The organism is Jiella avicenniae (assembly GCF_021390325.1).
GTDB classification, from domain to species: domain Bacteria; phylum Pseudomonadota; class Alphaproteobacteria; order Rhizobiales; family Rhizobiaceae; genus Jiella; species Jiella avicenniae.
Genome location: NZ_JAJUWU010000007.1, coordinates 1 through 56,582 on the forward strand (window position 1 = coordinate 1; position 56,582 = coordinate 56,582).

At 67.3% G+C, this 56,582-nt stretch carries 53 protein-coding genes; 37 read left to right on the forward strand and 16 right to left on the reverse strand.

What is annotated here, in order from left to right; genetic code table 11:
- Positions 1-1,080 precede the first annotated feature (1,080 nt).
- Positions 1,081-2,502: a Si-specific NAD(P)(+) transhydrogenase gene (sthA, locus tag LZD57_RS07770; protein WP_233719049.1), complete on the reverse strand. Its 1,422-nt coding sequence runs from the start codon at positions 2,500-2,502 to the stop codon at positions 1,081-1,083.
- 265 nt (positions 2,503-2,767) lie between these two features.
- Here sthA and gshB point away from each other — a divergent pair, with 265 nt between their 5' ends.
- The 12 genes from gshB (at position 2,768) to LZD57_RS07830 (ending at position 14,048) form a co-directional block, all read left to right on the forward strand.
- Positions 2,768-3,706, forward strand: coding sequence for a glutathione synthase (gshB, locus tag LZD57_RS07775; RefSeq protein ID WP_233719050.1), 939 nt, complete (start codon positions 2,768-2,770; stop codon positions 3,704-3,706).
- A gap of 175 nt (positions 3,707-3,881) precedes the next feature.
- Entirely contained in the window at positions 3,882-4,610 is a 729-nt protein-coding gene (locus tag LZD57_RS07780) for an SH3 domain-containing protein (RefSeq protein ID WP_233719051.1), read from the forward strand.
- A 260-nt stretch (positions 4,611-4,870) separates the two neighbouring features.
- Positions 4,871-6,187 (forward strand): serine hydroxymethyltransferase, encoded by a 1,317-nt coding sequence (gene glyA / locus LZD57_RS07785; RefSeq protein WP_255699837.1) that lies wholly within the window; start codon positions 4,871-4,873, stop codon positions 6,185-6,187.
- A gap of 96 nt (positions 6,188-6,283) precedes the next feature.
- Positions 6,284-6,802 (forward strand): transcriptional regulator NrdR, encoded by a 519-nt coding sequence (gene nrdR / locus LZD57_RS07790; RefSeq protein ID WP_233719052.1) that lies wholly within the window; start codon positions 6,284-6,286, stop codon positions 6,800-6,802.
- Positions 6,792-7,940 carry a bifunctional diaminohydroxyphosphoribosylaminopyrimidine deaminase/5-amino-6-(5-phosphoribosylamino)uracil reductase RibD gene (gene ribD, locus LZD57_RS07795; protein WP_233719053.1) on the forward strand — a complete coding sequence of 383 codons (1,149 nt, stop codon included), beginning with the start codon at positions 6,792-6,794 and terminating at the stop codon, positions 7,938-7,940. The genes nrdR and ribD overlap by 11 nt, the downstream gene beginning before the upstream one ends.
- Positions 7,940-8,551, forward strand: a complete 612-nt coding sequence (locus LZD57_RS07800) for a riboflavin synthase (RefSeq protein ID WP_233719054.1) — start codon at positions 7,940-7,942, stop codon at positions 8,549-8,551. The genes ribD and LZD57_RS07800 overlap by 1 nt, the downstream gene beginning before the upstream one ends.
- Before the next feature lie 143 nt (positions 8,552-8,694).
- Positions 8,695-9,144 carry a 6,7-dimethyl-8-ribityllumazine synthase gene (locus LZD57_RS07805; protein WP_233719055.1) on the forward strand — a complete coding sequence of 150 codons (450 nt, stop codon included), beginning with the start codon at positions 8,695-8,697 and terminating at the stop codon, positions 9,142-9,144.
- A 2-nt stretch (positions 9,145-9,146) separates the two neighbouring features.
- Positions 9,147-9,656: a transcription antitermination factor NusB gene (gene nusB / locus LZD57_RS07810; RefSeq protein ID WP_233719056.1), complete on the forward strand. Its 510-nt coding sequence runs from the start codon at positions 9,147-9,149 to the stop codon at positions 9,654-9,656.
- Entirely contained in the window at positions 9,653-10,888 is a 1,236-nt protein-coding gene (locus LZD57_RS07815) for an MFS transporter (RefSeq protein WP_233719057.1), read from the forward strand. The genes nusB and LZD57_RS07815 overlap by 4 nt, the downstream gene beginning before the upstream one ends.
- 198 nt (positions 10,889-11,086) lie before the next feature.
- Positions 11,087-13,237, forward strand: coding sequence for a sodium-translocating pyrophosphatase (locus tag LZD57_RS07820; protein ID WP_233719058.1), 2,151 nt, complete (start codon positions 11,087-11,089; stop codon positions 13,235-13,237).
- A gap of 151 nt (positions 13,238-13,388) precedes the next feature.
- Positions 13,389-13,616: a hypothetical protein gene (locus LZD57_RS07825; protein WP_233719059.1), complete on the forward strand. Its 228-nt coding sequence runs from the start codon at positions 13,389-13,391 to the stop codon at positions 13,614-13,616.
- Between the two features lie 3 nt (positions 13,617-13,619).
- On the forward strand, positions 13,620-14,048 hold the full coding sequence (locus LZD57_RS07830) for a type II toxin-antitoxin system VapC family toxin (protein ID WP_233719060.1): 429 nt from the start codon (positions 13,620-13,622) through the stop codon (positions 14,046-14,048).
- 12 nt (positions 14,049-14,060) lie between these two features.
- Here LZD57_RS07830 and LZD57_RS07835 read toward each other — a convergent pair whose 3' ends face one another.
- The 4 genes from LZD57_RS07835 to ahcY all read right to left on the reverse strand — a co-directional run bounded on the left by LZD57_RS07835 (position 14,061) and on the right by ahcY (position 20,700).
- Positions 14,061-14,807, reverse strand: a complete 747-nt coding sequence (locus tag LZD57_RS07835) for a nucleotidyltransferase family protein (RefSeq protein ID WP_233719061.1) — start codon at positions 14,805-14,807, stop codon at positions 14,061-14,063.
- 7 nt (positions 14,808-14,814) lie between these two features.
- On the reverse strand, positions 14,815-16,380 hold the full coding sequence (gene tsaE, locus LZD57_RS07840) for a tRNA (adenosine(37)-N6)-threonylcarbamoyltransferase complex ATPase subunit type 1 TsaE (protein WP_233719062.1): 1,566 nt from the start codon (positions 16,378-16,380) through the stop codon (positions 14,815-14,817).
- A 77-nt stretch (positions 16,381-16,457) separates the two neighbouring features.
- The gene (locus LZD57_RS07845) at positions 16,458-19,082 is read right to left on the reverse strand and encodes a PAS domain-containing sensor histidine kinase (RefSeq protein ID WP_233719063.1); all 2,625 of its coding nucleotides are present in this window, start codon (positions 19,080-19,082) and stop codon (positions 16,458-16,460) included.
- 217 nt (positions 19,083-19,299) lie between these two features.
- Entirely contained in the window at positions 19,300-20,700 is a 1,401-nt protein-coding gene (gene ahcY / locus LZD57_RS07850; protein WP_233719064.1) for an adenosylhomocysteinase, read from the reverse strand.
- 244 nt (positions 20,701-20,944) lie between these two features.
- Here ahcY and LZD57_RS07855 point away from each other — a divergent pair, with 244 nt between their 5' ends.
- From LZD57_RS07855 to LZD57_RS07920, 14 genes are all read left to right on the forward strand, one after another.
- Positions 20,945-23,011 (forward strand): hypothetical protein, encoded by a 2,067-nt coding sequence (locus LZD57_RS07855; protein ID WP_233719065.1) that lies wholly within the window; start codon positions 20,945-20,947, stop codon positions 23,009-23,011.
- Between the two features lie 202 nt (positions 23,012-23,213).
- Entirely contained in the window at positions 23,214-23,819 is a 606-nt protein-coding gene (gene rplU, locus LZD57_RS07860) for a 50S ribosomal protein L21 (RefSeq protein WP_233719066.1), read from the forward strand.
- Positions 23,820-23,896: 77 nt separating this feature from the next.
- Positions 23,897-24,166, forward strand: coding sequence for a 50S ribosomal protein L27 (gene rpmA, locus LZD57_RS07865; protein WP_163460626.1), 270 nt, complete (start codon positions 23,897-23,899; stop codon positions 24,164-24,166).
- A 130-nt stretch (positions 24,167-24,296) separates the two neighbouring features.
- On the forward strand, positions 24,297-24,884 hold the full coding sequence (locus LZD57_RS07870) for a GNAT family N-acetyltransferase (protein WP_233719067.1): 588 nt from the start codon (positions 24,297-24,299) through the stop codon (positions 24,882-24,884).
- A 68-nt stretch (positions 24,885-24,952) separates the two neighbouring features.
- Complete coding sequence (locus tag LZD57_RS07875) at positions 24,953-25,504, forward strand: DUF3833 family protein (RefSeq protein ID WP_233719068.1); 552 nt, start codon at positions 24,953-24,955, stop codon at positions 25,502-25,504.
- Positions 25,505-25,596: 92 nt separating this feature from the next.
- On the forward strand, positions 25,597-26,682 hold the full coding sequence (gene obgE, locus LZD57_RS07880; RefSeq protein ID WP_233719069.1) for a GTPase ObgE: 1,086 nt from the start codon (positions 25,597-25,599) through the stop codon (positions 26,680-26,682).
- The gene (gene proB, locus LZD57_RS07885) at positions 26,679-27,884 is read left to right on the forward strand and encodes a glutamate 5-kinase (RefSeq protein WP_233719070.1); all 1,206 of its coding nucleotides are present in this window, start codon (positions 26,679-26,681) and stop codon (positions 27,882-27,884) included. The genes obgE and proB overlap by 4 nt, the downstream gene beginning before the upstream one ends.
- 13 nt (positions 27,885-27,897) lie before the next feature.
- Positions 27,898-29,175 (forward strand): glutamate-5-semialdehyde dehydrogenase, encoded by a 1,278-nt coding sequence (locus LZD57_RS07890; protein ID WP_233719071.1) that lies wholly within the window; start codon positions 27,898-27,900, stop codon positions 29,173-29,175.
- 101 nt (positions 29,176-29,276) lie between these two features.
- Complete coding sequence (locus tag LZD57_RS07895; RefSeq protein WP_233719267.1) at positions 29,277-29,849, forward strand: nicotinate-nucleotide adenylyltransferase; 573 nt, start codon at positions 29,277-29,279, stop codon at positions 29,847-29,849.
- A 30-nt stretch (positions 29,850-29,879) separates the two neighbouring features.
- The gene (gene rsfS / locus LZD57_RS07900) at positions 29,880-30,350 is read left to right on the forward strand and encodes a ribosome silencing factor (protein ID WP_233719072.1); all 471 of its coding nucleotides are present in this window, start codon (positions 29,880-29,882) and stop codon (positions 30,348-30,350) included.
- A gap of 52 nt (positions 30,351-30,402) precedes the next feature.
- Complete coding sequence (gene rlmH / locus LZD57_RS07905; protein ID WP_233719073.1) at positions 30,403-30,885, forward strand: 23S rRNA (pseudouridine(1915)-N(3))-methyltransferase RlmH; 483 nt, start codon at positions 30,403-30,405, stop codon at positions 30,883-30,885.
- Between the two features lie 334 nt (positions 30,886-31,219).
- A complete protein-coding gene (locus tag LZD57_RS07910) occupies positions 31,220-33,013 on the forward strand; it encodes a peptidoglycan DD-metalloendopeptidase family protein (protein WP_233719074.1) in 1,794 nt (597 codons plus the stop codon).
- Positions 33,003-34,373, forward strand: coding sequence for a S41 family peptidase (locus LZD57_RS07915; RefSeq protein WP_233719075.1), 1,371 nt, complete (start codon positions 33,003-33,005; stop codon positions 34,371-34,373). The genes LZD57_RS07910 and LZD57_RS07915 overlap by 11 nt, the downstream gene beginning before the upstream one ends.
- 136 nt (positions 34,374-34,509) lie before the next feature.
- Entirely contained in the window at positions 34,510-35,664 is a 1,155-nt protein-coding gene (locus LZD57_RS07920; protein ID WP_233719076.1) for a divergent polysaccharide deacetylase family protein, read from the forward strand.
- Between the two features lie 19 nt (positions 35,665-35,683).
- Here the strand turns inward: LZD57_RS07920 and pobA are convergent, their stop codons facing one another.
- From pobA to pcaC, 4 genes are all read right to left on the reverse strand, one after another.
- Positions 35,684-36,880 (reverse strand): 4-hydroxybenzoate 3-monooxygenase, encoded by a 1,197-nt coding sequence (gene pobA / locus LZD57_RS07925; protein WP_233719077.1) that lies wholly within the window; start codon positions 36,878-36,880, stop codon positions 35,684-35,686.
- A gap of 62 nt (positions 36,881-36,942) precedes the next feature.
- Positions 36,943-37,569 carry a protocatechuate 3,4-dioxygenase subunit alpha gene (gene pcaG / locus LZD57_RS07930; RefSeq protein ID WP_233719078.1) on the reverse strand — a complete coding sequence of 209 codons (627 nt, stop codon included), beginning with the start codon at positions 37,567-37,569 and terminating at the stop codon, positions 36,943-36,945.
- Positions 37,569-38,291, reverse strand: a complete 723-nt coding sequence (gene pcaH / locus LZD57_RS07935; protein WP_233719079.1) for a protocatechuate 3,4-dioxygenase subunit beta — start codon at positions 38,289-38,291, stop codon at positions 37,569-37,571. The genes pcaG and pcaH overlap by 1 nt, the downstream gene beginning before the upstream one ends.
- Positions 38,288-38,695, reverse strand: a complete 408-nt coding sequence (gene pcaC, locus LZD57_RS07940; protein ID WP_233719268.1) for a 4-carboxymuconolactone decarboxylase — start codon at positions 38,693-38,695, stop codon at positions 38,288-38,290. The genes pcaH and pcaC overlap by 4 nt, the downstream gene beginning before the upstream one ends.
- A 90-nt stretch (positions 38,696-38,785) precedes the next feature.
- On the opposite strand from pcaC, the gene pcaQ reads away from it, so the two are divergent.
- Complete coding sequence (gene pcaQ, locus LZD57_RS07945) at positions 38,786-39,709, forward strand: pca operon transcription factor PcaQ (protein WP_255699838.1); 924 nt, start codon at positions 38,786-38,788, stop codon at positions 39,707-39,709.
- A 98-nt stretch (positions 39,710-39,807) separates the two neighbouring features.
- Complete coding sequence (locus tag LZD57_RS07950) at positions 39,808-40,443, forward strand: hypothetical protein (RefSeq protein WP_233719081.1); 636 nt, start codon at positions 39,808-39,810, stop codon at positions 40,441-40,443.
- On the opposite strand, the gene LZD57_RS07955 is transcribed toward LZD57_RS07950, so the two are convergent.
- The 4 genes from LZD57_RS07955 to queF form a co-directional block, all read right to left on the reverse strand.
- Entirely contained in the window at positions 40,421-40,837 is a 417-nt protein-coding gene (locus LZD57_RS07955) for a hypothetical protein (protein ID WP_233719082.1), read from the reverse strand. The genes LZD57_RS07950 and LZD57_RS07955 overlap by 23 nt on opposite strands.
- 368 nt (positions 40,838-41,205) lie before the next feature.
- Positions 41,206-41,505: a hypothetical protein gene (locus tag LZD57_RS07960; protein ID WP_233719083.1), complete on the reverse strand. Its 300-nt coding sequence runs from the start codon at positions 41,503-41,505 to the stop codon at positions 41,206-41,208.
- A 939-nt stretch (positions 41,506-42,444) separates the two neighbouring features.
- On the reverse strand, positions 42,445-43,578 hold the full coding sequence (gene ribB / locus LZD57_RS07965) for a 3,4-dihydroxy-2-butanone-4-phosphate synthase (RefSeq protein ID WP_233719084.1): 1,134 nt from the start codon (positions 43,576-43,578) through the stop codon (positions 42,445-42,447).
- Between the two features lie 108 nt (positions 43,579-43,686).
- Entirely contained in the window at positions 43,687-44,145 is a 459-nt protein-coding gene (gene queF, locus LZD57_RS07970; protein ID WP_233719085.1) for a preQ(1) synthase, read from the reverse strand.
- Positions 44,146-44,422: 277 nt separating this feature from the next.
- Here queF and LZD57_RS07975 point away from each other — a divergent pair, with 277 nt between their 5' ends.
- The 9 genes from LZD57_RS07975 (at position 44,423) to LZD57_RS08015 (ending at position 53,481) form a co-directional block, all read left to right on the forward strand.
- Positions 44,423-45,307 carry a LysR family transcriptional regulator gene (locus tag LZD57_RS07975; RefSeq protein WP_233719086.1) on the forward strand — a complete coding sequence of 295 codons (885 nt, stop codon included), beginning with the start codon at positions 44,423-44,425 and terminating at the stop codon, positions 45,305-45,307.
- Between the two features lie 206 nt (positions 45,308-45,513).
- Positions 45,514-45,987, forward strand: a complete 474-nt coding sequence (locus LZD57_RS07980) for a formate dehydrogenase subunit gamma (protein ID WP_233719087.1) — start codon at positions 45,514-45,516, stop codon at positions 45,985-45,987.
- Positions 45,984-47,537: a formate dehydrogenase beta subunit gene (locus LZD57_RS07985; RefSeq protein ID WP_233719088.1), complete on the forward strand. Its 1,554-nt coding sequence runs from the start codon at positions 45,984-45,986 to the stop codon at positions 47,535-47,537. Before LZD57_RS07980 ends, LZD57_RS07985 begins: the two co-directional genes overlap by 4 nt.
- A gap of 10 nt (positions 47,538-47,547) precedes the next feature.
- Entirely contained in the window at positions 47,548-47,841 is a 294-nt protein-coding gene (locus LZD57_RS07990; RefSeq protein WP_233719089.1) for a BrnT family toxin, read from the forward strand.
- Positions 47,828-48,088 carry a CopG family antitoxin gene (locus LZD57_RS07995; protein ID WP_233719090.1) on the forward strand — a complete coding sequence of 87 codons (261 nt, stop codon included), beginning with the start codon at positions 47,828-47,830 and terminating at the stop codon, positions 48,086-48,088. The genes LZD57_RS07990 and LZD57_RS07995 overlap by 14 nt, the downstream gene beginning before the upstream one ends.
- A 68-nt stretch (positions 48,089-48,156) precedes the next feature.
- Positions 48,157-51,018 (forward strand): formate dehydrogenase subunit alpha, encoded by a 2,862-nt coding sequence (gene fdhF / locus LZD57_RS08000; protein WP_233719091.1) that lies wholly within the window; start codon positions 48,157-48,159, stop codon positions 51,016-51,018.
- 313 nt (positions 51,019-51,331) lie between these two features.
- Positions 51,332-52,243: a formate dehydrogenase accessory sulfurtransferase FdhD gene (fdhD, locus tag LZD57_RS08005; RefSeq protein WP_233719092.1), complete on the forward strand. Its 912-nt coding sequence runs from the start codon at positions 51,332-51,334 to the stop codon at positions 52,241-52,243.
- Positions 52,233-52,499 (forward strand): formate dehydrogenase subunit delta, encoded by a 267-nt coding sequence (locus LZD57_RS08010; protein ID WP_233719093.1) that lies wholly within the window; start codon positions 52,233-52,235, stop codon positions 52,497-52,499. The genes fdhD and LZD57_RS08010 overlap by 11 nt, the downstream gene beginning before the upstream one ends.
- A 133-nt stretch (positions 52,500-52,632) precedes the next feature.
- Entirely contained in the window at positions 52,633-53,481 is an 849-nt protein-coding gene (locus LZD57_RS08015) for a polysaccharide deacetylase family protein (RefSeq protein ID WP_233719094.1), read from the forward strand.
- A 79-nt stretch (positions 53,482-53,560) separates the two neighbouring features.
- On the opposite strand, the gene ychF is transcribed toward LZD57_RS08015, so the two are convergent.
- The 3 genes from ychF to LZD57_RS08030 all read right to left on the reverse strand — a co-directional run bounded on the left by ychF (position 53,561) and on the right by LZD57_RS08030 (position 56,517).
- Entirely contained in the window at positions 53,561-54,664 is a 1,104-nt protein-coding gene (ychF, locus tag LZD57_RS08020) for a redox-regulated ATPase YchF (RefSeq protein WP_233719095.1), read from the reverse strand.
- Between the two features lie 118 nt (positions 54,665-54,782).
- Entirely contained in the window at positions 54,783-55,514 is a 732-nt protein-coding gene (pth, locus tag LZD57_RS08025) for an aminoacyl-tRNA hydrolase (RefSeq protein WP_233719096.1), read from the reverse strand.
- Between the two features lie 340 nt (positions 55,515-55,854).
- Positions 55,855-56,517, reverse strand: coding sequence for a 50S ribosomal protein L25/general stress protein Ctc (locus LZD57_RS08030; RefSeq protein ID WP_233719097.1), 663 nt, complete (start codon positions 56,515-56,517; stop codon positions 55,855-55,857).
- Positions 56,518-56,582: the final 65 nt, after the last annotated feature.

Sequence of the window (56,582 nt, forward strand, 5' to 3'; positions counted from 1 at the left end):
GAGCTTCATAGTCTGAGCGAAGCGGAATGGGCGGGGCCATGGCGAACAAACTCCTGTTCGCCATCTTGAATCATATCCCGGACGGGTCGGGAATCCCATACGAGTCAGTCAATGCGGGAATTGGTATTAGACGCGAAGCGGCTAAACGATAGAAATCGCAAGAGAGGGGTTTCACCCTGTCCGCCCATGCACCGTTGCATCGCCAATGCGCCCTGTTCTCGGTCGCGGCGGCTGAAACGGGGATACCCCTCTCTTGCCATTCTCAAGGTTTGGACGACGCTCCGCGCCGCCCAACTCCTTGGAATGGCTTTCTCTCCCACGGAGGGGAGAGAGGGCGCGCGGGAGCTGAAGCGGGCGCCCCTTTGAAGGTTTTCACCGCTGAAGCCGCTGCCCTGGCGGCAGAACTGGACGCGTCACCCGCCGCGTCGTCATTCTCGGGCCAAGTCCCGAGAATCCAGGGGCCGCGCTTCGAACGCCCGATGTCGCCACGTTACCGGCCTGCCTCCGGCGCTCTTCTGGATTCTCGGCACGGGGGCCGAGAATGACGCCGAGCCTCGGGGGAAAGAGGGCGCCTCGTCCTGTTCCGCAAAAAAGATATCCCCATCCCCTAACTCCACCCGTATCATCCCCCGACCGCCGGCCCACGGAACGGGCACGAATGATCACCGGGATCGTTCGGGGGCCGGCGGGCGGTGTCCGCGGCGGAGCGCTCTTCCGGAGGGTGGCCGTCCCGGACGGTTGCGAGGCGCCGCTGGCCCCTCCTCGACTATGCGGGGGGTGCGGATCGGTCCGCTTGACCGGGGGCACCCGGGAAGCGCCAGCCGCCATCGCGACGACCCGTCCCCGCCGCGGCAGCGTCGGGGTCGCCGAAAAGGCAGCGGGTCGGCGCGATGCATCGCGACCGTAACGCACCGCGCGGGATGCCGGAGGCGGACCGTACAAATACAAAGTTCGGAGGGTCTGCCTCCGGCATCCCGTCGCCCGCCCTCTGGAGCGCGGCGGCCGAAACGACGCTCCATCCCTTCGCGGCTTTCGCCGGCGAGGCGGTTTTCGCGCGCCCGCCGGTGAGAGGCGCCGGCGCTATTCGTCGCCGGAAATATGCGGCGCCGCGTCCGGGCCGGCCATGCGGTTGTAGGCGTCGAGGGCGGCGACCTTATAGGCCTCGGCGAGGGTGGGATAGTTGAAGGTGTTCTCGACGAAATAGTCGAGCGTGCCCTTGAGGTTGAGCACGGCCTGGCCGATGTGGATCAGCTCGGTCGCGCCTTCGCCGACGATGTGGCAGCCGAGGAGCCGGCGGGTCTTGAGGCTGAAGATCATCTTCAGCATGCCCCGGTCGAGGCCCATGATGTGGCCGCGCGAGGTCTCGCGGAAGCGGGCGACGCCGGTCTCGTAGGGAATGTTCCGCTCGGCGACTTCCCGCTCGGTCATGCCGACCATCGACATTTCCGGCACCGAATAGATGCCGTAGGGGAAATAGTCCGGCGGCTCGACGGCGGTGAAGCCGAAGGCGTGGCAGGCGGCGACGCGGCCCTGTTCCATCGAGGTCGAGGCGAGACTCGGAAAGCCGATGACGTCGCCGGCGGCGTAGATGTGCGGCACTTCGGTCTGCAGGGTCTTCGGGTCGACCTTGAGGCGCCCGCGATGATCGGTGGTCAGCCCGCAGGCGTCGAGATTGAGCACCCGGGTCGAGCCCATGCGGCCGGCGGCGAAGAGCACCATCTGGGTGCGCACGTGCCGCCCGCCCTCGAGCACGATCTCGCAGGCGTCGCCGGTCCTCGTCACGCGCTCGACCTTGTGGCCGAAGCGCAGCGCCATGCCGCTGTCGCGCAGCTGGTAGGTGAAGTCCGACAGGAGTTCCTTGTCGAGGAAGTCGAGCATCGAATCGCGCGGCTCGATCAGCGTCACCTTGACGTCGAGCGCGCTGAAGATCGTCGCATATTCGACGCCGATGACGCCGGCCCCGATCACCGCGATCGAGCGGGGCAGCGAAGCGAGATCGATGATCTCGTCCGAGTCGAGGACGGTCTTGCCGTCGAAGGGGATGTAGTCCGGCCGGAACGGGTGGGTGCCGGTGGCGATCAGGAAGTGGCCGCCGCCGAACTGGTGGATCTCGCCTTCGTCGCCCAGCACCTCGATCGTGTGGGCGTCGACGAACCGCGCCTCGCCGCGCAGCACCGAGACCCGGTTGCGGGCGAACTGATGCTCCAGCACCTCGACCTCGTGGGTGAGGGTGAGGTGCAGCCGATCGCGCAGGTCGTTCGCGGTGATGTCCTTCTTGACCCGGTAGGCCCGGCCGTAGAACCCTCGCTCGCGCCAGCCCGAAAGATTGAGCACGGTCTCGCGCAGGGTCTTCGAGGGGATCGTGCCGGTGTGGACCGAGACGCCGCCGACCTTGCGCCCGCGTTCGACGACGAGGACGCTGCGCCCCAGCTTGGCGGCCTGGATGGCGGCTCGGCGGCCGGAGGGGCCCGAGCCGATGACGATGAAGTCGTATTGCTCCACGATCGGACCTCGATCTGACAATTCCACGTAAAGTCCGATTCCAGCTACCGCCGGAACCGACTTTTGCAACGCAGCAACTACATCTTTCCGCTTTTACGGGCCTTGCCGGTCGGGCAAGCGGCGGCGGATCGCCCGAGACGGCACTGCGACCGCTGCGGAATGGGACGCGGGCGGTGACCGATCCATCAACGGCGCCGACATTGCCACGGGCGGGGCGCGGCGCTACCACCAGCCGCAACGATCACGATCAAGCGGAGATGCCGCCATGGCGCTCGATGTCGCCGTCCAGATGGACCACGTCTCGTCGATTTCGATCAAGGGCGATTCGACCTTCGCCATCTGCCTCGAGGCCCAGCGCCGGGGGCACTCGCTGTTCCACTACACGCCGGAGAAGCTGTCGCTGCGCGACGGCAGGGTGACGGTGCGCGGCGAGGCGATGGAACTGCGGGAAGAGGAGGGCAACCACTTCACCCTCGGCCCGGCGGAAAAGCGCGATCTCGGCGAGGCGGACGTCGTGCTCCTGCGCCAGGATCCGCCCTTCGACATGGCCTACATCACCTCGACCCACATCCTCGAACGGGTGCAGCCGAAGACGCTGGTGGTCAACGATCCGGCCTCGGTGCGCAATGCGCCGGAGAAGATCTTCGTCACCGAGTTTCCCGAGCTGATGCCGGAAACGCTGATCACCAAGGACATCGCCGAGGTGATGGATTTCCGGGCCGAGTTCGGCGAGATCGTCATGAAGCCGCTCTACGGCAATGGCGGGGCGGGAGTCTTCCACATCACCAGGGAAGACCGCAACCTCACCTCGTTCTTCGAGACCTTCGGCCTTCTGTTCCGCGAGCCCTTCATCGTCCAGCGCTATCTGAAGGACGTGCGCCAGGGGGACAAGCGGATCATCCTCGTCGACGGCGAGATCGCCGGAGCGATCAACCGCGTCCCGGCCGAGACCGACGCGCGCTCCAACATGCATGTCGGGGGCGTCGCCACCGCCACCGAACTGACGGCGCGCGAACGGGAGATCTGCGAGCGGATCGGGCCGGCGCTGAAGGAGCGCGACCTGTTGTTCGTCGGCATCGACGTCATCGGCGGGCTGCTCACCGAGATCAACGTCACCTCGCCGACGGGCATCCGCGAGGTCTCCCGCTTCGGCGGCAACGACATCGCGGCGATGATCTGGGACGCCATCGAGGCGCGGCTCTGAGGCGGCGCCGGGCCGATCACGGCATGGGCGACGGAGGCGGGCCTTCGGTCTTCGTTCAACATGAACGGCGGATGAAGCCGCCGTTACGGAACCGTTCGGACGCACTATGTTTTCCTGCAGTCGAAATGGTCGGGAGCCCTCGACCACGGATCTTTCGGCAGGAGGAACACCCATCATGAAGAAGACTCTTCTCGCGGCCGCCGCTCTGGCGAGCGCCGTCGCGGTTCCCGCAGGCTCGGCCTACGCCTCGGAAAAGGCCATCGCCACCACCAACGTCAATCTGCGCGCCGGACCCTCGACCGACTATCCCGTCGTCGACGTGCTCGTCGCCGGCGAGGGGCTGCGGGTGTTCGGCTGCCTGCAGACCCGCTCCTGGTGCGACGTTCGGTTTCGCGGCCAGCGCGGCTGGATCTCGGCGAACTACATCGCGCTGACCGGCGGCAACTATTCCGGGCGGCACGATTTCGATCCCTATTCGGCGCCGGTGATCACCTTCTCGATCGACAGCTACTGGGGCGATCACTATCGCAGCCGCAACTTCTATCACAATCGCGACCGCTTCCGGGGCCACCGGGGACCGGGTCGTGATCGCGGCGATTGGGGTCGCGACCGTCACGACCGTGGCGACCGTCATCGCGGCGATCGTGGGCGCGACTATGGTGACCGTGATGGCCGCGACGACGATCGCGGCCGGGACTTCGGCGATCGCGACGGGCGCGGTGGACGCGGTGACTTCGATCGCCGGCGTCCCGACGATCGGGCCGACTTCGATCGCCGTGGCCGTGGCGACGATCGGCGTGGCGATTTCTTCCGGCGCGATCGTGACGGCGACGATCGCGGCCCGCGTCACGACGGAGGACGGCGCGGGGACGGACCGCCGCGGCCGCTCTACCGCGTCGACTGAACCTTTGGCAGCGCGCTTCCGCTCGAGACTGCCGGCGGGATCCGTCGTGACGAGAAAGATGGCGATGCCGGCCGAGGGGGCCGGCATCCGGCTTTTGCTTGCGCCTTGCCGTCTGCTTGGAGATGGACCATCGCTGTGCTAAGGCCCGCTCGATGCCGAGCGAAGAAGCGGCCGTCTCCGGTCGGCGCGAGGCCGGCGAGCTACGGGCGCCCGTGCCGCCGAGCCGACTTGCCAACGAGCCAAAGCGGGAGAGTGACAGCATGAGCCATGCCCCCAGTGCCGACGCGAAGAGCGATTTCTCCGGCTTCTTCACCACTCCGGTCGCCGAGAGCGATCCCGAACTCTTCTCCGCCATGGAGAAGGAACTCGGTCGCCAGCGCCACGAGATCGAACTGATCGCCTCGGAGAACATCGTCTCGCGCGCCGTGATGGAAGCGCAGGGCTCCGTCCTGACCAACAAATATGCCGAGGGCTATCCCGGCCGGCGCTACTATGGCGGCTGCCAGTACGTCGACATCGTCGAGGAACTGGCGATCGATCGGGTGAAACAGCTTTTCGGCTGCGCCTTCGCCAACGTCCAGGCCAATTCCGGCAGCCAGGCCAACCAGGCGGTGCTGCTGGCGCTGTCGAAGCCCGGCGCGACGCTGCTCGGCATGAGCCTCGACGCCGGCGGCCATCTCACCCACGGCGCCAAGCCGAACCTGTCCGGCCGCTGGTTCAACGCCGTGCAGTACGGTCTCGACACCTCGACCGGCCTCATCGACTACGACCAGGTGGAAAGCCTCGCCCTCGACCACAAGCCGGAGGTGATCGTCGCCGGCGGCTCGGCCTATTCGCGGCAGATCGACTTCGCGCGCTTCCGCGCCATCGCCGACAAGGTCGGCGCCTATCTCTGGGTCGACATGGCGCATTTCGCCGGTCTCGTCGCGGCCGGCCATCATCCGAGCCCGTTCCCGCACGCCCATGTCGCGACCTCGACGACCCACAAGACCCTGCGCGGCCCGCGCGGCGGCATCGTTCTGACCAACGACGAAGAGATCGCCAAGAAGATCAACTCGGCAATCTTCCCGGGCCTCCAGGGCGGCCCGCTGATGCATGTCATCGCCGGCAAGGCGGTGGCCTTCGGCGAGGCGCTGCAGCCGGCCTTCAAGTCCTATATCGGCGCGGTCTGCGAGAACGCCAAGGTTCTCGCCGAGACGCTGCGCGAGGGCGGTCTCGACATCGTCTCCGGCGGCACCGACACGCATCTGATGCTGGTCGACCTCCGGCCGATGAACCTCACCGGCAAGGCGTCGGAAAAGGCGCTCGGCCGGGCGAACGTCACCTGCAACAAGAACGGCGTGCCGAACGACCCGCAGAAGCCGATGATCACCTCGGGCATCCGGCTCGGAACCCCGGCGGCGACCAGCCGCGGCTTCGGCACGGCCGAATTCCGCGAGGTCGGCAAGCTGATTCTCGAAGTGCTGGACAGCCTGCGCAAGTCCAACTCCGAGGAGGGCAACGCCGAGGTCGAAGCTTCGGTGAAAGAGCGGGTCGTCGCGCTGACCGACCGTTTTCCGATCTATCAGGCGATCTGAGCGGGGCGAAACTTTTCGGCCGGCCAAGCCATCATTATCTGAAAAGGCCGCCCTCGCGCGGCCTTTTCTTCGTATGAATCCAGGAGTGCCGAAACGATGCGCTGCCCCTTTTGCGGGTCCCAGGACAGCCAGGTGAAGGATTCGCGCCCCGCCGAGGACGGCGCGGCGATCCGCCGGCGGCGGGTCTGCCCGGACTGCTCGGGCCGTTTCACCACCTTCGAGCGGGTGCAGCTGCGCGAACTGCACGTCCTGAAGAAATCCGGCAAGCGCGTGCCCTTCGAGCGCGACAAGCTCGCCCGGTCGATCGAGATCGCGCTCAGAAAGCGTCCGGTCGATCCGGCGAGGGTCGAGCGGATGATCTCCGGCATCGTCCGCCGGCTCGAGCAGATGGGCGAGGCGGAAGTGCGGTCGGACGTGATCGGCGCGATGGTGATGGAGGCGCTGAGGGGCCTCGACGACGTCGCCTATGTGCGCTTCGCCTCGGTCTATCGCGACTTCGCCGAGGCCAGCGACTTCGAATCGGTGATCGGCGAACTGGCGCGCACGCACAAGGAAGCGGTGATTGCCGCGCCGCCGGCCGTTTCGCTCGAAGCGGACGATCCCCATGACGACTGAGCTTCCAGCCTTCTCGCCGGAACGGCCGGAGGACCGGCGCTTCATGGCGGCGGCGATCCGCTATGCCATGCGCAATGCCGGCCGGACGGGGACCAATCCTTCCGTCGCCACGCTGATCGTCCAGGACGACGGCGACGGGCGGGGCCCCCGGATCGTCGGGCGCGGCGTCACCGCCCTCGGTGGCCGGCCCCATGCCGAAGCGGGCGCGCTCGCCGAGGCGGGAGATCTCGCGCGCGGCGCGACGGCCTACGTGACGCTCGAACCCTGCGCCCATCACGGCCGCACGCCCCCCTGCGCCGAGGCGCTCGTCCGGGCCGGCATCTCCCGCGTTGTGTCGGCCGCCGCCGATCCGGATCCGCGGGTGAACGGCAAGGGGCACGGGATGCTGCTGGCCGGCGGGGTCGCGGTCACGCCGAAGGTGATGGCGAAGGAGGCCGCCCGCACGATCGAGGGCTACCTCACCCGGCACCGGCTCGGAAGGCCGGGCGTGACCCTGAAACTCGCTCTGTCGCGGGACGGGCGGATCGGCGTGAGGGGCGGCGGGCAGGTGAAGATCACCGGCCCGATCTCCGACGCCCAGACCCATCTCGTGCGGGCCCGCAACGACGCCATCCTCGTCGGCGCCGGGACCGCGCTCGACGACGATCCGCGGCTCGACTGCCGGCTGCCGGGCATGGCGGGCCGCTCGCCGGCGCGCATCGTCCTCGATCCGCATCTGCGCACGTCGCCGGAGATGACGGTGGCGCGCACCGCAAGGACCGTGCCGACGATGATCGCGACCTATGAGGCTTCCGACGCCGACCGCCGCGCAGCGCTTGCCGCCGAGGGCGTGTCCTTCGTCGCCTGCGTGCCCGATCCGGAGACCGGCCTCGTGGCACTGCCCGAGCTTCTGGAAGATCTCGCGGCGACGGGGATCACCTCGATCATGGTCGAGGGCGGGGCGACGATCGCGGCGAGTTTCCTCGACGCCGCGCTGGTCGACCGGCTGATCCTCGCCGAGGGCGCCGTCGAGATCGGCGAGGACGGGCTGAAGGCGCCGATCGACGTCGATGCTGCGAGGCGGCGTTTCAAACTCCTGCGCCAGGACGTCTTCGGCGCCGACAGATGGTTCGAATTTGCTTGTGGGGATGGGCTCTGATGTTCACCGGGATCGTCACCGACATCGGCCGGATCGAGGCCGTCGCCCCGCGGAACGAGGGGAGAGCTTTCCGCGTCGCCACCGAATACGATCCCAGGGGCATCGAGATCGGCGCGTCGATCGCCTGCGCCGGGGTGTGCCTGACGGTGACGGCGCTGTCCGAGGCGACGTCGAACGCCCGCTGGTTCGAGGTGGAAGCCTGGGAGGAAGCGCTGCGGCTGACGACGGCCGGCGGGTGGCAGACGGGAAGCCGCATCAATCTCGAACGCTCGCTCAAGGTCGGCGACGAACTCGGCGGCCATCTCGTCTCGGGTCACGTCGACGGGCTGGCGGAGATCGTGGCGCGCGAGGAGGAAGGCGAGGCCGTCCGGTTTCGCCTGAGGGCGCCGCAGGATCTCGAGCGCTACATCGCCCGCAAGGGCTCGATCTGTCTCGACGGGACCTCGCTGACCGTCAATTCGGTCGAGGACGACGTCTTCGACGTCCTGCTCATCCGCCATTCGCTCGCCGTAACCACATGGGGCGATCGGCAGGTCGGCGACCTCGTCAATCTTGAGATCGACCAGATTGCGCGCTATGCGGAGCGCCTGTTCGGCGCGCCGACCGGCTGAAGCGACCCGTTCGCTTCTCTTCCGGCTCCGCGCCGCTCTCGATCTTACGCTCCACGTCGCCCAGCAGATCCGCGGATTCATCGAGTGACCGGTCGGCGCCCGGAAGCGCCCAGCGGCGACCAGGCCTTGAAAGGGCACATTCCATGGCGGCCAAACCGCACATCCTGATCGTCGAGGCGCGCTATTACGAGCACATCGCCGATCATCTTCTCAACGGCGCCAAGCGCGCGCTCGACGAAGCGGGAGCGACCTACGAGGTCGTCACCGTGCCGGGCGCGCTGGAGGTTCCCGCCGCGATCGGCTTCGCCCTGTCCGGCGCCGACGGCGGCGGCACCGAATTCGACGGCTATGTCGCACTCGGTTGCGTCATTCGCGGCGAGACGTTTCACTTCGACATCGTCGCGGGCGAATCCGCCCGCGCCCTGATGTCGCTCACCGTCGACGAGGGGCTCGCGCTCGGCAACGCCATTCTCACCGTCGAGACCGAGGAGCAGGCGCTGGTGCGGGCCGACCCGGCGCGCAAGAACAAGGGCGGCGAGGCAGCGCAGGTCGCGTTGCGCATGATCGCCCTCAGGGATCATTTCGGAGCCTGACGATGGCAGAAGCTGCCCAGCCGCCGCGCCCTCTGAAAGCGGCCAACAAGCGTGGCGCGGCGCGCCTCGCCGCCGTCCAGGCCCTCTATCAGATGGAGGTCGGCGGCTCGACGCTGATGGAGACCGTCGCCGAATACGAATCCTTCCGGCTCGGCAGGGAGATCGACGGCGACCAGTATCGCGACGCCGATGCCGCCTGGTTCCGCGACGTCGTCGCCGGCGTCGTGCGCCAGCAGACGGCGATCGACCCGCTGATCCACAAGGCGCTGCCGACCGACTGGCCGCTCGCCCGCCTCGACACGACGCTGCGGGCGCTGATGCGTGCCGGCGTCTTCGAGATCCGCTCGCGGCTCGACGTTCCGGTCGCCGTCATCATCAACGAATATGTCGACGTCGCGCGGGCCTTCTACACCGAGGAGGAGCCGCGGCTGGTGAACGCCGTGCTCGACCGGATCGCCAAGGAACAGCGCCCCGAGGCGGGCGGAAACGCCGCAAGGCGCGAACGGCCGTGACCGTCGCGGCGGAGCCGGTCGGCGGATTGGGCGTCAGGACCGCGCGGCGCAACGCCCTCGTTCTGGCGACCGCCCAGGCCATCGTCGGCTCGGCCGCCCCGGTGGCGATCTCCACCGGCGGCCTCGCCGGCACCTGGCTGCTGCTCGAGGACAAGTCTTTGGCGACGCTGCCCGTCACCGGCTTCAACGTCGGCGTCGCGCTCGGCGCGCTGCCGGCGGCGGCGCTGATGCGGGCGATCGGCCGGCGGCTCGGCTTTTCCTCCGGCGCGCTCGTCGTCTCGATCGGCGGGCTTCTCGCCGGCTTTTCCCTGCTCGCCCAGTCCTTCTGGCCCTTCGTCGCCTCGCTGATGCTGGTCGGTTGCGGCAACGCCTTCACCCAGCAATACCGCTTCGCCGCCACCGACGGCGCGCCGCGCGACTATCAGGCGCGGGCGATCTCCGTCGTTCTCGCCGGGGGCATGTTCGCCGCCGTCATCGGCCCGCAGATGGTCAACTTCACCACCGGCCTGTTCCGGCCGGCGGAATTTGCCGGGGCGTTCTTCGGCGTTTCGGTTCTCGGCCTTCTCGGCGTCTTCGTGCTCTCGCGGCTGAAGATGGTCGAAAGAACGGTCCCAGAAGTGGGCGAGGAGCCGTCCGCTCCCGCCCGTCCGCTCGGCGAAATCATCGCCCAGCCGCGGTTCCTCACGGCGCTTCTGTGCGGCGTCGGCAGCTACGCGATGATGAGCTTCGTGATGACCGGCGCGCCGCTCGCCATCGTCGCCTGCGGCCACCCGCAGGAGATCGGCTTCTTCGGCATCCAGTGGCACGTCATGGCGATGTTCGGCCCGAGCTTCTTCACCGGCCGGCTGATCTCCCGTTTCGGCAAGGAGCGGGTGATCGCGATGGGTCTCCTCGCGCTTCTCGCCAGCTTCGCCGTGTTCCTGTCGGGTATCGCCGTCTGGCAGTTCTGGCTCGGCCTCGTCCTCCTCGGGCTCGGCTGGAACTTCGGCTTCATCGGCGCGACGGCGATGGTCGCCGAGACCCACCGGCCGTCCGAAAAGGGCAAGACGCAAGGGTTTCACGATCTCGCGCTGTTCACGACGGTGGCCGTTTCCTCCTTCATGTCGGGGCGGGTCTTCGTCGCCAGCGGCTGGGAGACGATGAACCTCGTCGCCCTGCCGATCGCCCTCGTCTGCATGGCGGCGATCGTCTTCGAGGCCCGCCGCGCCGGCGCCCGGCTGCTTTCGGGCTGACCGCGCGGCGCCGGCCGGGCCGGGCCGAGCCCGCCGAACCGCCTGCATTTCCCGCTTTCCTTCCCTGCGCTTGACGCGGCCACGTGCTCATATAACCTCCGCTTGCCTCGGGTCGGGGGAGCAGGTCGGCCGGGGCTCACGAAGCCAAAAAACGGGATCGTCGCCGGCCGGGCGCCTGCGACCAAGCGAGGAAACGGCATGCAGACAATTCTATGGGTCGTGGCCCTGTGCGGGCTGCTGGCGCTCGTCTACGCCATGTGGGCGACACGCTCCGTTCTTGCCGCCGATCAGGGCTCGGCCCGGATGCAGGAGATCGCCGGCGCGATCCGCGAGGGTGCGCAGGCCTATCTCGCCCGGCAGTATACGACGATCGCCATCGTCGGCGTCGTCGTCTTCGCGCTGACCTGGCTGCTCCTGTCGCTCTACGCGGCGGCGGGCTTCGCCATCGGCGCGATCCTCTCGGGTCTCGCCGGCTTCGTCGGCATGAACGTTTCGGTCCGGGCGAACGTCCGCACCGCCCAGGCCGCCGCCCGCTCGCTCGGCGCGGGCCTCTCCGTCGCCTTCAAGTCCGGGGCGATCACCGGCCTTCTCGTCGCCGGTCTCGCGCTTCTCGGCGTGACCCTCTACTTCCTGGCCCTGACCGCCTGGTTCGGCTTCGAGCCGGCCGACCGCACCGTCATCGACGCGCTGGTCTCGCTCGGCTTCGGTGCCTCGCTGATCTCGATCTTCGCCCGCCTCGGCGGCGGCATCTTCACCAAGGGCGCCGACGTCGGCGGCGATCTCGTCGGCAAGGTCGAGGCCGGCATTCCCGAGGACGATCCGCGCAATCCGGCCACCATCGCCGACAATGTCGGCGACAATGTCGGCGACTGCGCCGGCATGGCCGCCGACCTGTTCGAGACCTATGCGGTGACCGTCGTCGCCACCATGGTGCTCGGCGCGATCTTCTTCGCCGGCTCGGCCGCCATCGAGAGCGTGATGATCTATCCTCTGGCGATCTGCGGCGCCTGCATCGTCACCTCGATCATCGGCACCTTCTTCGTCCGGCTCGGCGCCAACGGCTCGATCATGGGCGCGCTCTACAAGGGCCTGTGGGTGACGACGCTCCTGTCCATCGTCGGGCTCGCCGCCGCCACCTGGGCGACCGTCGGCTTCGGCGACGTCGGCCAGTCCTCGGCCGGCATCACCATCAACGGCCTCAACCTGTTCATCTGCGGCATCGTCGGCCTCGCCGTCACCGGGCTGATCGTCTGGATCACCGAGTTCTACACCGGCATCGGCTTCCGCCCGGTGCGCTCGATCTCGGAGGCCTCGGTCTCCGGCCACGGCACGAACGTCATCCAGGGTCTGGCCGTCTCCCTCGAGGCGACGGCGCTGCCGACGATCGTCATCGTCGCCGGCATCATTTCGACCTACCAGCTCGCCGGCCTCTACGGAACCGGCATCGCGGTGACCGCCATGCTCGGCGTCGCCGGCATGATCGTCGCCCTCGACGCCTTCGGCCCGGTGACCGACAATGCCGGCGGCATCGCCGAGATGTCGGGCCTTCCCGCGGACGTGCGCCGCTCGACGGATGCCTTGGATGCGGTCGGCAACACCACCAAGGCGGTGACCAAGGGCTATGCCATCGGCTCGGCCGGCCTCGGCGCGCTGGTGCTCTTCGCCGCCTACAACTACGATCTCCAGTATTTCGTCCAGCAGGCGGAAACCGGGTCCGGCTTCGAATATTTCCGGGGCGTCCAGCCGGACTTCGCGCTCACCAACCCCTATGTCGTCGTCGGCCTGCTGCTCGGCGGGCTGATCCCGTTCCTGTTCGGCGGCATCGCGATGACGGCGGTCGGCCGGGCGGCGAGCTCGGTGGTCGAAGAGGTGCGCCGGCAGTTCCGCGACAAGCCCGGCATCATGGCGGGCACCGAGCGGCCGGACTATGCGCGGGCGGTCGATCTCCTCACCCGCGCGGCGATCAAGGAGATGGTGGTCCCCTCGCTCCTGCCGGTGCTGGCGCCGATCGTCGTCTACTTCGCCGTCTATCTGATCTCCGACAAGAGCCAGGCCTTCTCGGCGGTCGGCGCGATGCTGCTCGGCGTCATCGTCACCGGCATATTCGTCGCGATCTCGATGACCTCCGGCGGCGGCGCCTGGGACAACGCCAAGAAGTCCTTCGAGGACGGCTTCGTCGACGGCGCCGGCACCCGCCACATGAAGGGATCGGAGGCGCACAAGGCCTCGGTCACCGGCGATACGGTGGGCGATCCCTACAAGGACACGGCGGGGCCGGCGGTGAACCCGGCGATCAAGATCACCAACATCGTCGCGCTGCTCCTGCTGGCGGTGCTGGCGCATCAGTGAGGAAAATCGTTCGGCAGCGCCTATCCTCTGCATGCTGGGGAAAGGCGCTGCTGGCGCGAGGTTTTGGAGACGGTTGGTCTGAAACGCACATGCGACAGTCAGTCCGAACGGTTCCGCCGTCGGCTTTCAACGGCAATGAAACTGCATTATATTGTCACTCATGGTGAAGTCGGTAAAAACATCTTCGAGTCATGACAAGGAGGGTGGCGGTGCCGCTTCTATCGTCGTGCGGGATGCAAAAACCGGCAAGTTCGTCGAGGTCAGAGGCATTGGGGCGCTGAAGGGAAGCGGGCTCAAGATTAGAAACGACGTCAACTTGGTGAAACCGATCGCAGAGCAGGTCCTATCCGAGCGTTTCCGTCAGCCAAAAGGCGGCTGATTCATGCCGGGCGTCCTGCTCGACACGCACACTTTTTATTGGCTTGCCAGCGGTACGAAGTCGTTGACCGACGAAGCCCTCGTGGCGATCGGAGAAAGCCAGTCGGCTGGCATGCTCTACGTTTCCGCCATTACCGCTTGGGAACTCTCTATCGCGGCGCAAAAGCCACGGCATAGCGACACTCCGCAATTGAATACAACGATTTCCGAGTGGTTTGCGTCAGCCAAGCGGGCGACAAACGCAAAAACATTATCGATCAACCAAACGATCGCGATCGAGGCGGCAGAAGTGCCTGTCGCCACCGGACACAAGGATCCCGGTGACTGCTATCTCGTCGCGACATCGCGAGTCCAAAAAATTCCGCTTATCACGCGGGACAAGGTGCTGCGGAAGCTGGCGCGATCGGAGTATCTCGAAGTGATCGTCTGCTGACGTTCGACGCCCTCACGCCGCGGCGCTGGCGACGAAAGCTTCTTCTGCGAGCGCAATGGCCGACGGCGTGCCGACGGTGATCCAGACGCCGTCGAGCCGCACGCCGTAGAGCCGCTCGGCTTCGATCGAGCGGTCGAAGATCCGGTTCAGCGAAAACCGCTCCACCGGCATGGCTTCGAAGAGTTCCGGCTTCAGGATGGCGCCGCCGGCGTAGATGAAGGGCGAGACGACCCGCTCCGGCACCCGCGAGAGCCGCCCGGTCGGATCCATGACGAAGTCGCCCGAGCCGTCGTAGCCGGTCGACTGGCGCATCTCGGCGATCAACAGCGACACGTCCATCCGCGCCGGATCCCAGAGTTCGGCGAGAAGGTCGAGATTGTCCCGGTAGCCGTCGATCCAGAAGGTGTCGGCGTTGAGCACGTAGAACGGATCGGCGCCGAGTTCGGGCAGCGCCTTGACGATGCCGCCGCCGGAATCGAGCAGCATGTCGGTCTCGTCGGAGACGACGATCTCCATGTCCCGGCGCTTGCGCAGATGGGCGCGCATCAGATCGGCCATGTAGTGGACGTTGACGACGACGCGCTCGACGCCGTTGCGGGCCAGCGCGTCGAGGCCGTAGTCGATGAGCGCCCGGCCGCGCACCTCGATCAGCGGCTTCGGCATGGTGGAGGTGATCGGACGCATGCGCTTGCCGAGACCGGCCGCGAGGATCATCGCGGTCTTGGGCTTGAAGCGGGAAGTGGTCTTTACGAGCTGCATGGTGTCTTCAGTCGTTCGAGCGGTGGCGCCCGGGGCCGGTCTCGTCGAGGAGGCCCCACGTGCCGTAAAGGTGGCTGATGGCCGAGAGGGAGGGATGGCCCAGCGTGCGGCCGAGATATCCCTTAAGCCGTGGTATGTGACGTAGATATTGCGGCTTACCGTCCCTTTTGAGAAGGCGGACGAAAATTCCGAGGATCTTCGTGGCGCGCTGGGTGGCCATGATGGCGTAGTCGCGCTCGAAGGCGAAGGCGTCGAAACCGGGATCCTCGGCGCGCCGGCCGGAAACGTAGGCCGCCGTCAGGGCGGCCTCGAGTTCGGCCGAGAGGTCGACCCGCGCATCCTGGGCGAGCGAGGCGACGTCGTAGGCCGAGGGGCCGATCAGCGCGTCCTGGAAGTCGATGAGGCCGATCTTCGCGGTGCCGTCCGCGTCGGGGCGGTAGATGACGTTGGGCGAGTGGAAGTCGCGCAGGACGAGGCTCCTCTCGGCGCTTTCCAACTCGTCGAAGACGGCGTTCCAGCACTCCGCGAAGAGCGCCCGCTCGTCGTCGCTCGCCGGGCGGCCGAGGGCGTCCGGAATGTACCAGTCGAGCAGCAGTTCCACCTCGATGGTCATGGCGCGCCGGTCATAGGCGGGGACGCGGTAGATGCCGTCTCCGGGGACCTGAAGCTCGGACGGCCAGGCGACGCCGTGGAACTCGGCGAGGAAACGGGCGGATTCGAGATAGCGCTCGGCGATCGGCCGGCGCTCGGCGTCGATGATCTGCCCGCCGCCGAGATGCTCGATCAGGAGCAGCCCGCGGTCGAGATCGGCGCGATGGATCGTCGGCGCGGCGAAGCCCGCTTTCTTCAACGCCGTCCCGATGGCGACGAAGGGTGTCACGTCCTCGGCGAGATGGGCGATGCGGCTGTAGGGCAGGCCGTCGCGGATCGGCGGGCCGTCGGGCTGGCGCGGCGCATCCATCAGGACGAGGGTTTCGGCGCCCTCGACCGTCTCGTAGCGGCGGCTCGACGCGTCGCCGAAGAAGCGTTCGCGCGGGGCGGTTGCGAGGCCGGCCGCGGCGAGGAACCCGCGGATCGCCAGGGTGCGTTCGACGCGAGCCCGGGCAGCCTCCGTGGTCGCGACGACGGCGAGGCGGCCGCCCTCAGCCGTCACGGACAGGTCGACGACGATGGTCGCCGCGTCGCGGGCCTCGGGCGCGCGGTCGGGCCATTCGACGAGCACGACCCCCGTCTCGGCGGCCTCGGCAAAACCGAGTTCGTCGATCTCGTCGCCGGAGCCGAGGCGGTAAAGGTCGAAATGGGCGACCGGAGGCTCGGTCTCGTAGGGCTGCACCAGCGTGTAGGTGGGCGAGGGGACCTCGAGATCGGCATCCCCGGCGAGGGCCCGGATCAGGGCACGGGCGAGGGTCGACTTGCCGGCGCCGAGATCGCCCGACAGGGCGACGACGTCGCCGGGCCTCACCACCATCGCGAGATCGATGCCGAGACGCTCGGTGGCGCTCGCCTCCGCAAGCGTCATCCGGGCGATCTCCGTCGCCATGCCGCCCTGAATGTCCGACCGTTCTGCCACCATTTGCGCTTCGTGCCCGTCGCTCGTGTCATCGGCAGAGTGCATCAACGGGCCCGATGCCGGAAGCCTGGTCGCGGCGATCATTCGGCGGCATCCCAGTACCGGTCGGAGCCCTCGCTGTCCTCGTCCGGCGGAAAATTGCCGAGCGGGAAGTGGCAGATGACGGCCGTGCCCGAGCCCGGCGTCGAGCGGACCTCGACATGGCCGTGATGAAGTTCGACGAAGCTCTTGACGATGGACAGGCCGAGGCCCGCGCCGGACTGCCGGCCACCGCTCGGATCGGCCTCGAAGCGCTCGAAGATCTTGTCGATCTGGTTCGACGCGATGCCGGGCCCATGATCGGAGACCTCGAAGGAGATCTGTCCGCCGCGGCGCCAGACGCGGACCCCGACCACCGAGCCGGCGGGCGCGAAATTGGCGGCGTTGGAGAGGAGGTTGAACAGGATCTGGGTCAGCCGGTGACCGTCGGCGTTGAAACTGGTTCCCGCGTCGGCGAGATCGATCCTGAGGCTGATGTCGGCGGCCTCGAAGCGGTCGCGGACACCGTCCGCGGCCTGCTCGACGGTGCGCGCGATGTCGACGTCGGACAGCTCCAGCTCCATGATGCCGGCGTCGACCGTCGCCAGATCGAGGATGTCGTTGACGATGGTCAGAAGCGTCGACGTCGAGGACGAGATGTAGTCGAGATATTCGCTCTGGCGCTCGTTGAGCGGCCCGGTCTCGGCCGAGCGCAGCAGCGCCGAGAAGCCGATGATGTTGGTGAGCGGCGAGCGCAGCTCGTAGTTCACGTGCTGGACGAAATCCGTCTTGATCTGGTTCGCCTGCTCCAGGGCGTCGTTGCGTTCGCGCAGGACGAGTTCTGCGGCGCGCGCCTCGGAGATGTTGGAGAAGGTCAGCATCGTCAGGCCGTTCGGCAGCGGGACGATGGTGTAGTTGAAGATGCCGCCGTCCGACAGGCTGATCTCGCCGCGCAGGGTGTCGCGGCCGTGATCGTCGAAGGCTGTGACCTGTTCGATGAGCAGCCGCCAGCCTTCCGACAGGCCGGGCTCCGGGACGCCGCCCGGGCCGAGCGTCCTTTCCACCTTCACCCGGCACAGGTCGGCCAGTGCCTGGATCCGGGCGCCCGCCGTCAGGTGGGCGGGATCGATCCCCCACATTTCGGCGAAGGCCGGGTTGGAGAGCCGCATCCGTCCGTCGCTGCCGAACACGGCGACGGCTTCCGACAGATAGTCGATGGTCTCGCGCTGCAGCCGGACGGTCGCCTTCACCTGGCTTTCGAGTTCCAGCTTCTCGGTGATGTCCTCGAACACCCAGGTGGCGCCGCCGCGCGGCTGCGGGGTGGCGATGACGCGCAGCGTCCGGCCGTCGGCGAGGTGCCACATGTCTTCGGTCGGCTCGGTGGCGCGATAGGCGGCGAGATCCTGCTCGCGCATTTCCGAGCGCACCAGCTTCTCGGTCGGCAGGATGCCGCGGGTGCGCAGGTGATCGAGCAGCGTGACGTGGTCCGGCTCGGTTTCCAGATAGGCGTTGGTGAGGTCGAACAGCCGCTGGAAGGCGGCGTTGTAGTAGGCGAGGCGGGTCTTCTCGTCGAAGCGCGCGACGGCCGTCGCGAGCTGGTCGAGGGTCTCCGACTGGCTTTCGATCGTCTGATGCAGCTCCATGCGGACCTGCTCGGTTTCCGAAACGTCGATCGCAAGACCGGCCGAGCCGGTCGGGCCGACGGCCTCGACGACGTTGAAGTTGCGCCGGTCGGACTCGACGACGGTCGAGAGCTTTGCCGTGAAGGGGCGGTTTTCGGCGACCTGCTTGGCGACCCTGAGGCGATCCTGGGCACTGAGGAACTCGACCTGACGCTCGAGCGCGTCGCCGACCGTCGGGGCATCGACCGCGGCCGCATAGGCGCGATTGACCCAGGTCAGCCGGCCGCTCCTGTCGCGCATCCACAGGGCAACGGGCGCCTGGTCGAAGAGCTGCTGCATCGTTTCGACCTCGGCCTCGGCCCGGGCGAGGGCGCTGGTCAGTTCGTCGAGACGCTTGCGCAGGCCTTGGAGCACGGTGAACTTGACCATGGCGAGGCCGCCCGACGTGCGCCCGGACGCCTCGATCACGAACTCCGTGTCGAGATCGATGGCGATGCGAAAGGGCGTGGCATCGTCGAGGAGCGCCGCAATGGCGGCCTCGAGGCGGCCGACCGCCTCGGCGGGCATCCAGTCGGCAAAGATCAGAAACCGCTCGGGATCGTCGGGGATCCGGCCGTCGCCGGGCATCTGGCCGATCACCTCGGGCAGCCCGGTGCCGGCGAAGACGAGGATGCGTTCGCCGCCCGCCACCAGGATCGCCGTCCGTGCGTCGGCCTTGAGGCGCGCATCGTGGAGGTGGCCCTGAAGCTCGGCGTTCTCGCCTTGCAGCACCGCCTGCTGGCGGACCATGAAGGTCGCCGCGAGCATCACCGCGCCGATGACGAAGGCGAGGACGGAAAGGTACAGGAGGTCGCCTTCCGAAAGCATGCCGCCCAGTCGGAAGGCGGCGTTCGGCTCGGCGGCGAGAGCGGGTTCGGGCAGAGCGAGCAGCCCGAGCGATTGAAGGGCGAGGATCGCCAGAATGGCGGTCACGGCGTTGGGCAGGGCCGCGGGTGTGATCGTGGTTCCGGAATCCGTTCGCAATCCGCTGGCGCCCCCGCGCCCGGATCCGATGTCTTTCGACATGTGAGCCTGTCCTCGTCTTTGCCGCCGCTATCGAGACTGAACTCAACGCGTCTCTATCGAGGCTCTCTAATCCGCATCGGAAAGCCTTGATTCGGACATATTAGCGGCTGGCGACTCGGGCGCAATCCGTAATATTTGACTTTAATTGATACGAAACGGCCCGGCGAGGCTTGCGCTTCGCCGGGCCGTGTGAATCGCCCTCTACGGGAGGTGCAAATCAGTAGCGGTAATGCTCTGGCTTGTAAGGGCCCTGCTGGGTGACGCCGATATAGGCGGCCTGTTCTTCGGTGAGTTCCGAAAGCCTTGCGCCGAGCTTGCCGAGATGCAGGCGGGCGACCTTTTCGTCGAGATGCTTGGGCAGGACGTAGACCTGGTTCTGGTACTGGTCGCCCTTGGTGAAGAGCTCGATCTGCGCCAGCGTCTGGTTGGTGAAGGACGCCGACATCACGAAGCTCGGGTGACCCGTCGCATTGCCGAGGTTGAGCAGGCGGCCCTCGGAGAGCAGCAGCATGCGGTTGCCCTTGGCGAACTCGATCATGTCGACCTGGGGCTTGATGTTCGTCCACTTGAGGTTCTTCAGGGCGTCGACCTGAATCTCGTTGTCGAAGTGGCCGATGTTGCCGACGATCGCCATGTCCTTCATCTCGCGCATGTGCTCGATGCGGATGACGTCCTTGTTGCCGGTGGTGGTGATGAAGATGTCGGCCGTGGAGACGACGTCCTCGAGCTGCACCACTTCGAAGCCGTCCATCGCGGCCTGGAGCGCGCAGATCGGATCGACTTCCGTCACCTTGACGCGGGCGCCGGCGCCCTGGAGCGAGGCGGCCGAACCCTTGCCGACGTCGCCATAGCCGCAGACGACGGCGACCTTGCCGGCCATCATCACGTCGGTGCCGCGGCGGATGCCGTCGACCAGCGACTCCTTGCAGCCGTACTTGTTGTCGAACTTCGACTTGGTGACCGAGTCGTTGACGTTGATCGCCGGGAACGGCAGCAGGCCCTTCTTCTGCAGCTGGTAAAGCCGGTTGACGCCGGTCGTCGTTTCCTCGGTGACGCCCTTGATGGCGTCGCGCTGCTTGGTGAAGAAGCCCGGGGTCTCGGCCATGCGCTTCTTGATCTGGGCGAAGAGGATGCGCTCTTCCTCGTTGCCGGGCTTGGAGAGGACGTCCTCACCGGCCTCGGCGCGGGCGCCCATCAGGATGTACATCGTCGCGTCGCCGCCGTCGTCGAGGATCATGTTCGACGGCTGGCCGTCCGGCCACTGGAAGATCTTGTCGGTGTAGGTCCAGTATTCCTCGAGGGTCTCTCCCTTGATGGCGAAGACCGGGACGCCGGCGGCGGCGATCGCGGCGGCGGCGTGATCCTGGGTGGAGAAGATGTTGCAGGAGGCCCAGCGGACCTCGGCGCCGAGGGCGACGAGCGTCTCGATGAGGACGCCGGTCTGGATCGTCATGTGCAGCGAGCCGGTGATCCGGGCGCCCTTCAGCGGCTTGTCGGCACCGAACTCCTCGCGGCAGGCCATCAGACCCGGCATTTCGGTCTCGGCGATGTCGAGTTCCTTGCGGCCGTAATCGGCGAGGGCAATGTCCTTGACGATGTAATCGGTCTGTTCGCTCATGGTGGGGAGCTCCCTTCCTTGACGTGGATGATGGAAACGGACGCGGCTCGCACCCGAATGTTGGTGCCGGCTTTAGCAGGGGAGGCGGGGCGCGACAAGAGGATATAAACATTTGTTTATGTCTTGATCGGAATTTCCGCGTTGGGAATCCGCCGGCGGCCGGTTAGGATCGCGCGGGTGCCACGGGAGAGCTGTTCCGGTCCGAAGCGTCGTTCAGAACGCCGGCCGGTTGGGGAGGATGTCGATGACCGGAAAGTTCGCCGCGCTGTCCTTCGCGTTGGCGGCTTCGACCATGTCCGTGGCGGGACCGGCCATGGCCGAGGCGCCCCTGCCGCAAAACCGGATCGCCGAAGATCCGGCGGGATTGGCCGACCTCGTCCTGCCCTACACGCCTTATCTCTTCGACTTCGCCGTCACCTCGATGCGCAGCGTCGCCGAGATCACCTACAATGGCCGGCGCTACGATCCGATCACCCGCTCGCTGGTGGTGACAGGCCTCGAGGTCGACCGCGACGGCGTCCATTTCCGGATCGGCCAGATGCGCGTTGCCACCGATCAGATGATCCTCGACGACGTCGCGGTCGACACGAGCGGACTGCCGCTCGATCCGACGACGCGGGAAGTGCTCGACAGGCTCGGCCGGAAGATCGTCGTCGGCAGCGTGACCGTCGGGCTCGATCTCGACGCCCCGCGTGCGGACTACATCGTCGAGGCGACGGCGCGCCTCGACGGCATCGGTGCCTTCGACCTCGACGCTGATCTCAGGGGCTTTCATTTTCTCGCGCCGCTCGACCGGATCGAGGGCGAGGCGGGCGGCGGCCGGCCGGAGATCCGCGGCCGGCTCGCCTCGGCCGACCTCGCCTTCACCGACATGGGGGTCGTGCCGGCGCTCTATGAAGTGCTCGGCCGGCAGCAGGGCTTGAGCCCGCAGGCGGCCAGGAGTGCGGCGGCCGTCATCGCCGGCGCGGCGATCGCCGGGATGTTCGCCGATCTGCCCGGCGGCTCGACGCCGGCTCTGCAACAGAAGACGCGGGACTGGTCGGCGGCGATCCAAGCGTTTCTGAAGAATCCGGGCCGATTGCAGGTGGCGTTCCGCCCCGACGAGCCGTTCGACCTCTCCAGACTCACCGATCGCGTCGTCGACGCCCGGGACGTCGAGGATCTCGATGCGGAGGTCTTCGACGGGCAGGCGGTGACGCAGGCCCTTCTGTCCCCGCAGGCGCTCGTGCTTGCTCCGGATGCGCCGCTCGCCGACGTCATGGCGCTCGCCGAGACGCTCCTGAAGGGGCGTGGCACGCCGCAGAATGGCGGCCGGGCGCTGGACCTGATCATGCCGGCGGCGATGGACGGCAATCGGACCGCCGTGGCGCTTCTGGCCGAGGCGATCGCCATGAACCCCTATGTGACGATCGCCCAGGAAAAGCTGGCGCCGACCTACGTTTCCCTCGACCTGGCACTCGCCGAGGGGCTTCCCTTCGCCGCCGAGAGCCTGGATGCGATCGGCCGGCGTCTCAGCCCGGCCGAGATCGTCGGTGCCGAGGACGAGGCGGTGTCGACCTGGCGGCAGACGCCCGTCGGACAGCGCCAGCGGGCGGCCGAGATCGAGGCGTTCCGGACCCGCGACTGGGCGACGATCCGCCGCCTTGCCTATGCCTATTACGAAGGCGCGGAGATGCCGCGCAACATCATGCGGGCCTATGGCTGGGCCTCCATCGCGGCGGCCGGCGGCGACGCGGTCGCGGCGCGGCTGCGCGACGAACTCACCCGCGCCGCCGGCAGCGGCAAGCTGGTGCTGCCGCTCGACCGCGCGCGCAAGGCGACCGACGATCTGTGGGCGCTGATCCTCGGCGGCGACGAACCGGCCCGGCCGGCCGGGACGAGCACTCCCGCAGTCGGCGGGGCGTCCGAGGAAAGCACGACCGTGCCGCCGGCTGCCGGCGCCCCCGCCGGAGGAGCCGGGACCGGTGGCGGCGCCTCCGCCGGCGGAGCCGGCAGTGGCGACCCGTCCGATGCGGCCGGCGATCGACGTCCCGGCGGCGCCGGCCCCTCGAGGGAAGGTTCCGGCCGGCCGGGTGGGCCGAACGGAGAGAGCGACGATCCCGCTGCGTCCGCTCCGCCGCGGGCCGGTGGGGCGAGCCCCGTTCCCGCGGATCCGGGCGGCTCGGCGACGACACCGGCGCCGCAACCGCCCCGCGCCGAGGACAGCAGCAGCAAGGCGGGCGACGGGATCGAGCCTCCGGAGCAGCCCGAGGGCGACGATGGAGAGCGCGAGACGGCTCAAGCCGGGAGAATTTCCATGTCATCGCGGTGACGGTGCCGTCGGACGACTTTGTCGCCGAGACATCTTCCCCGGCGTTCGCGCCTTGACCTCTGCGGCGCCGGTCACTATAGCATCCCCGATCTATAGGGTTTGGTCCGTCCAAACTCTGTTCGCCCTATCCTGCAACCGACTGAACAAGAAGACGGCCCGCGCCAATTCTGGCACGAGAGCCTGTCTGACGAACGGAGAAAAAATGTTCGCAGTCATCAAAACCGGCGGCAAGCAGTACCGCGTCGCTCCGGAAGACAAGTTCACCATCGAGCGCGTGGCCGGCGAGGCCGGCGATCTCGTGACGTTCAAGGAGGTGCTGATGGTCGGCTCCTCCATCGGTGCGCCCTTCGTCGAGGGTGCGACCGTGACGGCCGAGATCGTCGAGCAGACCCGCGGCAAGAAGGTCATCTCCTTCAAGAAGCGTCGCCGGCAGAACTCCAAGCGCACCCGCGGCCATCGCCAGGACCTGACGATGATCCGCGTCGCCGAGATCCTCACCGACGGCAAGGCGCCGTCCGGCAAGGCGAAGCCGGCCAAGTCGCAGAAGGACGAGGCCGCCGAAGCTGCGGTCGACGCGCCCGAGACGCCGCTGTTCACCGCGCCCGAGGGCAAGGCCGACGACCTGACCGCGATCAAGGGCATCGGTGCCGTCGCCGAGAAGCAGCTGAAGGCGCAGGGGATCACCACCTACGCGCAGCTGGCCGCTCTGAGCGACGAGGACGTCGCGCGGATCGACGCCGCGATGCCGTTCAGCGCCGCGCAGATCGGCGACTGGCGCGAGCAGGCCGGGGCGCTCGCAGCCAAGTAGGCGCGGGCATCGAAGACGCAATTTCACCGGGTCCTTGCGAGGGATCCGCTGCCTGAACAGGGCAAGGAGACAGAACGATGGCACATAAGAAAGCAGGCGGTTCCTCGCGCAACGGTCGCGATTCGGAATCCAAGCGCCTCGGCGTGAAGAAGTTCGGCGGCGAAGCCGTGATCCCGGGCAACATCCTCGTGCGTCAGCGCGGCACGCGCTGGCATCCGGGCGTCAATGTCGGCATCGGCCGCGATCACACCCTCTTCGCCAAGGCGGAAGGCACCGTCGCCTTCCAGAACAAGGCCAATGGCCGCACCTACGTCGCGATTACGCCGAAAGCAGAAGCCGCAGAATGACCGGAGCTTCTGAGCGCCGGTGGTTCATCAACCCGGCGCTCCAGAGGCCCGAAGGCATCGCCTGACGGATCGAGCGAAAGGGGAGATGGGTCGCCGTCTCCCCTTTTTGCTTGAGAGGAAGGACCATGCGATGACCGAAGAGATGACGGAGGAGCGCAGGCTCAGGGCGGGGCCGACGCGGACGCTCGTCACACCGAGGCTGCGGCTGCGCGCGCCGGTCCCCGGCGACGCGGAACAGGTGGCGGCTTTGCTCGACGACTACGACGTCGTCCGGATGCTGTCCCGCGTGCCCTGGCCCTACACCCTCGCCGACGCGCAGAGCTTCATCCGCGACCGCAGCGACGAGACGGTGTTTGCCGTCTGCCTCAAGTCCGGCGGCGACATCCTCGGCCTGTGCTCCGTCAGGCCCAATGCGGATCGGCCGATGCGTGGCGAACTCGGCTTCTGGATCGGCCGGCCCCACTGGGGTAACGGCTACGCGACGGAAGCGGCACATGCGGCGATCGACTACGGCTTCACCGCCCTCGGCCTCGACGAGATCTCCGCCCACTGCCGGGTGATCAACGAGGCCTCGCGCAAGGTCATCTGGAAGTGCGGTTTCCGCTTCATCGGCAGCGGCATGATCGATACGGTGGCTTCGGGGCGCGTCGCGTCGGAGATCTTCAGCCTCGACCGCAACTGCTGGCGGTCACTGAAAGCCTGGGGCGAGGCCCGATGATCCGCTTTTCCGAGCGACTCGTGCGCAATCGCCTCCGGCGGATCGGGGTCGGGGTCATGGCGGCCGTCTTGGCAGCCGCAACCGGCTTCGTCGCGGTTCCGGCTGCAGTCGACGCTGCTCCCGCGGCGAAGGCGGCCGGTCATCGCCCCCACGATCTCTCGCTGCTCGAGTTTTTCGACGGGCGGGTCGCTTCCCGCGGGACGATCATCACCGCCCTCGTTTTCCGGGAGGAATTCACCGCGACCTTGACGGGAACGGTGCGGGGCCGGCGGCTGCGGCTCGATGAACGCTTCCGGTTCGAAGACGGCGAGCGGCTGCAGCGATGGGACCTGAGGCAAGTCCCCGACGGGCGTTATCTCGGCACCGTCAGGACCGAACTTTCCGACGGGACGATGGCGCCGGCGGTGCCCGTCGAGGGACGCACCTTTGCGGATGGGGTCGTCCTTGCCTATGACGGGTACGCGCCGGGCGGTGGACGCACGCTGCTCGGTTTTCGCCACGTGATGCGCCCGATCGCGCCCGGAAAAGTCGCGAACCGGGTGACGATCTCGAAATTCGGGGTGCCGATCGCGGCCTCCGATGTCATCTTCCGCCGCGGCGGTGGGCGAAACGGGCAGTGAACGTGACGGCCGGACAAAGCCACCGGCCGCCGAATTCAGATCAAAGGCGGGCGCTGCGAGCGGCGATCCGAAGGATGCAAGACGGCAGGACGATGAAGTTTCTCGATCAGGCGAAGGTCTATGTGCGCTCCGGCGATGGCGGCGCGGGATCCGTCTCGTTCCGCCGGGAGAAGTTCATCGAGTTCGGCGGGCCCGACGGCGGCGACGGCGGGCGCGGCGGCGACGTGTGGATCGAGGCCGTCGCCGGGCTCAACACGCTGATCGACTATCGCTACCAGCAGCATTTCAAGGCCAAGACCGGCACCCATGGCATGGGCCGCAACCGCAACGGCGCCAAGGGCGCCGACGTGACGCTGAAGGTGCCGGCCGGCACGCAGGTCTTCGCCGAGGACAACGAGACGCTGCTGTTCGACCTCACCGAAATCGGCGAGCGGCACAGGATCGCCGCCGGCGGCAACGGCGGCTTCGGCAACGCCTATTTCAAGTCGTCGGTCAACCAGGCGCCGCGCCACGCCAATCCGGGCCTTGCCGGCGAGGAGCTGACGATCTGGCTGCGGCTGAAGCTGATCGCCGATGCCGGGCTCGTGGGACTGCCCAATGCCGGCAAGTCGACCTTCCTCGCGGCGGTGACGAGGGCGCGGCCGAAGATCGCCGACTATCCCTTCACGACGCTCCATCCCGGCCTCGGCGTCGCCAAGGTCGACGACGGCGAATTCGTCATCGCCGACATTCCCGGCCTGATCGAGGGCGCCCATGAGGGCGTCGGCATCGGCGACCGGTTCCTCGGCCATGTGGAGCGGACCTCGATCCTCCTCCACCTCGTCTCGGCCATGGAGGGGGACGTCGCGCAGGCTTTCCGGACGGTTCACCGCGAACTCGAAGCCTATGGCCACGGCCTTGCCGAGAAGCCGACGATCGTCGCGCTGTCGCAGGTCGACACGGTGTCGGGGGAAGAGCGCGACGAAAAGCTCGCCGTACTCGCCGAGGCGGCGGGCGTCAGGCCGCTGGCACTGTCCTCGGTGAGCGGCGAGGGGATGACCGATGCGCTGCGGCGGATGCGAGCCGAGATCGCCGGGCTCAACCCGCCGCCGGGCCCGGCCGACGCGGCCGTGCTGCGCAAGGACGACGACGCCGCCTCCAATGGCGGCGAAGAATTCGATCGGGGGAGGGGCGCGTGATCAATCCGCTCGACGGACATCGTCGCATCGTCATCAAGATCGGCTCGTCGCTGCTCGTCGACCGCGAGCGCGGTATGAAGCGGACCTGGCTGGAATCGCTCGGCGAGGACATCGCCCGGCTGACCCAGGAGGGACGGGAGATCCTCGTCGTCTCCTCCGGCGCCATCGCCATGGGGCGCAAGCTCCTGAAGATGCCGCGCGGAGCCTTGCGGCTGGAGGAGAACCAGGCGGCGGCGGCAGTCGGCCAGATCGCCCTGTCGCGCACCTATTCGGAAATCCTCAGCCGGCATGGCCTGGAGACCGGCCAGATTCTCCTGACCATCGGCGATACCGAGGAACGGCGACGCTATCTCAACGCCCGTGCGACGCTGGCGACCCTCCTCGATCTCGGCGCGATCCCGGTCATCAACGAGAACGACACGGTGGCGACGAGCGAGATCCGCTACGGCGACAACGACCGTCTGGCGGCGCGCGTCGCCACCATGGTGGACGCCGACCTCCTGGTGCTTCTGTCCGACGTCGACGGGCTCTACACGGCGCCGCCGGCCGAAAATCCCTTCGCCGAGCACATCCCGGTGGTCGAGACGATCACCCCGGAGATCGAGGAGATGGCGGGCGCCGCCGGCTCGGAGCTGTCGCGCGGCGGCATGAAGACCAAGATCGACGCGGGCAAGATCGCCACAGGCTCCGGCACCGCGATGATCATCACCGCCGGCCAGCGGCTCTATCCCCTGTCCGCGATCGAGCGCGGCGAGCGGGCGACGCTGTTCCTCGCGAGCGGAACGCCGCGCACCGCCCGCAAGCGCTGGATCGCCGGACATCTCAAGCTGCACGGGGCGCTGGTCGTCGACGAGGGCGCCGTCGCGGCGCTGTCCTCCGGCAAGAGCCTGCTCGCGGCCGGGGTGGTCTCCGTCCACGGCGAGTTCTCGCGCGGCGACCCGATCCTGATCACCCGGGCCGACGGCTCGGAGGTGGCGCGCGGCATCGTCGCCTATGACAGCGACGATGCCCGCAAGATCGCCGGGCTGCGCTCCTCGGCGGTGAGCGAGGCGCTCGGCTACGAAGCGCGGGCCGCCATGGTCCATCGCGACGACATGGTGCTCGGCCACGCCGTCGAGATCATCGCCTCGGAAGTCGCCAGCCTGATGGCGGAAGACGCCGAGGCCGAGAGGGCCGCCCGCAGCGCGGCCGCGAACGGATAAGAGAGAAGCCGACATGCTCGACAAGACCGAAAGCTCCGTCGAGGCCGTCATGGCCGATATCGGCCGCCGTGCCCGCGCTGCCGCGCGCCGGCTCGCCGTGGCGTCGCGGGATGAGAAGGATCGGGCACTGGTCGCGATGGCCGATGCCCTCAATGCCGCGATCCCGGCAATCCTCGAAGCGAACGGGAAGGACGTCGCGCGCGCTCAGGAGAGCGGCATGACGGCGGCCTTCGTCGATCGCCTGACGCTGAATCCGGCCCGCATCATCGCGATGTCCGAAGGCCTGCGGGCGATCGCCGAACTCGCCGATCCGGTCGGCGAGACGATCGCCGCCTGGGAGCGGCCGAACGGGCTGAAGATCGAGCGGGTCAGGACGCCGCTCGGCGTCGTCGGGGTGATCTACGAGAGCCGGCCGAACGTCACCGCCGACGCCGGCGCCCTCTGCCTCAAGGCCGGCAATGCGGTGATCCTGCGCGGCGGTTCGGATTCGGCGAATTCGTCGGGGGCGATCCATGCGGCGCTCGTCGAGGGGCTGCGGGCGGCGGGCCTGCCGGAGGACGCGATCCAGATCGTGCCGACGACGGACCGGGCGGCCGTCGGCGAGATGCTGAAGGGCCTTTCGGGCAATCTCGACGTCATCGTGCCGCGGGGCGGCAAGTCGCTCGTCGCCCGCGTCCAGGACGAGGCACGGGTGCCGGTCTTTGCTCATCTCGAAGGCATCTGCCACGTCTATGTCGACCGCTCGGCCGACCTTTCCATGGCCGTCGCCGTCACGGCGAACGCCAAGATGCGGCGGACCGGCATCTGCGGTTCGGCGGAGACGCTGCTCGTCGACCGCGCGGCGGCGACGACCCATCTCGCGCCGATTCTCGACGAGCTGGCGGCGAGAGGCTGCGAGATTCGCGCCACGGAGGAAGTGCGGGCTCTCTATCCGGCCGCCGGGATCGCCGAGGAGGCGGACTTTTCCACCGAATATCTCGACGCGATCATCTCGGTCGCGCTGGTCGATGGGGTGGAAGGTGCGATCGAGCACATCGAAAGCCATTCCTCCCATCACACCGAGGCGATTCTCGCCAAGGACGAAGCCGCCGTCGAAGCCTTCTTCAACGGCATCGATTCGGCGATCCTCCTCCACAACGCCTCGACCCAGTTCGCCGACGGCGGCGAATTCGGCATGGGCGGGGAGATTGGCATCGCCACCGGCAAGATGCACGCCCGCGGCCCGGTCGGCGTCGAGCAGCTGACCAGCTTCAACTACCGCGTTCGCGGCAGCGGCCAGATCCGACCTTGACACGGAGGGGAGGGATTTCGCGGGAAAAAGCGCGGCTCGCAGGGCCGTTCGACGCGGCGACGGCGGGATCGGCGCTGTCGATTCCGCCCGGCACCGGCCAGATGACGGTCGGGCTGTTCGGCGGGTCGTTCAATCCGCCGCATGAGGGCCATCGGCTGGTGGCGGAAACGGCGATGAAGCGCCTCGGCCTTACCCGTATCTGGTGGATCGTCACGCCGGGCAACCCGCTGAAGAGCCATGACGGTCTCGCCGCCCTCGGCGAGCGGATCGAGATGGTCCGGAAATTCGCCGCGCCGGCTCGTGCCGACGTCACCGCCTTCGAGGCGCGCTACAAGGTGCGTTTCACCGCCGACATGCTGGCGCTGGTCATGCGTCGCCGGCCCGCCATGCGGATCGTCTGGGTCATGGGTGCCGACAGCCTGGCGACGTTCCACCGCTGGCAGGAATGGGAGAAGATCGCCGAGCGCGTGCCGATCGTCGTGGTCGACAGGCCGGGCAAGACCTTTGCCGCCTTGTCGTCTCCCTTCGCCCATCGTTACGGTTTTGCGAGAGTTCCACAGCAACGCGCAAGGATTCTTCCCTACAGTCAGGCGCCGGCCTGGACCTTCCTGTTCGGTCCGCGCAGCGCGACGTCTTCGACGCGCCTGCGCGCAGAAGCATCGGCGCCGTCTTGAAACGGACATGGAACACTGCCTACATTCAGGATGCCGGGACCGTCAGGGTGTCGGCGCGTTGGCCCATGGAAAGGGAAAACAACACTGAGACAAGCGGCTCAAGCGAAGGAGGTCTTCACGACGGCTCCTTCTGAAGCGCCCACGACCGACGTCACGGCCGCGGGGAACGCCATCGACCTCGTCATGCAGAGTCTCCAGGACTCCAAGGGCGAGGACATCGTCTCCATCGATCTCAACGGCAAGTCGGCTCTCGCCGACTACATGGTGGTCGTCTCCGGACGCTCCAACCGCCATGTCATGGCCATTGCCGACCATCTTCTCCGCCACCTCAAGGAGAACGGTCTCGGCACCGCCAGGGTCGAAGGGCTGCAGAACGGCGACTGGGTGCTGATCGATTCGGGCGACATCATCGTCCACATCTTCCGCCCGGAGATCCGCAGCTTCTACAACATCGAGAAGATGTGGACCGTCGGCGACGCCGGAGACGCGACGATCCATTGATCGGCGCGTCCAACGATCGAATGCGGATCGGCCCGCCAAGGGGGCGACGCCGATGCGGGTGACGATTGCCGCCGTCGGAAAGATGAAGCGGGGTCCCGAGCAGGACCTCGTGGGGCGTTATTTCGACCGCCTCGGCAAGACAGGCGGACAGGTCGGCCTCGACTTCCGCGGGGTGCGGGAGATCGTCGAATCGCGGCATTCGGGCGTTTCCGAGCGGCGCCGCGAAGAGGCGTCGAGGCTCGCCGACGGGCTCGATGCGGACGGGGCGCGCATCGTCTTCGACGAGCGGGGCGAAACCCTGTCGTCGGAAGAGTTTGCGGCGTTTCTCGCGCAAATGCGCGATGCCGGCCGGCGGGAAGCCTGTTTCGTGCTCGGCGGACCGGACGGCCACGATCCGGACTTCACCCGCTCGGCAGAAAAGTGCCTGTCGTTCGGCAGGATGACCTTTCCGCACCAGATCGCGCGGATCATGCTGGCCGAACAACTGTACCGCGCCGTCACGATCCTGTCCGGCCATCCCTATCACCGCGCCTGACGTCCAGCGCCGGCCCCGCGCGGGGCGTCGCGTGGGCAGGCGGCTTGCCGGGCTTGCCGCCCTTGCGGACGATCGTTGTCGCAGGACTGCGCTGCCGGGGACACTGCCATCTCCGGCTGTGAAATGTCGGCTCGGACGCCCGGTGTCGCGCGTCGACCACAGGCCTTCGTCCCCGAAACGTGCTATCAGGACCGTTCGGACGGTCGTCTTCCTCCCGGCTGGAATGGGGCTGGAAGAGCCACGCGCGGCGGGAGGTCGCCGCGGCCGGGCATGGTTGATTGATTGTTAACGGGCTGATTCTATCGTCGCCGGATCGAGCACAGGGCGAAGTGGCGTGAGGGCAGGAGCAAACAGGGCCGGAGGTGTCGCGGGCGTTTCGGTGCGCCGGATCGCCGTCCGCCGGGCCCTGGCTCGGGTCGGCGCGCTGCTCGTCGCCTGTTCGCTGGTGCCCGGAGCGCCCGCCGCCAGCCCGGCTCTGGACGAGACCACCGTCTCGGCCATCTCGCAGGGATCCGGCCTGTCGCCGGACGGAAGCGAAGCGAACCCGCTGTCGGCGAGCGCGATCGAGTCCCGGCGCAAGAAGACCGCGGCCGAACTCGCCGATCTCGCGTCCCGAATCGAACTTTCCGAGACGACGATCCGGTCTCTCGACGAGGAGATCGTGGCGATCGCCGCCGACCGCGACGCGCTGACGGCAGCCCTCAAGAAGGCAACGGACTCCCAGCGCCAGATCAGCGGGGAACTCCAGACGACCGAAGAGCGGCTGACGGCGCTCGCCACCGAGGAAGACGGCATCCGCGCTTCGCTTTCCGCCCGCCGCGGCGTCCTCGCCGAAGTTCTGGCCGCACTGGAGCGGATGGGCGCCAAGCCGCCGCCGGCGCTCCTGGTGCGGCCGCGCGACGCTCTGGGCGCCGTGCGCAGCTCTATCCTCCTCGGCGCGGTGGTTCCCACCATGCGCAAGGAGACCGAAGCGCTGGTGGCGGATCTGGAGAGCCTTGCCGCCGTCAGGGCCTCGATCGTCACGGAAAAGGACCGGTTCACCGCCCAGATCGAGCAGCATCGGGAAGAGGAAGCCCGTCTCGACCGGCTGTTCGAGGAAAAGCGCAAGCTCGAGGCCGACAACCGCGAGAAGCGCCGGGCGGAAATCGCGCGCGCCGCCGAACTCGCGGGCAAGGCGGAGAACCTGAAGGATCTGATCGCCACGCTGCAGGCCGACGCCGACGCGGCGCGGAGGCGCGAGATCGCCGAGCGCGAGGCCGAGGCCCTGCGGCTTGCCGAGGAACGGCGACGCGATGCGGAAGCAAAACGCGAGGCGGCCGTCGCCCACGAGCGGCTGGCGCTGGAACGCCAGAAGGAGAGCGCCGAAAAAACCCGCCGGGTCGTCGCTTCCGAGACGGACCGGCAGGGCGGACAGCCGGCCGGCGCTTCTCCCGAGCCGGGCACGCCGGACGGCTCGCCGGATACTTCGCCGCCGGAGACGACGGACGTCGCGTCGCAGGAAGCCGCTCCCGCCGCTCCCCCGTCGGACGGCGGAGCCGAAGCGGGCACGGCGAAGGCCGTCGACGAAGCGGCCGCGGAAGCGACGCGGCTCGCCGCGCTCGAGGAGAAGGCGGCCCCCGAAGCGGAGTACGACATCGCCGCACTGAGAAACAACACGGCGTTACTGGAGCCCGCCGCCGCATTTTCGACACTCAAGGCTCGTTTGTCGAAACCCGTGCTAGGACGACAGATCATCGGATTCGGCGAGAAGGACGACATCGGCAGGTCGTCGACGGGTGCATCCTTCGCGTCCCGCGCCGGCGACGTCGTGGTTGCGCCGGCAGACAGCCGGGTGCTCTATGCCGGTCTCTTTCGCTCCTACGGCGAACTCTTGATCCTCGATGCCGGGGACGGCTATCATATCGTCTTGGCCGGTATGGATCGCATCGACGTATCGAGTGGTCAGTTCGTCTCGGCAGGGGAGCCGGTCGCGCTGATGGGCGCGCGGCGCGTGGCAAGTGTTCAGGTGGCGGAATTCGGCGCAGCCGAGCCCGCTCTCTACGTCGAATTTCGCAAAGACGGGAAGCCGGTCGATCCGAGCCCGTGGTGGACGCAAGAACCCTCTGGAAGGACGAGGAATGATTCGTAAGCTTTCGATACTTTTCGCGGGTGTGCTGATGGGGGCCACGGCCATGACCGTGGTCAGCCAGAGCCCGGGCGTCGCCAACGCTGCCGGGTCCGACACCTATCGGCAGCTTGCGATCTTCGGAGACGTCTTCGAGCGGGTTCGCGCGCAGTATGTCGACCAGCCCGACGACCAGAAGCTGGTCGAGACGGCGATCAACGGCATGTTGACCTCGCTCGATCCGCATTCGAGCTACATGAACGCCAAGGAAGCCGCCGAGATGCGGACCGAGACCCGCGGCCAGTTCGGCGGCCTCGGCATCGAGGTGACCATGCAGGACGAGCTGGTCAAGGTCGTCTCGCCCTTCGAGGGAACGCCCGCCGACAAGGCCGGCGTGCTGGCCGGCGACCTCATCGCCGAGATCAACGGCGAGCAGGTTCGCGGCCTGACGCTCGGCGAGGCCGTCGACAAGATGAAGGGCGACATCGGCACCTCGGTGGCGCTGACGATCATCCGCGAGGGCGCCACCAAGCCGGTGCGCCTGACGCTGACCCGTGCCGAGATCAAGGTGCCGTCCGTGCGCCACTCGGTCGAAGGCGACGTCGGCTACATCAAGCTCCTGAAGTTCAACGAGCAGACCACGGTCGGCCTCGAAGACGCGATTGCCGACATCAAGGAGAAGGTCGGCGAGGACAAGCTGAAGGGCTACGTCGTCGATCTCCGCCGCAATCCCGGCGGTCTGCTCGACGAGGCGGTGTCGGTCTCCGACGCCTTCCTCGACAATGGCGAGATCGTCTCCACCCGCGGCCGCAACCCGGAAGAGACCCGGCGCTACAACGCCCGCAACGGCGACGACATCGACGGCAAGCCGCTGGTGGTGCTCGTCAACGGCGGTTCGGCCTCGGCCTCGGAGATCGTCGCCGGCGCTCTGCAGGATCAGCGCCGCGCCACGGTGGTCGGCACCCGGTCCTTCGGCAAGGGCTCGGTGCAGACGATCATTCCGCTCGGCCAGAACGGCGCGCTGCGGCTGACGACGGCGCTCTACTACACGCCTTCGGGCAGCTCGATCCAGGGCCGTGGCATCAATCCCGACATCGTCGTCGAGCAGCCGCTGCCGCAGGAAATCCGCGAGCAGATGGGCCTCGACGCCGAGGATGAACTCGCCCGCGGCGAATCTTCCCTGCGCGGCCACATCCAGGGCAAGGAAGAGACCGACGAGGGCTCCGGCTCGCTCGACTACGTGCCGCCGGAAAAGAAGGACGATCTGCAGCTGCAATATGCGATCGACCTCCTGAACGGGACGAAGACCAACGCGATGTTCCCGCCGAAGCGCGAGGCGAGCGTCCAGACCGAGGGCGGCGCAGAGACCAACGCCAAGAACTGACGTTCGCCGGGCGGCCCGGACCGCCCGGTCATGAGACGATGGGAGCCCGGCCGCGCCAGCGGTCGGGCTTTTTCACGATCGCGTTCGCAACGGACCGGCGAGCCCCGCGAAAGCTTGAAGCGCTAACCGTTGGGGCATGTCCATCGAAGGCGAACTCTTTCGGCCCCTGGGGCTCGACCGGCAGGCGCGGCGCACGAAGCCGCGACTTCCCTCGGCGGGCGCGGTCCTTCTCGTGGCGGGTGCCGTTGCGGTCCTCTGGGGATCGACCGAGGCGGCACTCTACGGCCACGGGGAACGGCGCGACGTCGACGTCCTGGCACGGCCCGCCGCCACGAAGCAGCCGCCGGCGGAATCGGGCGGGACGGCGGTGGCCGTCGTCGCCAAGCCTCTGCCGAAGTCTTCCGGCCCGACGATCATCAGCCCGAGTTCCGGCGGCGGTCCGGTCACCTTCCGGGTCGAAGAAGCCAGCGACTACCGCCAGTCCCCGGCGATGGCGCACATGCCCGACCCGGACCTCGTCGAAGACGGCGAGTTCGGCCCGCTGCCCGTTCGGGCCGCCGACGGACGCCGCCCGTTCGACGTCTACCGCGGCGCCTGGAGCGGCAAGCCGGCGACGCGGATCGCCATCGTCGTCGGCGGGCTCGGCATCAGCCAGACCGGCAGCATGGAGGCCGTCGAGCGGCTTCCCGCCGGCGTGACGCTGGGCTTTTCCCCGGCGGGCAACAGCCTCGATCGCTGGATGCAGGCGGCGCGGCGCGGCGGCCACGAACTCGTCCTGCAGGCGCCGCTCGAGCCGGTGGGCTATCCGACCGTCGATCCGGGCGAAAACACGCTCACCGTCGACCAGTCTTCGGCGGGCGACTTCTCGGCCCTCTACGCCTCGCTCGGCAAGATCACCAACTATGTCGGCGTGATGAACTACATGGGCGCGCGCTTCACCGGCGATCGTTCGGCGATGGACGCTTTCGTCGCCGAACTCGGGCGCCGCGGCCTGATGTATCTCGACGACGGGTCGTCGGCCCGTTCGCTCGGCAAGGACACGGCGCTGGCGGCGGGTGTGCCGGCGGCGGCGGCGAACGTGCTGCTCGACCAGAGCCAGGATCCTGCCGCCGTCACCGAGCAGCTCGACATGCTGGAGAAGGTCGCGCGGGCGCAGGGCTCGGCGATCGGCGTCGCCTCGGCCTTCGACCAGTCGATCGGCGCGATCGCCGCCTGGATCCCGGCGGCGGAAAAACGCGGCGTCGAGATCGTCCCGGTCTCGGCGCTCGCCTACGATCCCGAGGGGCGCTGACGGCCGAGGGGCCTTCGCGTCAGAACGGCAGGCCGACGTAGTTTTCGGCCAGGGCCGTCTGGGCCGCCCGGGAACTGGCGAGGAAGTCGAACTCGGCCTCCTGGATGCGCTGGCCGAAGCTGCCGTCGTCCTCGAAGCGATGGATCATCGAGGTGAACCACCAGGAGAAGCGCTCGGCCTTCCAGACGCGGGCGAGCGCATCGGTGGAGTAGGTCTCCAGAAGACGGCCGTCGCGCTCATTGTAGTGGGCGATCAGCGCCCGCGACAGATAATGGACGTCGGAGACCGCGAGGTTGAGCCCCTTGGCGCCGGTCGGCGGCACGATGTGGGCGGCGTCGCCGGCGAGGAAGAGCCGGCCGTGGCGCATCGGCTCGGCGACGAAGGAGCGGAGCGGAGCGATCGACTTCTCGATCGACGGGCCGCGCTGGAGATTGGCGGCGATGCGGTCGGGCAGGCGGGCCGACAACTCGTCGAAGAAGCGTTCGTCCGACCAGTCCTCAACGCGATCCTTTAGGCTGCACTGGACGTAATAGCGCGAGAGCTGCGGGTTGCGCAGCGAGCAGAGGGCGAAGCCGCGGCTGTGATGGGCGTAGACGAGCTCCTCCTGGATCGGCGGCTTGCGCACCAGGACGCCGAGCCAGCCGAATGGATAGACGCGCTCGAAGGTCTCGATCTTCTCCGCCGGGATGCTGCTCCGGCAGACGCCGTGGAAGCCGTCGCAGCCGGCGACGAAATCGCAGTCGATCCGCCGTTTGCCGCCCGCCTTCGTACTGAAGGTGACGAAGGGCGCGTCGCCTTCGACGTCGTGGGGACGGACGTCCTCGGCCTCGTGCAGCACCGGCACGCCGGCCTCGTCCAGCGCGTCGTAGAGATCGTGCGTCACCTCGGTCTGGCCGTAGACCATCACCGTCTTGCCGCCCGAGAGGTCCCTGAGGTCGATGTGCAGGGTTTCGCCGCGCCAGGCGATGTCGAGCCCCTCGTGGACGAGCCCCTCCCGGTCCATCCGCGCGCCGACGCCGGCCGTGCGCAGGAGATCCGTCGTGCCCTGCTCGAGAACCCCGGCCCGGATGCGCGACAGCACGTAGTCCCGGCTCCGCCGTTCGAGAACGACGCATTCGACGCCGGCCCGGTGAAGGAGAAGCGCGAGCAGAAGCCCCGCAGGCCCGCCTCCGACGACGACGACCTGTGTGCGCTCGACCGGCACGGTTTGGTTCATGATTTCCTCTGACGTCTCTGCTCGGCCACCGTGCCGCAAAACCGGGAACGGCGCCAGCGCCGTCAGATGTCGAAGAAGATCGTTTCCTTCTCGCCCTGCAGAAAGATGTCGTGGCGATAGGTCGCGATACCGCCCTCGACCGTCTTCGGCGCGATCAGCGTAGCGACCCGCGAGCGATGCTCGATCCGGGCGAGGATCGGGTCCGCCTCGTTCGCGGCCCCCTCGTCGCCGAAATAGAGCCTCGTGTGGAGGCCGATGTTGATGCCGCGCGCGACGATCCAGAGCGTGACGTGCGGTGCCTGGGGCCGGCCGTCCTTGAACGGCACCGAGCCGGGCTTGATCGTTTCGAAGACGAATTCGCCCGTCGCCATGTCGCCGGCCGAGCGTCCGAAGCCGGTGAAGGCCGGATCGGCCTTGCCGCGGGTTTCCTGCGGTGAGGGGTAGAGCCCCGCCGCGTCGGCCTGCCAGACCTCGACGAGGGCGTCCTTCAGCGGCGTGCCGACGCCGTCGAATACCCGGCCGACGATGCGGATGCGCTCGCCCCTGGTCTCCTCTTTCAGCATCCGCGAGCCGAGATCTTCGGGAAAGACCTGCTCGATACCGCAGTAGTTCGGCGTGCAACCGATATGGACGTACGGGCCCGCGGTCTGGGATGGACTTTCCTTGAGGCGGTCGAGAGACTGGACCATCAGTTGCCCTCCATCCGGTTCTCGAACAAGGTCGATCGACGGCCGCGCAGGACGATGTCGAACTTGTAGGCCCGGGCATCCATCGGCACGGTGTTGGCCATGTCGAGCGGCGCGATCAGCCGTTCGATCGCCGCCTTGTCCGGAATGGTCGATACGATCGGACACAGCCAGATCAACGGATCGCCCTCGAAATACATCTGTGTGATCAGGCGCTGGGCGAAGCCCTGGCCGAAGATCGAGAAGTGGATGTGCGCCGGCCGCCAGTCGTTCGGCCCGTTCGGCCAGGGATAGGGGCCGGGTTTGATGGTGCGGAAACGATAGGAGCCGTCCGGTCCGGAGATCGTCCGTCCGCAGCCGCCGAAATTCGGATCGAGCGGCGCGAGATAGGATTCTTTCTTGTGGCGGTATCTGCCGCCGGCATTCGCCTGCCAGACCTCGATGAGCGCTCCCGGCACCGGGCGCGCGTCCTCGTCGAGGACGCGGCCGTGGACGATGATGCGCTGACCGATCGGCTCGCCGTCCTTGGCGAAGTTCAGGATCATGTCGTCGTCGAGGGGGCCGAGGGTGTCGTGACCGAAGACCGGGCCAGTCATCTCCGACAGCGTGTTGTCGAGCGCGATCAGCGCCTTCTGGGGCGAGCGCGTGACCGAGGTCTTGTAGCCCGGATCATAGGCCGGCGGATGCCAGCGCCTGTCCCTCTGATAGAAGGATCCTCCACTCATCGAACGCCTCCCTCGTTTTCCCTGTCCATGTCGGCGTAAACCTGTTTGACGATCTTGAGCGCGTGGTTGGCCGCCGGAACGCCGGCATAGACCGCGACGTGCATCAGCGCTTCGATCACGTCTTCGCGGCTGGCGCCGGTGTTGGCCGTCGCCCGAACGTGCATGGCGAGCTCTTCGTGGTGGCCGAGCCCGGCGAGCAACGCGATCGTCACGAAAGAGCGCTCGCGATGGCTGAAATGCGGCCTCGACCACACGCTACCCCATGCACCTTCGACGATGAAGGTCTGAAAGTCACGGTCGATGTCCGTCATAGCCGCCTGGGCGCGGTCGACATGCGCATCGCCCAAGACCGCTCGGCGGGTCGCCATGCCTCGGGCGTAGCGATCCTCTGATTGCTGCGACATTTGGATCCAGTCTCCTTCCATCGCCAATATGAAACGACGAAAAAGTCATGTAAAATGAATTCGGCACCCAATTAACATGACTGGCGGGTTATGGAAATCGATCGGCGCATCAAAATTCGCCACCTCCGCACATTCGTCGAAGTTGCACGTATGGCGAGTGTCGGCAAGGCGGCCGAATTGATGCACGTGTCCCAGCCGGCGGTTTCGAAAACGCTGGCGGAACTGGAATCGGTGCTCGGCGCGCGGCTGATGGAACGCAACCGCAGCGGCGTCTCGCTGACCCCGGTCGGGCAGATGTTTCACGGCTATGCGAGTTCCAGCCTCGCGGCCCTCAGGCAAGGGATCGAGGGGGTTTCCGAGACCCTCGCGGCCGGCGGTCCACGCCTGTCCGTCGGCGCGCTCCCATCGGTTGCCGCGCGCATCGTACCGGACGCGGCGGTGGAGATGGGCCGCATCGCACCGGAAGTTGGAATTGCAATCATAACTGGACCGAATGGTTATCTTCTCTCAGAGCTTGCGAATGGCGCCGTCGATCTCGTCATCGGCAGGCTGGGAAATCCCGAGGCGATGGCGGGACACAGCTTCTCGCAGCTTTATTCCGAGCGGATCTCGCTGGTCGTGCGGCCGGGCCATCCGCTGGTCGGGCGCAGCGACGTCGCGGCCATCGCGGACTATCCGATCGTGTTTCCGAACCGGGACGCGGCGATCCGCACGCTCGCCGAGCAGTTCTTCATCGCCCAGGGGATCCGCCGGGTCGGTCACCGCATCGAAACCGTCGCCGAGACCTTCGGCCGCGCCTATGTGCGCATGACCGACGCGGTGTGGGTGATCTCCTCCGGTGTGGTGGCGCTCGACGTTGCCGAAGGCATGCTCGTCGAATTGCCGATCGCCATGCGCGAGACCCTCGGCCCGGTCGGCCTCACCCTGCGGGGGGAGGGCGATCCCTCGCCGGCGCTGCGCATGTTCATCGAGGCGGTGCGCCGGACGGTCGCGCGGCTCGAACTGGCAAGCTGACCCGGGGCTGCCGTCCCGCGCGAGCGAGGCGCGATCTCGCCCGCCGCTTAACCCATGGTTAACCATGACGCCCGAATGTCGCCCGCAGGAGGGCCTTTATGGCGGCGCGTTCACTCTTCATCGGGATATCGGTCGCGGCAGCGCTCGCCATGGCGGGCTGCGCCGCCCGGCCGAAGACCTGCTACGTCACCCTGAACCTCGGCGGGCAGCCGACGGCCGAAGCCTGCGAGACGGGGCCGGTCCTCATCGTGCGACCGATCACCGAGACCAACGCCGCCTTCTACGTCCCGCCCTATGTCCTCGGCGCTTTGTCCTACGAGGGGTTCGTCGCGCCGCCCGAACCGACGGCGGACGCAAGCGCCGTGATGGATGATGGAGAGGCCGAGGACGGGCAGAGCCGAGGGGGCGAGGGCCGCCGGGCGCCGAACGCCGCTTCTGCGCTGCGCGATGCCCTGATCGGCGAGGCATTCCTGATGCCACTGGCGAGCGACCCCGCCATCCCGATGTCCGATGCCTTCGTCGAGCGGATGCCGCCGCAGCCTTCGGCGTCGCTCTTCAAGGCCGGGAAGAGGGCTGCGCCGGCCGATGGCGACGCAATCCTCGCCAAGCTCCCGCACGGCGTCGCGCCGCCCAACCGCATCGCCCCGGAGCATCCGCGGATCGACGGCGAGGTGCGCTATCGCAGGCCCTACGAGGGCCTTCCCGCCATGCCTATCTCGCCGGACTTTCTATGAGCAGCGGCGTGCCGTTGATGAGGACGTGGCCCGGCCTGAGGGTCCGCACGACCTTCGGCGGCTTTCGCCCCGGCGCCGCGTCGACGACGATCTTGCCTTTGCGGACGTCGAAACTGTAGTTGACGCCGTTGCACACGACCGGCGTTCCGAACGGACCTTCCGAAAAGGAATCGAGGTTGATCGTCCGGCAGTCGCCGATCGGGGTCGAGCCCCGCTTGCCCGTCGCGAGGTCGATGACGATCGCATTGAGCCGGTAGCCTCCCGAAATCTCGGCGAATTCGAAGGCGGTCTCGAAACGCGGCAGGTCGCCCGCGGGCGGAGCGGGATCCTTCGCGGGCGAGTCGGAGAAGGGGATGGCGATGGCTCCGGCGAGAAAGACGGTCTGCAGCAGCATCGCAAGTTTCCTCCCTATCGCGTCGACGGTCGCTTCGCCCTGACCGCCCGATCATCCTGTCCGACCGAAACCGCGTCGAACCGGGTCGACGAGCCGGTCACCCGACCGGCTGGCGCGTCGGCACGGGCGAGAGTCGTTCGTGGCACCCGGACCTCTTTTCCGGAACGGGCGTTCAACCCCGTCCTCCAGCCTCTTGCGTGACCGGAAGAGGCGCGCCCGGTGCCGGACGTGCCGTCACGCCGTACTGGCGTCGTTTCCGGCTCGTCGACCGGTCGCAACGATGTCCGGCCACCTCGGGCGATGTCCGACCGCCGCGTATGTGAGAGCGGGGGAAAACCTGAACGGTCTCCCCCGCCCGATCGATCTGTTTAGCAGGGGACCAGGGTGTAGTGGTCCTGCTCGACGAGCTTCTTGGTCGTGATGTACACAGCCGGATTGCGGCGGTGATAGATCTTGTTGCCGTCGACGATGTCGCCCTCCCAGGACGTCCCGGCGTGCTGAACCAGCTTGCCGCGGGTGTTGTACTTGTACAGGGAAGGGACGTATTCGACGAGGTAGCACTTGGCGCCCCGTTCATCGACTTCTTTCTTGTACCACTTGGCATCGGCGGTCCCCGCGAAGGAGACTGCACCGGCAGCGGCGATCAGCGTGAGCAGCACTTTGCGCATGAGAATAAACGCCTCCGTGTTCGATGTTGCGCAAGGGAAGCATTAAATGTCCGTAAAGAAAGATCAATACATTATCGGGATTTAGCCCGGAAAAAGCGCAATGAAGGGCATTCTGTTTCATTTCGGCACGGGGACTGTTCGATTTTGGATCATGTCCTCGCGTCAGATGTCATATTGATACTCGCGACCAACGACATGGCAATAGCGGTGAGTGGCGACCGCTGGTCTTGGCGTCGAAGAGCTTCGCTCGTCGAGGTTGCGGGGGCGGCAGTCGGATCGGCATCGCGCGGGATGCGACCATGGCTCCCGCCTGTCGAGGGAATTTCCGTTCGATGTCTCATCGTTACAGTGTCTTGCCACGATGGCGGAGCGCTTTCGGATGTTGCAATGCGGCATGGTTCCGGCATGACTGCGCTTTTCCGGTTTTATGAAAATACCGGAATGCAATCGGAGAGTGGAGTCCGGCGGCCCGCGGCCGGTATGGGAATTTCTCGCATCTTACCGAGCGGAAGAGGGAGTCGTTCCAGCGATCTTCCGCCGGCCGGCGAGTAATGCTGCGCTGCGAGAGTGCCACCGAAATCCCGCGGCCTGGCACCCGCGTTCGCTCGCCGGGGGGCGCGCTGCGGGCAGCATGTGCGGCCCTGCCGCTGCGGCGGGGGCAGCCGCCGATCCGCGCGGGCGGGCCAACCCTGAAGGAGCTACCCGTGCAAGCTCACCCTCGACGCCTCCGCGTATTCGTGGCGCCGTCCCGGACCGGCCGTCGCGCGAAACCGGCGGACCGGCGGGTCCGGGCGGCGCCCGTTGCTCTGACGAGCTTGAAGCGACAGATCGTTTCAGGCGGCCGGCGGTATCAGCGCCTGTGGGGGGAGACGGTCTGCCCGAATGCGCCGATTCGGCGGCGTTTGCGGGCCGAGGGCCGCGAGCGTCGGAGGCGGGCGGTCATTCCTTGACGAGAATGGTCTCGCACACCTCGATGCCGAATCCGGTCAGTCCGACATAGGCACGCTCGTGGGTGGCGAGGACGGCGATGGAGGAGACGCCGAGATCGCGCAGGATCTGCGCGCCGATGCCCACCTCGCGCCAGCGCTGGCGGCGGATCCGGGCGCTCAGATGGCGTTCGCCGTCGGTCACGGGCTCCTCACCGGAGGCCGGCCTCGCCTCGAGGTCGTCGATCTGCGGCGAGCGCAGCAGCATGACGACGCCCTGGCCGTTCGCCCTGATCTTCTCCACGGCGACGTCGACCCAGCTCCGCCCGCCGCCGACGAGCGACAGCAGGTCGAGCACCGGCTGCTCGCGATGGATGCGGGTCGGCACGTGGTTGCGTCCGCGGACCTCGCCATGGACGAAGACGACGTGCTGGATGTCGTCGAAGGGAGTCTCGTAGATGCGGATCCTGCCCGGCAGGCCGGCGAGCGAGAAGTCCTCCTCGCGAACGCAGGTGACGAAGGATTCCCGGCGGATGCGATAGGAGATGAGGTCCTCGATCGAGATGATCTTCAGCCCGTGCTCGCGGGCAAAGGGAACGAGTTCCGGCAGGCGCTTGACGGTACCGTCGTCGTTGACGACCTCGGCGAGGACGCCGGCGGGCTCGAGGCCGGCGAGGCGGGCGAGATCGATCCCGGCCTCGGTGTGGCCGGAGCGCGTGAGGACGCCGCCTTCGCGGCCGATCAGCGGAAAGATGTGCCCGGGACGCAGGAAGTCGGTCGGGGCGCAGTTGGTGTTGGCGAGCGCCCGGCAGGTGTTGGCGCGCTCTTCGGCGGCGATGCCCGTGGTCATGCCGACCTTGTAGTCGACCGAGACGGTGAAGGCGGTGCGCATCGGATCGAGATTGTTGGCGACCATCGGCGGCAGATTGAGCGCCTCGGCGCGCTGACCGGTCATCGGCACGCAGATGATGCCGCTGGTGTGGCGGATCATGAAGGCCATCTTCTCGGCCGTCGCCTTGGAGGCGGCCATGATCAGATCGCCCTCGTTCTCGCGGTCGGTGTCGTCGACGACGACGACGAGCTCACCGTCGGCGATGGCAGCGATCGCCTCTTCGATGGAATCGAGCGTGAGATCCTGTTCGGTCATGGTTGGTCCTGAGGCTGCGCTGGCGCCGGGTCAGCGCGAAGGGAATGAGGGTGGCAGGCTTTTACGGCGTCAGGCCGGCAATGATCAACAAGCCGGCGCCTGCGGGCGCTATCCCCGACCGCGATAGGGCGCAACGCCCTGATCGGGCAGATAGACGCCCTCGGGTGCGGGGCCGGTCTGCCAGAAGACGTCGATCGGGATGCCGCCGCGCGGATACCAGTAGCCGCCGATCCGCAGCCACAGCGGCTCGGTCGCTTCGACGACGCGGCGGGCGATCATGACGGTGCAGTCCTCATGAAAGGCGCCATGGTTGCGGAAGCTGGTCAGGAAGAGTTTCAGCGACTTCGATTCGACCAGCCGGGCATCCGGCGCGTAGTCGATGACGATATGGGCGAAGTCCGGCTGACCGGTGACCGGGCAGAGCGAGGTGAATTCCGGGCAGGTGAAGCGGACGATCGCCGGCGGGCCGTCGCCGCGGGAATAGGGGACGGTTTCGAGCACGGCTTCGTCCGGCGAGGCGGCGGGGCGGGCGGCGTGGCCGAGTTGGGAGAGATCGTTGGGGAGCATTCGGCATGTCCGGTTCTGGAGATCATCGGGCGAGACGAGGTCGGAGCCCTATAGCATCGGCTTCAAATCGGAATCGATTCCTGCTGCGCAAGAGACATCGCCGCGATGGGGAGGGAAAGCGCGAGGACGCTTGGATCCATCGCTTGCTTGCGTGCCTTGCCGATAGCGCCGGCAAGTGGTCGGATGGAAGGTGGGTGGCGCACAGAATGCGGATCGCATCGATTTCGGGGTCTGGTGGACGACGAGGCCGGTGCGATCTGTTCGTGGAAAGGCGGGAATGATCGACAAGCTGGAATATCTGATCGCGCTTTCGGGCGAAAAGCATTTCGGCCGGGCGGCCGATCGGCTCGGCATCACCCAGCCGACGCTTTCGGCCGGCATCCGCCAGCTCGAGGAGCGGCTCGGCACGACGCTGGTCAATCGCGGCTCGCGCTATCGCGGGCTGACCGAGGAGGGCGAGCGGGCGCTCGCCTGGGCGCGGCGGATCACCGACGACGTGCGGACGATGCGCGAGGAGATCAAGACCGTCAAACGCGGCCTCTCCGGGCATCTGCGGATCGGCGCGATCCCGACCAGCCTCGCGGTCGTCGCCAAGCTGACGGCGCCCTTTCATCAGAAATACGAGAACGTGACCTTCGAGATCACCTCGCAGACCGCCACGGAGATCATCGCGGCGATCGCCAATTTCGAGATCGACGTCGGCCTCACCTATGTCGACGACGAGCGGCTGAAGAAGCTCGACAGCCACGTCCTCTACGAGGAACATTATTGCCTCGTCACCCGAAAGGGCAGCGAGTTCCACGATCGCGAGGAGGTGACCTGGGAGGAGGTGGCGACGCTCAAGCTCGGTCTCCTCAGCTCGACCATGCGCAACCGGCAGATCCTCAACCGCCATCTCGGCGCCGGCGGCCGGCCGTTCCGGGCCGTGACGGAATCCAATTCCATGGTCGCGCTCCTGTCGCAGACGCGTCTCGCCGGCATCGCCACCGTCATGCCCTATCGCTCGGCGGCGGTCCTCGGCCTTGCCGATCCGCTGGTGGCGATCCCGATCACCGGGCCGGACGTCGGCTACCGGATCGGCCTCGTCACCGCCAGGCGGGAGCTGAGGCCACCGATCGTCGCGGCGTTCTGGGAAGAGTCCCGGCTGATCGGCCCGGTCTGACGCGCGCCCTTCCGCTCGTCGCGGGGCCGTAGGCGTCGCCGGGACCGGAGGGGATCGGAGCGCGTCGGGCGGCCGCGAAGACCGTGCCACGTTCTCGGTCTGATAGAATATCTCTATCGAGACACGGGGATTGCCGCATTGATTCATGCGCGATCTGAGTGTTCCGTCCCTGGAAGGATTCAAAATCGGGTGCGGGAGGTAAACGCTTGGTTTCTCAGGCGCGTTACGACGAAGGCGAAGTTGCCGAGATCATCGCCGAGCATGCCGGGCTCGAAGGGCCGATGCTGCCCATCCTGCACGGGATCCAGGAGCGCTACGGCCACGTGCCGGAAGCGGCGGTGCGCCAGATCGCGGCGGCGCTGAACCTGACCCGCGCCGAGGTCTACGGGGTGGTCACCTTCTATCACGACTTTCACAAGGAGCCGCGCGGCCGCCACGTCCTGAAGGTCTGCCGGGCCGAGGCCTGCCAGGCCGCGGGCAGCGACGCGATGGCGGGCGCGATCGAACGGGCGCTGGGCGTCAGGTTCGGCGAGACCACCGAGGACGGGCAGGTGACGCTCGAGGCGGTCTACTGTCTCGGGCTTTGCGCCGCCGCACCCTCGGCCATGCTCGACCGGCGGATCGTCGGGCGTCTGAACGAGGCCAAGATCGGTACGCTGATCGAGGAGGCGCGGCTGTGACGAAGCTCTTTATCCCGCTCGATTCCTTCGCCGTCGCCTGCGGCGCCGATCAGATCGCCGAGGAATTCGCCCGGCTCAACGCCGATCGCGGCCTTTCCCTCCAGATCCTTCGCAACGGCTCGCGCGGCATGGCCTGGCTCGAGCCGATGATCGAGGTCGAGACGCCGGACGGGCGCATCGCCTATGGCCCGATCGAGCCCGGCGAGGCGGACGCACTGGTCGATGCTGGCATTCTGTCCGGCGCCGGTCATCCGAAGCGGATCGGCAGGGTCGAGGAGCATCCGTTCTTTCGGGCGCAGACGCGCCACACCTTCAAGCGTTGCGGCGTCATCGATCCGCTGTCGCTCGACGACTACAAGGCCCACGGCGGTCTGAAGGGGCTCGAACGGGCGATCGGCATCGGTGCCGAGGCGGTCGTCGCCGAGGTCACCCAGTCCGGCCTGCGCGGCCGGGGCGGCGCGGGCTTTCCGACCGGCATCAAGTGGAAGACCGTCGCCGAGGCCGAGGGCGCGCGCAAATACATCGTCGCCAATGCCGACGAGGGCGACTCGGGCACCTTCGCCGACCGGATGATCATGGAGGGCGATCCGTTCTGCCTGATCGAGGGCATGGCGATCGCCGGCGTCGCCACCGGCGCGACCAAGGGCTACGTCTATCTGCGCTCGGAATATCCCGTCGCCATCGACGTGATGCGCGAGGCGATCGCCCGGGCTCACGCGGCCGGCGTTCTCGGTGCTTCGGTCCTGGGCTCCTCGCACGTCTTCGACATCGAGGTGCGGGTCGGGGCCGGGGCCTATGTCTGCGGCGAGGAGACCTCGCTGCTCGACAGCCTGGAAGGCAAGCGCGGGCAGGTGCGTTTCAAGCCGCCGCTGCCGGCGATCCAGGGCCTGTTCGGCATGCCGACGGTGATCAACAACGTCATCTCGCTGGCTTCGACGCCGGAGATCCTGGCGGCCGGCGCGGACGGCTACAAGGAGCTCGGCGTCGGCCGGTCGCGCGGCACGATCCCGATCCAGCTCGGCGGCAACGTCAGGCATGGCGGGCTGTTCGAGGCGCCTTTCGGCATGACCCTCGGCGATATCGTCAACGACGTCGCGGGCGGCACGGCGTCGGGCCGGCCGGTGCGCGCCGTGCAGGTCGGCGGGCCGCTGGGCGCCTATTTCCCGGTGTCGCTGTTCGATACGCCTTTCGACTACGAGGCCTTTGCTGCCAAGGACGGGCTGATCGGCCATGCCGGCATCGTCGTCTTCGACGATACGGTCGACATGATGGCCCAGGCGCGCTTCGCCTTCGAGTTCTGCGCCATCGAGAGCTGCGGCAAGTGCACCCCCTGCCGGGTCGGCGCGGTGCGCGGCTACGAGACGGTGAAGAAGATCATCGACGGCGAGCGGCCGGCCGAGAATCTCGCGCTGGTCGAGGACCTCTGCAACACGATGAAGTTCGGCTCGCTCTGCGCGCTGGGGGGCTTCACGCCTTACCCCGTGATGAGCGCGATCCGGCATTTTCCGGAGGATTTTCACGGAGAGCCGATGCGGGTGGCGGCGGAGTGAGGTCGCTTGGGTGGCTTTGGTCTTTGACGGATTCGAATGGGATGCCGGCAACAAGGTCAAATGTCAGAAGCACGGCGTTTTGATCGACGAAATACAAGCGGTGCTGTCTGGCAATCCGATCGTGAGAGAAGATCCTCTCCACTCGGCGCAAGAGTCACGCTTCAGGGCCATCGGCCGAAACCATGAGGGCCGGACCGTGTTCATCGTGTTCACCTTCCGCCATAGTGGTAACATGGTCTTCGTTCGCCCGATCAGCGCACGGTATATGCATTCGAAGGAGCTTCGATCATATGAGCGAGACTAAACTCAAGCAGATGCCGCATTTTGCGACAGACGAAGAAGCCGAACGCTTCGTCGATGAGGCCGATCTCTCGGAATACGATCTGTCAGGCTTTCGTCCGATGAAGTTGGTTCGGCGGGGGTCTACGGATCGATACACGATCCAGCTGGAAAGCGAGTTGCTTTTCCGCATTGACGCTCGCGCGCGAGAGCTTGGCGTGTCGATCGACGAGTATCTGCTCTCGCTTGCGAAGAAAGACCTCGGCGACTGACGTCGGACGGTCTGTCGCTCGGCGAGAAGTGCCATCAGACAATCGAATGCCCGTTCAGGGAGGAAACCATGAGCCTCATCCAGGAAATCGACTACGGTACGCCGGCCTCCAAGGCCGAAGCGGAGGTGACGCTCACCATCGACGGCGTAGAGGTGACGGTTCCCGAGGGCACGTCGCTGATGCGAGCGGCCATGGAAGTCGGCGTGCAGGTGCCGAAGCTCTGCGCCACGGACATGATGGACGCCTTCGGCTCCTGCCGGCTCTGCGTCGTCGAGATCGAGGGGCGGAACGGCACGCCGGCGTCCTGTACGACGCCGGTGGCGGCGGGCATGAGGGTGTCCACCCAGACCGAGCGGCTGAAGAAGATCCGCAAGGGGGTGATGGAGCTCTACATCTCCGACCACCCGCTCGACTGCCTGACCTGTGCGGCCAATGGCGACTGCGAGCTGCAGGACATGGCCGGCGCGGTCGGCCTGCGGGACGTGCGCTACGGCTATGAAGGGGAGAACCATCTCGGCAAGGAGAAGGACGTCTCCAACCCGTATTTCCAGTTCGACCCGTCGAAATGCATCGTCTGTTCGCGCTGCGTCAGAGCCTGCAACGAGGTGCAGGGCACCTTCGCGCTGACGGTGGCCGGCCGCGGCTTCGATTCGATCATCTCCGCCGGCACGAGCTTCGACGACTTCTTCTCCTCCGACTGCGTCTCCTGCGGCGCCTGCGTCCAGGCCTGCCCGACGGCGACGCTCGAAGAGAAGTCGGTGATCGAGATCGGCACGCCGGAGCATTCCGTCGTCACCACCTGCGCCTATTGCGGCGTCGGCTGCTCCTTCAAGGCCGAGATGCGCGGCGAAGAGCTGGTGCGGATGGTGCCCTACAAGGACGGCAAGGCCAATCGGGGCCACAGCTGCGTCAAGGGCCGTTTCGCGCTCGGCTATGCGACGCACAAGGACCGCGTCCTCAATCCGATGATCCGCGACCACTACACCCAGCCCTGGCGGGAAGTGTCGTGGGATGAGGCGCTGTCCTTCACCGCGGCGAAGATCAAGGACATCCAGGCGAAATACGGCAAGGGCGCGATGGGTGGCATCTCGTCGTCGCGCTGCACCAACGAGGAGGTCTATCTCGTCCAGAAGCTGGTGCGCGCCGGCTTCGGCAACAACAACATCGACACCTGCGCCCGTGTCTGCCATTCGCCGACGGGCTATGGTCTCAACTCGACCTTCGGCACCTCCGCCGGCACGCAGGACTTCGACAGCGTCGAGGATACCGACGTCATCCTCGTTATCGGCGCCAACCCGACCGACGGCCATCCGGTCTTCGCCTCGCGGATGAAGAAGCGGCTGCGCGGCCAGCCGGGTCAGCCCGGCGCCAAGCTGATCGTCGTCGATCCGCGCCGCATCGACCTCGTGAAGACGCCGCATGTGAAGGCAGACCACCATCTGGCGCTGAAGCCCGGCACCAACGTCGCGATGCTGACGGCGCTCGCCCACGTCATCGTCACCGAGGGCCTCGTCAACGAAAGCTTCGTGCGCGAGCGCTGCGAGTGGGACGAGTTCCAGGAATGGGCGGCCTTCGTCGCCGAGGAGCGGCATTCGCCGGAATCGGTGGAGAGCATCACCGGCGTGCCGGCCGCCGAGGTGCGCAGGGCGGCGCGGCTCTATGCCACCGGCGGCAACGCGGCGATCTATTACGGCCTCGGCGTCACCGAGCACAGCCAGGGCTCGACCTCGGTCATCGCCATCGCCAACCTCGCCATGGCGACCGGCAACATCGGCCGGCGCGGCGTCGGCGTGAACCCGCTGCGGGGCCAGAACAACGTGCAGGGCTCCTGCGACATGGGCTCGTTTCCGCACGAACTGCCGGGATACCGCCATATTTCGGTGGACGCCGTGCGCGAGACCTTCGAGGACCTTTGGGGCGTCAAGCTCGACAAGGAGCCGGGCCTGCGCATCCCGAACATGTTCGACGCCGCGGTGGAGGGGACCTTCAAGGGGCTCTACTGCCAGGGCGAGGACATCCTTCAGTCCGACCCGGACACCAAGCACGTCTCGGCCGGGCTCGCGGCGCTGGAACTCCTCATCGTTCACGACCTCTTCCTGAACGAGACGGCGAACTACGCCACGGTCTTCCTGCCGGGCTCGAGCTTCCTCGAGAAGAACGGCACGTTCACCAATGCCGAGCGGCGCATCAACCGCGTCCGCAAGGTGATGGCGCCGAAGAACGGCTACGAGGACTGGCAGGTCACGCAGCTGCTCGCTCAGGCCATCGGCATGGACATGAACTACGCCCACCCCTCGGAGATCATGGCCGAAATCTCGGCGACGACGCCGTCCTTCGCCAACGTCACCTACGAACTGCTGGACGAGAAGGGCTCGGTGCAGTGGCCCTGCAACGAGGCGCATCCGGAAGGTTCGCCGATCATGCATGTCGACGGCTTCATGCGCGGCAAGGGCAAGTTCATCATGACGGAATACGTCGCGACGGACGAGCGGACCGGGCCGCGCTTCCCGCTGCTGCTCACCACCGGCCGGATCCTGTCCCAGTACAATGTCGGCGCCCAGACCCGGCGGACCGGCAACGTCGTCTGGCACGACCAGGATCTCCTCGAGATCCATCCGCACGACGCCGAGCAGCGGGGCGTGCGAGACGGCGATTGGGTGAAGCTCCAGAGCCGGGCCGGCGAGACGTCGATCCGCGCGAAGATCACCGATCGCGTCGCGCCGGGGGTCGTCTACACGACCTTCCACCACCCGATGACCCAGGCGAACGTCATCACCACCGACTTCTCCGATTGGGCGACCAACTGCCCGGAATACAAGGTCACGGCGGTGCAGATCTCGCCCTCCAACGGCCCGACCGAGTGGCAGGAAGACTATCGCGAGCTGACGATGGAGAGCCGGCGGATCGCCCCGGCGGAAGCGGCGGAGTAGGATCGCGGCGGCTCGCTTCGACCGGACGGTCGGCAGGGCGGCGCCGAGACGGAGATAGGCGAATGCGCCGGTACCCCCCTCTGTCCTGCCGGACATCTCCCCCGCAAGGGGGGAGATCGGGCGCGTCGACGACGGTTGCAATCCTGCTGGCGTCTCGGCATCGTTCAGTCCTGATCTTGAGTGCGACATCAAAGGCCGCTTCGATCTCCCCCCTTGTGGGGGAGATGCCGGCAGGCAGAGGGGGGTACAGTCGCCGCATCTTCGACCGTCAGGAGAGCGATTGTATTCAGCGGACCGTGAGGGCGAACTGCCCATGACCGCGCCCGCTGATGACACCTCGACCGGCCTCGAAACCGTCGTCTTTCGCGACGGCTCGTTCCATCGCGGCACGCGCACCGTTCCCGCCGAGGTCGCCGTGGCGATCTCGATCGGCGGCTCGACCCATGCGGTGATGATGGCGACGCCGGCCGATCTGGAGGACATGGCGATCGGTCTCGTCCTCAACGAGGCGATCGTCGACCGGATCGACGAGATCGAAAACCTGGAGATCGTCAGGTCGGATGCCGGCATAGACTGCCAGATCCGGCTGGTCGAGGCGCGGGCCAGAACCTATGTGGCGCGCCGGCGGCAGATGACCGGGCCGGTGGGATGCGGGCTGTGCGGCGTCGAATCGCTGGAACTCGCGGCGCCAAAACTGCCGGAAGTCGGCAGCGGCGGAGATGCCCAGGTCTCACCGCAGACGATCGTCGATGCGGTTGCGGCGATGGCGCGGCAGCAGGAGCTGAGCCGGCTGACGCGGGCCGTGCATGCGGCGGCGTTCCATGCAGCCTCCGGCGAGCCGGGCAGGGGCACCGTCGTGACGCGCGAAGACGTCGGCCGGCACAATGCGCTCGACAAGGTGGCCGGCCATCTCGCTCGTGGCGGCATCGATCCGCACGGTGGCTTCCTCACCATCACCAGCCGGGTTTCGGTCGAGCTGATCCAGAAGGCCGCGCGCATGGGATGCGGGCTGATCGCCGCGGTGTCGGCGCCGACGGCGCTGGCGATCGCCGAGGCCGAGGCAGCCGGGATCACCCTCGTCGCCGTGGTGCGCGGCGCGGAATTCGAGATTTTCACCCATCCGCAGCGCATCGCCGGCACAGGCCGCGTCGACATGCCGACAAACGAAGACGAGGGCCGGGAAGAAGACCGGCCGCCGCAGGGGAGAGCCGTCCATGGAGCGTGACAAGCTGGTCTACATGGCCAATCAGATCGCCAAGTTCTTCGAGTCGGCCAAGGAAGGAGCGCGCTCGAAGGGCGTTGCCGACCACATCAACAAGTTCTGGGAGCCGCGCATGCGCACCCAGCTGTTCGAGCGGGTCGACGGTGGACGGACCGAAGGCATGCATCCGCTGGTGCTGCAGGCGATGGACGCGATCCGCCGCCCGGATGAGCCGGCGGGCAGCGGCGCCCCCAACAAAAGCGATCCATCGCTGGCCTGAACGCTTCTGCCACCGGGCGGCGACTTCCGTCTGCCGTTGCGGCATGCGGCAAGGATTTCGCCCGCTCGCAACCGATGATTAACCCTAACGCCTTATCAACGACCGGGTCAGCAACGCCACTGGACCGGTCCACATGCGCCCCTCGCGAGTTCTCCTCTCCGCCGTTCTCGCAGCCTCGCTCTTGTCCGGCTGCGCCCGGAACGACCGCACTTCGATGGCGTTTTCCGCCGTCCCGGCGACCGGTGCCGCGTCCACCCTGGTCGGCTACCAGCCGGCGGAGGTCGAAAAGACCTTCCCGCTGTTCCAGTCCTTCCAGCCGCCGGTCGGTTCGGCTCTGTCCGGCCGCACGATCGCCGTCGCGCGCTATTCCGACATCGCGCTCCGCGACAAGGAAGTGGTGCTGACCTTCGACGACGGGCCGATGCCCGGCAAGACCCACACGATCCTGAAAGCTCTCTCCGACTATGGCGTCGGGGCGACCTTCCTGATGGTCGGGCAGATGGCCAAGGCCTATCCGAACATCGCCCGCGAAGTCGCGCAGGCCGGCCATACGATCGGCACCCATACCTATCGCCACGCCAATCTCAGGACGATGAGCGACGCGGCGGCCATGGCCGAAATCCGCAAGGGCGAACTCAGCGTCGCCGACGCCCTGAAGCCCATCGGCATGCGGCCGGCACCGTTCTTCCGGTTTCCCTATCTCGCCGACACCCAGAGCCTGCGCCATCGCCTCGCCGGCGAGGGGATCGTCGCCATCGACGTCGACGTCGATTCCAAGGACTACTTCCGCGACGCGCCGGCGACGGTCCGCGAGCGGACGCTGCGCACGCTCGACAGGCACGGCCGCGGCATCATCCTGATGCACGACATCCAGGGGCGGACGGCGGCGATGCTGCCCGGCTTCCTGGCCGAACTCGAAAAGCGCGGCTACAAGGTCGTGCGGCTGGTGCCGGAGGGGCAGGCGCAGGTCGCCGGTCTCTGACCCGGCCGCGAGCGGCGAGAGCCTCGGACATCACAGAGCGAGGGAGGCCCCGGCGCCCGGACGCCGGGCCGCTCGATCCTCAGACGTTGAACTTGAAGTTCATGACGTCGCCATCCGCCACGACGTATTCCTTGCCCTCGTCGCGCGACTTGCCGGCCTCCTTGGCGCCCACTTCGCCGCCGAGCGAAACGAAATCGGCAAAGGCGATGGTCTGGGCGCGGATGAAGCCCTTTTCGAAGTCCGTATGGATGACGCCGGCGGCCTGGGGCGCCTTGGTGCCCTTGTCGATCGTCCAGGCGCGCGTCTCCTTCGGCCCGGCGGTGAAATAGGTGATGAGGTCGAGCAGCTCGTAGCCGGCGCGGATGAGGCGGTCGAGACCGGGCTCGGTGAGGCCCATGGCTTCGAGATAGTCGCCGACCTCTTCCTCCGGCAACTGGGCGATCTCGGCCTCGATGGCGGCCGAAATGATCACCGAACTCGCGCCCTGCTTCTCTGCCATCGCGGCGACGGCGGCGGAATGGGCGTTGCCGGACGACGCGTCCGCCTCGGCGACGTTGCAGACGTAGAGGACGGGCTTCGACGTCAGGAGGTTGAGGCCGCGCAGGATGCGCTTCTCTTCCTCGTCGAGGCCGGCCAAGAGCACGCGCACGGGCTTGCCCTCGTTCAGGACTTCCAGGGCCTTTTCCATGACGGGGAGGACGGCGAGCGCCTCCTTGTCCTTGCCGGTCGCCTTCTTGCGGGTGGAGACGACGCGGCGCTCGAGGCTTTCGAGATCCGACAGCATCAGCTCGGTCTCGACCGTCTCGGCGTCGGCGACGGGATCGACCCGGCCCTCGACATGGACGATGTCGTCATCCTCGAAGCAGCGCAGCACGTGGACGATCGCGTCCACCTCGCGGATGTTGGCGAGGAACTGGTTGCCGAGCCCTTCGCCCTTCGAGGCGCCGCGCACGAGGCCGGCGATGTCGACGAAGGTGATCCGCGTCGGCAGGATGGCGGCCGACTTGGCGATCTTCGCGATGTCCTTCAGCCGCGGATCGGGCACCGGCACGTCGCCGGTGTTCGGCTCGATCGTGCAGAACGGATAGTTCGCGGCGGCCGCAGCCGCGGTCTTGGTGAGGGCGTTGAACAGCGTCGACTTGCCGACATTCGGCAGGCCGACGATCCCGCATCTGAAACCCATGGGGGCAATCCTTCGGAAAATTGGGGGATCGCTCGACGATCCGGAATTTGAAACGCTGTTTGCAGCCGGACGGGCGAGGGGTCAACAGGCGGCAGGCGAAACGCGGTCGGCTGCTTTTCTACTCCTTCGCCCCGAACATCCGCTTCAGCATCTCCGCCATCGGACCCTTTTCCGGCACCTTGATCGCCGGCTTCGGCGAGCGGGCCTGACGGATGTGGCTCTGGCCCTTCGGCTCGGGCTTTGCGCCCGCCGAGCCCTTGGCGCCGGCCGGCTCCTCGCGGCCGCCGGTGGCGACGCTGACCTTGTTCATGAACAGCGCGTCCTCGCCTTTGGCGAGGCTCTCGACATTGCGGGCGATCGCGTCGAGGAAGGGCTCCAGCCACTCCCGGTCGACCTTGGCGAAGTCGCCGAGGACGTGCGGATTGACCTTTTCCCTGGTGCCCGGATGGCCGATGCCGAGGCGCACCCGGCGATAGTCCTTCGAGCCGAGATGGGCGTCGATCGATTTCAGCCCGTTGTGGCCGCCATGGCCGCCGCCGGTCTTCACCCGCAGCTTGGCCGGGGCGAGGTCGAGTTCGTCGTGGATGACCACGACGTCCTTCGGTTCGAGCTTGTAGAAACGGACCGCCTCGCCGACGGAGCGGCCAGATTCGTTCATGAAGGTCTGCGGCTTGACGAGCAGCACCTTCTCGCCACCGACGACTCCCTCGGCGATCTCGGCGGAGAACTTCTTCGACCAGCCGGGAAAGCCGTTCTGCCGGGCGATCTCGTCGACGGCCATGAAGCCGATGTTGTGGCGGTTGCCGGCATATTTCGGCCCCGGATTGCCGAGACCTGCGATCAGAAGCATGATGGCACTCCTTGGAATGGCCTATCGCTGCCAATGCCCTCGATGGCGGCGCTCTGCGGGGAGGTTACCCCCCTCTGCCCTGCCGGGCATCTCCCCCACAAGGGGGGAGATCGGCTGGATCAACGCTTCGCGCGTTCTCTGCCAAGCCGCAGGAGAAACTTTGAAGAGCTTGTCGCTCGACGTCGAGGTCTGGCGCCAGTTGATCTCCCTCCTTGTGGGGGAGATGTCGGCGAAGCCGACAGAGGGGGGTGACACCGGTTCCGAAAGCCCCTGCGTCGGACACGAAAACGGCCGGACAATGCCCGGCCGTCGCATGGTTCCGCAGGAAAAGCCGAGAGGCTTATTCCTTGCCGGCCTTGGTCTCGCCCTCGACGGTCTGAGCCTTCTGCTCGGTGACCTCGGTCTCGGCTTCTTCCTCGTCGCCTTCCGAGCGCATCGCCGCCGGCGAAACGATCGTGGCGATGGTGAAGTCGCGATCGGTGATGGTCAGCTCGACGCCCTTCGGCAGGGTGAGGGCCGAAGCGTGGATCGAGTCGTTGATCTCGAGACCGCTGAGATCGATCGTGAAGAACTCGGGGATCTCGCCGGCCGGAGCCTCGACCTCGACCTCGTGGCGAACGACGTTGAGCGTGCCGCCGCGCTTGAGACCGGGAGACTTCTCCTCGTTCTCGAAATGCACGGGGATCTCGACCGTGACGCGGGTGTCTTCCGACACGCGCAGGAAATCGACGTGAACGAGGAAGTCGCGAACCGGCTCCAGCTGATAGTCCTTCGGCAGGACCTTGATCTGCTTGCCGCCGAGCTCGATCGTCGCGATCGAGGTCATGAAACCGCCGGCGTGCAGCGCCAGGAAGGTTTCCTTGTAGGGCAGCGCGATCGGCAGCGGCTCTTCCTTGCCGCCGTAGATGACGGCGGGGATCATGTTGTTGCGGCGCAGATGTCTGGCGGCCCCCTTGCCGACCTTTTCGCGCGCCTCGGCCTTGACCGTGAAGGTCTGGTGCATGGCGTAACGTCCTTCAATGTTCGAGGGGTCGAAGCGGGCCCCATGCCCGGAACGACGAAAAGCGG

Excerpts from the sequence above, each read along its gene's own strand:
- fdhD (WP_233719092.1), top strand. The coding sequence starts at position 51,332 with ATGACCGCGCCCGCTGATGACACCTCGACCGGCCTCGAAACCGTCGTC.
- LZD57_RS07845 (WP_233719063.1), bottom strand. The coding sequence starts at position 19,082 with ATGTCGAAAGACATCGGATCCGGGCGCGGGGGCGCCAGCGGATTGCGA.
- LZD57_RS07855 (WP_233719065.1), top strand. The coding sequence starts at position 20,945 with ATGACCGGAAAGTTCGCCGCGCTGTCCTTCGCGTTGGCGGCTTCGACC.
- LZD57_RS07890 (WP_233719071.1), top strand. The coding sequence starts at position 27,898 with ATGCTCGACAAGACCGAAAGCTCCGTCGAGGCCGTCATGGCCGATATC.
- ribD (WP_233719053.1), top strand. The coding sequence starts at position 6,792 with ATGACGACTGAGCTTCCAGCCTTCTCGCCGGAACGGCCGGAGGACCGG.
- rsfS (WP_233719072.1), top strand. The coding sequence starts at position 29,880 with ATGCCGGGACCGTCAGGGTGTCGGCGCGTTGGCCCATGGAAAGGGAAA.
- LZD57_RS07975 (WP_233719086.1), top strand. The coding sequence starts at position 44,423 with ATGATCGACAAGCTGGAATATCTGATCGCGCTTTCGGGCGAAAAGCAT.
- LZD57_RS07805 (WP_233719055.1), top strand. The coding sequence starts at position 8,695 with ATGGCGGCCAAACCGCACATCCTGATCGTCGAGGCGCGCTATTACGAG.
- LZD57_RS07780 (WP_233719051.1), top strand. The coding sequence starts at position 3,882 with ATGAAGAAGACTCTTCTCGCGGCCGCCGCTCTGGCGAGCGCCGTCGCG.
- LZD57_RS07800 (WP_233719054.1), top strand. The coding sequence starts at position 7,940 with ATGTTCACCGGGATCGTCACCGACATCGGCCGGATCGAGGCCGTCGCC.
- LZD57_RS07870 (WP_233719067.1), top strand. The coding sequence starts at position 24,297 with ATGACCGAAGAGATGACGGAGGAGCGCAGGCTCAGGGCGGGGCCGACG.
- LZD57_RS07920 (WP_233719076.1), top strand. The coding sequence starts at position 34,510 with ATGTCCATCGAAGGCGAACTCTTTCGGCCCCTGGGGCTCGACCGGCAG.
- pcaC (WP_233719268.1), bottom strand. The coding sequence starts at position 38,695 with ATGTCGCAGCAATCAGAGGATCGCTACGCCCGAGGCATGGCGACCCGC.
- glyA (WP_255699837.1), top strand. The coding sequence starts at position 4,871 with ATGAGCCATGCCCCCAGTGCCGACGCGAAGAGCGATTTCTCCGGCTTC.
- LZD57_RS07995 (WP_233719090.1), top strand. The coding sequence starts at position 47,828 with ATGAGCGAGACTAAACTCAAGCAGATGCCGCATTTTGCGACAGACGAA.
- pcaG (WP_233719078.1), bottom strand. The coding sequence starts at position 37,569 with ATGGTCCAGTCTCTCGACCGCCTCAAGGAAAGTCCATCCCAGACCGCG.
- LZD57_RS07915 (WP_233719075.1), top strand. The coding sequence starts at position 33,003 with ATGATTCGTAAGCTTTCGATACTTTTCGCGGGTGTGCTGATGGGGGCC.
- nusB (WP_233719056.1), top strand. The coding sequence starts at position 9,147 with ATGGCAGAAGCTGCCCAGCCGCCGCGCCCTCTGAAAGCGGCCAACAAG.
- pcaQ (WP_255699838.1), top strand. The coding sequence starts at position 38,786 with ATGGAAATCGATCGGCGCATCAAAATTCGCCACCTCCGCACATTCGTC.
- ribB (WP_233719084.1), bottom strand. The coding sequence starts at position 43,578 with ATGACCGAACAGGATCTCACGCTCGATTCCATCGAAGAGGCGATCGCT.
- pobA (WP_233719077.1), bottom strand. The coding sequence starts at position 36,880 with ATGAACCAAACCGTGCCGGTCGAGCGCACACAGGTCGTCGTCGTCGGA.
- fdhF (WP_233719091.1), top strand. The coding sequence starts at position 48,157 with ATGAGCCTCATCCAGGAAATCGACTACGGTACGCCGGCCTCCAAGGCC.
- tsaE (WP_233719062.1), bottom strand. The coding sequence starts at position 16,380 with ATGGTGGCAGAACGGTCGGACATTCAGGGCGGCATGGCGACGGAGATC.
- obgE (WP_233719069.1), top strand. The coding sequence starts at position 25,597 with ATGAAGTTTCTCGATCAGGCGAAGGTCTATGTGCGCTCCGGCGATGGC.
- rplU (WP_233719066.1), top strand. The coding sequence starts at position 23,214 with ATGTTCGCAGTCATCAAAACCGGCGGCAAGCAGTACCGCGTCGCTCCG.
- ahcY (WP_233719064.1), bottom strand. The coding sequence starts at position 20,700 with ATGAGCGAACAGACCGATTACATCGTCAAGGACATTGCCCTCGCCGAT.
- queF (WP_233719085.1), bottom strand. The coding sequence starts at position 44,145 with ATGCTCCCCAACGATCTCTCCCAACTCGGCCACGCCGCCCGCCCCGCC.
- rpmA (WP_163460626.1), top strand. The coding sequence starts at position 23,897 with ATGGCACATAAGAAAGCAGGCGGTTCCTCGCGCAACGGTCGCGATTCG.
- LZD57_RS07960 (WP_233719083.1), bottom strand. The coding sequence starts at position 41,505 with ATGCGCAAAGTGCTGCTCACGCTGATCGCCGCTGCCGGTGCAGTCTCC.
- pth (WP_233719096.1), bottom strand. The coding sequence starts at position 55,514 with ATGCTTCTGATCGCAGGTCTCGGCAATCCGGGGCCGAAATATGCCGGC.
- ychF (WP_233719095.1), bottom strand. The coding sequence starts at position 54,664 with ATGGGTTTCAGATGCGGGATCGTCGGCCTGCCGAATGTCGGCAAGTCG.
- LZD57_RS07895 (WP_233719267.1), top strand. The coding sequence starts at position 29,277 with ATGACGGTCGGGCTGTTCGGCGGGTCGTTCAATCCGCCGCATGAGGGC.
- pcaH (WP_233719079.1), bottom strand. The coding sequence starts at position 38,291 with ATGAGTGGAGGATCCTTCTATCAGAGGGACAGGCGCTGGCATCCGCCG.
- LZD57_RS08015 (WP_233719094.1), top strand. The coding sequence starts at position 52,633 with ATGCGCCCCTCGCGAGTTCTCCTCTCCGCCGTTCTCGCAGCCTCGCTC.
- LZD57_RS08010 (WP_233719093.1), top strand. The coding sequence starts at position 52,233 with ATGGAGCGTGACAAGCTGGTCTACATGGCCAATCAGATCGCCAAGTTC.
- LZD57_RS07950 (WP_233719081.1), top strand. The coding sequence starts at position 39,808 with ATGGCGGCGCGTTCACTCTTCATCGGGATATCGGTCGCGGCAGCGCTC.
- LZD57_RS07820 (WP_233719058.1), top strand. The coding sequence starts at position 11,087 with ATGCAGACAATTCTATGGGTCGTGGCCCTGTGCGGGCTGCTGGCGCTC.
- nrdR (WP_233719052.1), top strand. The coding sequence starts at position 6,284 with ATGCGCTGCCCCTTTTGCGGGTCCCAGGACAGCCAGGTGAAGGATTCG.
- LZD57_RS07835 (WP_233719061.1), bottom strand. The coding sequence starts at position 14,807 with ATGCAGCTCGTAAAGACCACTTCCCGCTTCAAGCCCAAGACCGCGATG.
- LZD57_RS07830 (WP_233719060.1), top strand. The coding sequence starts at position 13,620 with ATGCCGGGCGTCCTGCTCGACACGCACACTTTTTATTGGCTTGCCAGC.
- LZD57_RS07955 (WP_233719082.1), bottom strand. The coding sequence starts at position 40,837 with ATGCTGCTGCAGACCGTCTTTCTCGCCGGAGCCATCGCCATCCCCTTC.
- rlmH (WP_233719073.1), top strand. The coding sequence starts at position 30,403 with ATGCGGGTGACGATTGCCGCCGTCGGAAAGATGAAGCGGGGTCCCGAG.
- LZD57_RS08030 (WP_233719097.1), bottom strand. The coding sequence starts at position 56,517 with ATGCACCAGACCTTCACGGTCAAGGCCGAGGCGCGCGAAAAGGTCGGC.
- gshB (WP_233719050.1), top strand. The coding sequence starts at position 2,768 with ATGGCGCTCGATGTCGCCGTCCAGATGGACCACGTCTCGTCGATTTCG.